This is a genomic window from Lentzea sp. DG1S-22 (genome assembly GCF_036321065.1).
Classification (GTDB): Bacteria; Actinomycetota; Actinomycetes; order Mycobacteriales; family Pseudonocardiaceae; genus Lentzea; species Lentzea jiangxiensis.
Genome location: NZ_CP143276.1, coordinates 8,304,571 through 8,361,148 on the forward strand (window position 1 = coordinate 8,304,571; position 56,578 = coordinate 8,361,148).

At 70.8% G+C, this 56,578-nt stretch carries 55 protein-coding genes and 1 pseudogene (2 of these 56 running past the window's edge); 32 read left to right on the forward strand and 24 right to left on the reverse strand.

The annotated features are described in order from the left end of the window. Nucleotides 1–589, forward strand: partial view of a response regulator transcription factor gene (locus V1227_RS39620; RefSeq protein ID WP_329790192.1) — the 3' portion only. It extends 38 nt beyond the left edge of the window; only the last 589 of its 627 coding nucleotides appear in the window; the start codon falls outside the window, past its left edge; it ends in the stop codon at nt 587–589. Between the two features lie 153 nt (nt 590–742). Here the strand turns inward: V1227_RS39620 and V1227_RS39625 are convergent, their stop codons facing one another. The 9 genes from V1227_RS39625 to uraH form a co-directional block, all read right to left on the reverse strand. Continuing rightward, on the reverse strand, nt 743–1,072 hold the full coding sequence (locus tag V1227_RS39625) for an allophanate hydrolase-related protein (RefSeq protein WP_442916569.1): 330 nt from the start codon (nt 1,070–1,072) through the stop codon (nt 743–745). Further along, on the reverse strand, nt 957–2,039 hold the full coding sequence (locus V1227_RS39630) for an XdhC family protein (RefSeq protein ID WP_442916424.1): 1,083 nt from the start codon (nt 2,037–2,039) through the stop codon (nt 957–959). The genes V1227_RS39625 and V1227_RS39630 overlap by 116 nt, the downstream gene beginning before the upstream one ends. 55 nt (nt 2,040–2,094) lie before the next feature. Further along, nucleotides 2,095–3,501 carry an NCS2 family permease gene (locus tag V1227_RS39635; RefSeq protein WP_329790194.1) on the reverse strand — a complete coding sequence of 469 codons (1,407 nt, stop codon included), beginning with the start codon at nt 3,499–3,501 and terminating at the stop codon, nt 2,095–2,097. A 93-nt stretch (nt 3,502–3,594) separates the two neighbouring features. Further along, nucleotides 3,595–4,056 carry a nucleoside deaminase gene (locus V1227_RS39640; protein ID WP_329790195.1) on the reverse strand — a complete coding sequence of 154 codons (462 nt, stop codon included), beginning with the start codon at nt 4,054–4,056 and terminating at the stop codon, nt 3,595–3,597. A gap of 20 nt (nt 4,057–4,076) precedes the next feature. Continuing rightward, complete coding sequence (locus V1227_RS39645; RefSeq protein WP_329790196.1) at nt 4,077–6,263, reverse strand: molybdopterin cofactor-binding domain-containing protein; 2,187 nt, start codon at nt 6,261–6,263, stop codon at nt 4,077–4,079. Beyond that, on the reverse strand, nt 6,260–7,612 hold the full coding sequence (locus V1227_RS39650) for an 8-oxoguanine deaminase (RefSeq protein ID WP_329790197.1): 1,353 nt from the start codon (nt 7,610–7,612) through the stop codon (nt 6,260–6,262). Before V1227_RS39650 ends, V1227_RS39645 begins: the two co-directional genes overlap by 4 nt. Then, on the reverse strand, nt 7,609–8,070 hold the full coding sequence (locus tag V1227_RS39655; RefSeq protein ID WP_236217277.1) for a (2Fe-2S)-binding protein: 462 nt from the start codon (nt 8,068–8,070) through the stop codon (nt 7,609–7,611). The genes V1227_RS39650 and V1227_RS39655 overlap by 4 nt, the downstream gene beginning before the upstream one ends. Continuing rightward, nucleotides 8,061–8,921: an FAD binding domain-containing protein gene (locus V1227_RS39660; protein WP_329790198.1), complete on the reverse strand. Its 861-nt coding sequence runs from the start codon at nt 8,919–8,921 to the stop codon at nt 8,061–8,063. Before V1227_RS39660 ends, V1227_RS39655 begins: the two co-directional genes overlap by 10 nt. Nucleotides 8,922–8,923: 2 nt before the next feature. Beyond that, nucleotides 8,924–9,226 carry a hydroxyisourate hydrolase gene (gene uraH, locus V1227_RS39665; RefSeq protein ID WP_329790199.1) on the reverse strand — a complete coding sequence of 101 codons (303 nt, stop codon included), beginning with the start codon at nt 9,224–9,226 and terminating at the stop codon, nt 8,924–8,926. Nucleotides 9,227–9,366: 140 nt separating this feature from the next. Here uraH and V1227_RS39670 point away from each other — a divergent pair, with 140 nt between their 5' ends. From V1227_RS39670 to V1227_RS39720, 11 genes are all read left to right on the forward strand, one after another. After that, entirely contained in the window at nt 9,367–10,806 is a 1,440-nt protein-coding gene (locus V1227_RS39670; RefSeq protein WP_329790200.1) for a PucR family transcriptional regulator, read from the forward strand. Nucleotides 10,807–10,816: 10 nt separating this feature from the next. Beyond that, complete coding sequence (locus tag V1227_RS39675) at nt 10,817–11,116, forward strand: hypothetical protein (RefSeq protein ID WP_329790201.1); 300 nt, start codon at nt 10,817–10,819, stop codon at nt 11,114–11,116. Between the two features lie 66 nt (nt 11,117–11,182). Further along, nucleotides 11,183–11,506 carry a hypothetical protein gene (locus V1227_RS39680; RefSeq protein ID WP_236217268.1) on the forward strand — a complete coding sequence of 108 codons (324 nt, stop codon included), beginning with the start codon at nt 11,183–11,185 and terminating at the stop codon, nt 11,504–11,506. Nucleotides 11,507–11,555: 49 nt separating this feature from the next. Beyond that, complete coding sequence (locus tag V1227_RS39685) at nt 11,556–12,290, forward strand: hypothetical protein (RefSeq protein WP_329790202.1); 735 nt, start codon at nt 11,556–11,558, stop codon at nt 12,288–12,290. Between the two features lie 122 nt (nt 12,291–12,412). Beyond that, nucleotides 12,413–13,252, forward strand: a complete 840-nt coding sequence (locus tag V1227_RS39690) for a helix-turn-helix domain-containing protein (protein ID WP_329790203.1) — start codon at nt 12,413–12,415, stop codon at nt 13,250–13,252. A gap of 25 nt (nt 13,253–13,277) precedes the next feature. Beyond that, nucleotides 13,278–14,081, forward strand: coding sequence for an NYN domain-containing protein (locus tag V1227_RS39695; RefSeq protein WP_329790204.1), 804 nt, complete (start codon nt 13,278–13,280; stop codon nt 14,079–14,081). Between the two features lie 100 nt (nt 14,082–14,181). After that, the gene (locus tag V1227_RS39700) at nt 14,182–15,096 is read left to right on the forward strand and encodes a superoxide dismutase (RefSeq protein WP_329790205.1); all 915 of its coding nucleotides are present in this window, start codon (nt 14,182–14,184) and stop codon (nt 15,094–15,096) included. Nucleotides 15,097–15,333: 237 nt separating this feature from the next. After that, nucleotides 15,334–17,682 (forward strand): sensor histidine kinase, encoded by a 2,349-nt coding sequence (locus tag V1227_RS39705; RefSeq protein ID WP_329790206.1) that lies wholly within the window; start codon nt 15,334–15,336, stop codon nt 17,680–17,682. Further along, nucleotides 17,679–18,113, forward strand: coding sequence for a roadblock/LC7 domain-containing protein (locus tag V1227_RS39710; protein WP_329790207.1), 435 nt, complete (start codon nt 17,679–17,681; stop codon nt 18,111–18,113). The genes V1227_RS39705 and V1227_RS39710 overlap by 4 nt, the downstream gene beginning before the upstream one ends. Continuing rightward, complete coding sequence (locus V1227_RS39715; RefSeq protein WP_236217256.1) at nt 18,113–18,478, forward strand: DUF742 domain-containing protein; 366 nt, start codon at nt 18,113–18,115, stop codon at nt 18,476–18,478. Before V1227_RS39710 ends, V1227_RS39715 begins: the two co-directional genes overlap by 1 nt. Next, complete coding sequence (locus V1227_RS39720) at nt 18,459–19,034, forward strand: GTP-binding protein (RefSeq protein WP_329790208.1); 576 nt, start codon at nt 18,459–18,461, stop codon at nt 19,032–19,034. Before V1227_RS39715 ends, V1227_RS39720 begins: the two co-directional genes overlap by 20 nt. Nucleotides 19,035–19,092: 58 nt before the next feature. Here the strand turns inward: V1227_RS39720 and V1227_RS39725 are convergent, their stop codons facing one another. The 4 genes from V1227_RS39725 to eat form a co-directional block, all read right to left on the reverse strand. Next, nucleotides 19,093–19,956, reverse strand: coding sequence for a 3-hydroxybutyryl-CoA dehydrogenase (locus V1227_RS39725; protein WP_329790209.1), 864 nt, complete (start codon nt 19,954–19,956; stop codon nt 19,093–19,095). Continuing rightward, nucleotides 19,953–20,843 carry an NAD-dependent epimerase/dehydratase family protein gene (locus V1227_RS39730; protein WP_329790210.1) on the reverse strand — a complete coding sequence of 297 codons (891 nt, stop codon included), beginning with the start codon at nt 20,841–20,843 and terminating at the stop codon, nt 19,953–19,955. Before V1227_RS39730 ends, V1227_RS39725 begins: the two co-directional genes overlap by 4 nt. Before the next feature lie 13 nt (nt 20,844–20,856). Further along, nucleotides 20,857–21,636 carry an IniB N-terminal domain-containing protein gene (locus tag V1227_RS39735; protein ID WP_329790211.1) on the reverse strand — a complete coding sequence of 260 codons (780 nt, stop codon included), beginning with the start codon at nt 21,634–21,636 and terminating at the stop codon, nt 20,857–20,859. Between the two features lie 204 nt (nt 21,637–21,840). Then, entirely contained in the window at nt 21,841–23,265 is a 1,425-nt protein-coding gene (gene eat / locus V1227_RS39740) for an ethanolamine permease (RefSeq protein ID WP_329790212.1), read from the reverse strand. Between the two features lie 111 nt (nt 23,266–23,376). Here eat and V1227_RS39745 point away from each other — a divergent pair, with 111 nt between their 5' ends. From V1227_RS39745 to V1227_RS39770, 6 genes are all read left to right on the forward strand, one after another. Then, complete coding sequence (locus V1227_RS39745) at nt 23,377–24,717, forward strand: glutamine synthetase family protein (RefSeq protein WP_329790213.1); 1,341 nt, start codon at nt 23,377–23,379, stop codon at nt 24,715–24,717. After that, nucleotides 24,704–25,396, forward strand: coding sequence for a gamma-glutamyl-gamma-aminobutyrate hydrolase family protein (locus tag V1227_RS39750; RefSeq protein WP_329790214.1), 693 nt, complete (start codon nt 24,704–24,706; stop codon nt 25,394–25,396). The genes V1227_RS39745 and V1227_RS39750 overlap by 14 nt, the downstream gene beginning before the upstream one ends. After that, complete coding sequence (locus V1227_RS39755) at nt 25,393–26,745, forward strand: aldehyde dehydrogenase family protein (RefSeq protein ID WP_329790215.1); 1,353 nt, start codon at nt 25,393–25,395, stop codon at nt 26,743–26,745. The genes V1227_RS39750 and V1227_RS39755 overlap by 4 nt, the downstream gene beginning before the upstream one ends. Nucleotides 26,746–26,771: 26 nt before the next feature. Further along, on the forward strand, nt 26,772–27,539 hold the full coding sequence (locus tag V1227_RS39760) for a 3-oxoacyl-ACP reductase (protein ID WP_329790216.1): 768 nt from the start codon (nt 26,772–26,774) through the stop codon (nt 27,537–27,539). A gap of 2 nt (nt 27,540–27,541) precedes the next feature. Continuing rightward, nucleotides 27,542–28,240 (forward strand): FadR/GntR family transcriptional regulator, encoded by a 699-nt coding sequence (locus V1227_RS39765; protein WP_329790217.1) that lies wholly within the window; start codon nt 27,542–27,544, stop codon nt 28,238–28,240. Nucleotides 28,241–28,426: 186 nt separating this feature from the next. Then, on the forward strand, nt 28,427–30,070 hold the full coding sequence (locus V1227_RS39770; protein WP_329790218.1) for an AMP-binding protein: 1,644 nt from the start codon (nt 28,427–28,429) through the stop codon (nt 30,068–30,070). Nucleotides 30,071–30,150: 80 nt separating this feature from the next. Here V1227_RS39770 and V1227_RS39775 read toward each other — a convergent pair whose 3' ends face one another. Further along, nucleotides 30,151–30,597 (reverse strand): hypothetical protein, encoded by a 447-nt coding sequence (locus V1227_RS39775; RefSeq protein WP_329790219.1) that lies wholly within the window; start codon nt 30,595–30,597, stop codon nt 30,151–30,153. Then, entirely contained in the window at nt 30,594–30,908 is a 315-nt protein-coding gene (locus V1227_RS39780) for a hypothetical protein (protein WP_329790220.1), read from the reverse strand. Before V1227_RS39780 ends, V1227_RS39775 begins: the two co-directional genes overlap by 4 nt. A gap of 138 nt (nt 30,909–31,046) precedes the next feature. Here V1227_RS39780 and V1227_RS39785 point away from each other — a divergent pair, with 138 nt between their 5' ends. The 9 genes from V1227_RS39785 to V1227_RS39825 all read left to right on the forward strand — a co-directional run bounded on the left by V1227_RS39785 (nt 31,047) and on the right by V1227_RS39825 (nt 39,790). Then, nucleotides 31,047–31,538: a GNAT family N-acetyltransferase gene (locus V1227_RS39785; RefSeq protein WP_236222439.1), complete on the forward strand. Its 492-nt coding sequence runs from the start codon at nt 31,047–31,049 to the stop codon at nt 31,536–31,538. Between the two features lie 33 nt (nt 31,539–31,571). Further along, nucleotides 31,572–33,620 carry a threonine--tRNA ligase gene (gene thrS / locus V1227_RS39790; RefSeq protein ID WP_329790221.1) on the forward strand — a complete coding sequence of 683 codons (2,049 nt, stop codon included), beginning with the start codon at nt 31,572–31,574 and terminating at the stop codon, nt 33,618–33,620. Continuing rightward, the gene (locus tag V1227_RS39795; protein ID WP_329790222.1) at nt 33,617–34,165 is read left to right on the forward strand and encodes an HIT family protein; all 549 of its coding nucleotides are present in this window, start codon (nt 33,617–33,619) and stop codon (nt 34,163–34,165) included. The genes thrS and V1227_RS39795 overlap by 4 nt, the downstream gene beginning before the upstream one ends. 56 nt (nt 34,166–34,221) lie before the next feature. Continuing rightward, nucleotides 34,222–34,401, forward strand: a complete 180-nt coding sequence (locus tag V1227_RS39800) for a hypothetical protein (protein ID WP_236222443.1) — start codon at nt 34,222–34,224, stop codon at nt 34,399–34,401. Between the two features lie 308 nt (nt 34,402–34,709). Next, nucleotides 34,710–35,549 (forward strand): helix-turn-helix domain-containing protein, encoded by an 840-nt coding sequence (locus V1227_RS39805; RefSeq protein WP_329790223.1) that lies wholly within the window; start codon nt 34,710–34,712, stop codon nt 35,547–35,549. 701 nt (nt 35,550–36,250) lie between these two features. Then, the gene (gene pgsA, locus V1227_RS39810; RefSeq protein WP_329790224.1) at nt 36,251–36,853 is read left to right on the forward strand and encodes a phosphatidylinositol phosphate synthase; all 603 of its coding nucleotides are present in this window, start codon (nt 36,251–36,253) and stop codon (nt 36,851–36,853) included. After that, nucleotides 36,850–37,752: a phosphatidylinositol mannoside acyltransferase gene (locus V1227_RS39815; protein ID WP_329790225.1), complete on the forward strand. Its 903-nt coding sequence runs from the start codon at nt 36,850–36,852 to the stop codon at nt 37,750–37,752. The genes pgsA and V1227_RS39815 overlap by 4 nt, the downstream gene beginning before the upstream one ends. Next, entirely contained in the window at nt 37,749–38,861 is a 1,113-nt protein-coding gene (locus tag V1227_RS39820) for a glycosyltransferase family 4 protein (protein ID WP_329790226.1), read from the forward strand. Before V1227_RS39815 ends, V1227_RS39820 begins: the two co-directional genes overlap by 4 nt. Next, on the forward strand, nt 38,858–39,790 hold the full coding sequence (locus V1227_RS39825) for an NUDIX hydrolase (RefSeq protein ID WP_329790227.1): 933 nt from the start codon (nt 38,858–38,860) through the stop codon (nt 39,788–39,790). Before V1227_RS39820 ends, V1227_RS39825 begins: the two co-directional genes overlap by 4 nt. An 83-nt stretch (nt 39,791–39,873) precedes the next feature. Here the strand turns inward: V1227_RS39825 and V1227_RS39830 are convergent. From V1227_RS39830 to V1227_RS39850, 5 genes and pseudogenes are all read right to left on the reverse strand, one after another. Further along, a pseudogene (locus tag V1227_RS39830) lies at nt 39,874–41,826 on the reverse strand (tetratricopeptide repeat protein); the annotation flags it as partial. A gap of 16 nt (nt 41,827–41,842) precedes the next feature. Then, entirely contained in the window at nt 41,843–42,835 is a 993-nt protein-coding gene (locus V1227_RS39835; RefSeq protein WP_329790228.1) for a TIGR03842 family LLM class F420-dependent oxidoreductase, read from the reverse strand. 16 nt (nt 42,836–42,851) lie between these two features. Beyond that, a complete protein-coding gene (gene hydA, locus V1227_RS39840) occupies nt 42,852–44,237 on the reverse strand; it encodes a dihydropyrimidinase (protein WP_329790229.1) in 1,386 nt (461 codons plus the stop codon). After that, nucleotides 44,234–45,076: a nitrilase-related carbon-nitrogen hydrolase gene (locus V1227_RS39845; RefSeq protein WP_236219030.1), complete on the reverse strand. Its 843-nt coding sequence runs from the start codon at nt 45,074–45,076 to the stop codon at nt 44,234–44,236. The genes hydA and V1227_RS39845 overlap by 4 nt, the downstream gene beginning before the upstream one ends. Continuing rightward, complete coding sequence (locus tag V1227_RS39850) at nt 45,073–46,581, reverse strand: NCS1 family nucleobase:cation symporter-1 (RefSeq protein ID WP_329790230.1); 1,509 nt, start codon at nt 46,579–46,581, stop codon at nt 45,073–45,075. The genes V1227_RS39845 and V1227_RS39850 overlap by 4 nt, the downstream gene beginning before the upstream one ends. A gap of 314 nt (nt 46,582–46,895) precedes the next feature. Here V1227_RS39850 and V1227_RS39855 point away from each other — a divergent pair, with 314 nt between their 5' ends. Then, nucleotides 46,896–47,132, forward strand: coding sequence for a hypothetical protein (locus V1227_RS39855; protein ID WP_329790231.1), 237 nt, complete (start codon nt 46,896–46,898; stop codon nt 47,130–47,132). A 174-nt stretch (nt 47,133–47,306) separates the two neighbouring features. Here V1227_RS39855 and V1227_RS39860 read toward each other — a convergent pair whose 3' ends face one another. Both V1227_RS39860 and V1227_RS39865 read right to left on the reverse strand, forming a co-directional pair. Continuing rightward, entirely contained in the window at nt 47,307–47,813 is a 507-nt protein-coding gene (locus V1227_RS39860) for a hypothetical protein (RefSeq protein WP_329790232.1), read from the reverse strand. A gap of 36 nt (nt 47,814–47,849) precedes the next feature. After that, nucleotides 47,850–48,473: a class I SAM-dependent methyltransferase gene (locus tag V1227_RS39865; protein ID WP_329790233.1), complete on the reverse strand. Its 624-nt coding sequence runs from the start codon at nt 48,471–48,473 to the stop codon at nt 47,850–47,852. Between the two features lie 525 nt (nt 48,474–48,998). Here V1227_RS39865 and V1227_RS39870 point away from each other — a divergent pair. Continuing rightward, a complete protein-coding gene (locus V1227_RS39870; protein WP_329790234.1) occupies nt 48,999–49,445 on the forward strand; it encodes a hypothetical protein in 447 nt (148 codons plus the stop codon). A 31-nt stretch (nt 49,446–49,476) separates the two neighbouring features. On the opposite strand, the gene V1227_RS39875 is transcribed toward V1227_RS39870, so the two are convergent. Continuing rightward, nucleotides 49,477–51,069, reverse strand: a complete 1,593-nt coding sequence (locus V1227_RS39875) for a PucR family transcriptional regulator (RefSeq protein ID WP_236219042.1) — start codon at nt 51,067–51,069, stop codon at nt 49,477–49,479. A gap of 107 nt (nt 51,070–51,176) precedes the next feature. Here V1227_RS39875 and V1227_RS39880 point away from each other — a divergent pair, with 107 nt between their 5' ends. Genes V1227_RS39880 through V1227_RS39890 form a run of 3 tightly spaced genes read left to right on the forward strand, consistent with a single transcriptional unit; the run spans nt 51,177 to nt 54,586 of the window. Beyond that, entirely contained in the window at nt 51,177–52,460 is a 1,284-nt protein-coding gene (locus tag V1227_RS39880) for an aspartate aminotransferase family protein (RefSeq protein WP_236219044.1), read from the forward strand. After that, nucleotides 52,457–53,938, forward strand: coding sequence for a CoA-acylating methylmalonate-semialdehyde dehydrogenase (locus V1227_RS39885; RefSeq protein WP_329790235.1), 1,482 nt, complete (start codon nt 52,457–52,459; stop codon nt 53,936–53,938). Before V1227_RS39880 ends, V1227_RS39885 begins: the two co-directional genes overlap by 4 nt. Before the next feature lie 9 nt (nt 53,939–53,947). After that, nucleotides 53,948–54,586, forward strand: coding sequence for a class I SAM-dependent methyltransferase (locus V1227_RS39890; RefSeq protein ID WP_329790236.1), 639 nt, complete (start codon nt 53,948–53,950; stop codon nt 54,584–54,586). Here V1227_RS39890 and V1227_RS39895 read toward each other — a convergent pair. Next, nucleotides 54,541–56,578, reverse strand: the 3' portion of a protein-coding gene (locus V1227_RS39895; RefSeq protein ID WP_329790237.1) for an elongation factor G-like protein EF-G2. 20 nt of this gene lie beyond the right edge of the window; only the last 2,038 of its 2,058 coding nucleotides appear in the window; its start codon lies off the right edge, out of view; the stop codon is at nt 54,541–54,543. The genes V1227_RS39890 and V1227_RS39895 overlap by 46 nt on opposite strands.

Below are 56,578 nucleotides of genomic sequence, written 5' to 3' on the forward strand. Positions count from 1 at the left end.
CAGGGACGGTCTGCGCGGCATGCTCTCGTCGGGCGACTTCGAGGTGGTGGGCGAGGCGGCCTCGGGGGACGAGGCGGTCGCCGTCGTCACGGCCGTGTCGCCGGACGTGGTGCTCATGGACCTGCGCATGCCGGGCTCGGACGGCGTGTCGGCGATCGAACGGCTGCGCGGCCACCCGTGCCGCGTCCTGGTGCTCACCACCTACGACACGGACCGCGACGTGCTGCCGGCCATCAAGGCGGGCGCCACCGGTTACCTGTTGAAGGACACGCCTCGCGATGAGCTGCAGCGCGCGATCCGTGCGGCGCACTCGGGCGAGGCCGTGCTGTCGCCCGCGGTGGCCACGAGGCTGCTGGGGCAGGTGCGGGAGCCCGCGCTGGAGCCGTTGTCGGCGCGCGAGCTCGACGTGCTCGCACTGGTGGCGAAGGGGACCACGAACCGGGCGGTGGCGGCGGCGCTGTTCATCAGCGAGGCGACGGTGAAGACGCACCTGCTGCACGTCTACGCGAAGCTGGGCGTCTCGGACCGGGCGGCGGCCGTCGCGGTGGCGTACGAGCGCGGGCTGCTCAAGGTGGGGCGGGAGAGCTGAGGGCGCCGGAGAGGCGGCCGGCCCGCACGGGTGCCGGCCTGCGCGTCGTCTGCTGCGCGGGGCTGAGGGACCCCCGCGGCGGGACCACTTCGGGTGGTCCCGCCGCTGCGGCAACTCCCCCTTGCCGGTGGCACCCCCCCGATGCCACTTCCCTCACCCCTCGTGATGTAGGAACGCGCGCCAGTCCCCGAGATACGAGATGTCCCGGATGTCACCCGATCGGAGCAACGGTTCGACCACCGCGTCGCGCAGCACGGTGGCCAGGGCGGCGCTGCCGTCCTCCAGTTCGATGACGCCGATCTCCAGTTCGGCGGGCTCGGCGGGGACGAGGTGGTCGCGCAGGACCTTCAGCGGCAGGTCGTAGAGCTCACCCACCACCGAGGCCGAGCCCGACTCGTGCATCGCGGGGAACTGGTCCCGCACCGAGAAGTACCGGTACTTCGGCGCACTGCGCGCCCGGCACACCATCGGAGTGCCCTGCAGCTGCGGGTGCAGCGGTCCGCCCCTCATGCCGCCGCCGTTGAGGAAGATCAGTGCCATGGCTCTCCAGGGTCCGGTGGATGGGGGAGGACAGGTCCGACAGCGGCAGGCCCGTACCGCCGTGCCGCAGGGCCACCAGCTCGGCGGCGATGGAGACGGCGGTCTCGGCCGGGCTGCGGCCGCCGAGGTCGAGGCCGATGGGCGAACGGAGCCGGGCCAGTGCGGCCTCGGGAACGCCTTCGGCACGCAGGTGGGCCAGGCGCTCGGCGTGCGTGCGGCGGGAACCCAGCGCGCCCACGAACGCCAGCGGGCGGGACAGGGCCTCCACGAGCACCGGGACGTCGAACTTCGGGTCGTGGGTCAGCACGACGACGGCGGTGGAGGCGTCGGTGTGGGTGGCGGCGAGGTAGCGGTGCGGCCAGTCGACGACGACCGAGTGCGCCGCGGGGAAGCGTTCGGGCGTCGCGAAAACGGGGCGCGCGTCGCACACCGTCACGTGGTAGCCGAGGAAACGGCCCACTTCGGCGACGGCGGCGGCGTGGTCGATGGCGCCGAACACCAGCAGGCGCGGAGGCGGTGTCCACGACTCGGTGAACACCCGGCCCTCCGCCTCGAAGCGGACCGAGACCGGGTGCCCGGCGACGGAGGCCTCGAGAGCCGCGCGCAACGACGGCGTGTCGCGCTGCACCAGCACGTCCAGCGACCCGCCGCAGGTCAGGCCGACGGCGAACGCGGTGTCGTCGGAGTAGCCGAACGTCGCCAGAACGGGCTCGGACGTCGACAGCACCTGGCACGCGAGGTCGTACACCTCGGCCTCCACGCACCCGCCGGACACGCTGCCGGCCACCTGGCCCGACGGGCCCACGGCCATCGCGGCGCCGACCGGCCGGGGCGCGCTGCCGCGCACAGCCACCACCGAGGCGACCGCGAACCGGTCCCACGACAGCAAAGTCGAAGCGAGGTCACGCATCGAGCCCTCCTCGGAACGGGGGCCCGGCCGGGTGGCCGCCGGCCGGGCCACGCGGTCACCTGCCGCTGATCAGGTCCACGCCGAAGTACACGGCGAACATCAGCGCGAGGCCGGTCATCAGCCAGCCGGGCCAGCGGCCCTTGCAGACGCGCAGCACGACGTAGGACACGAGGCCCGCGCCGATGCCGTTGGTGATGGAGTAGGTGAACGGGATGATGGCGATGGTCAGGAAGACGGGGATCGTGTAGTCCGTTTCCTGCCAAGGGATCCGGCGGATCTGGGTCATCATCAGGCCGCCGATCACCACCAGCGCCGGAGCCGCGGCCTGGGCGGGCACGACCGTCGCGAGTGGTGTGAAGAGCAGCGCCACCAGGAACAGCCCGCCGGTCACCACCGAGGCCAGGCCGGTCCGGGCGCCTTCGCCGACGCCCGCGGCCGACTCCAGGAACACGGTGTTCGGGGCGGACCCCGTGACGCCGCCGGCGATCGCGCCGGCGCCGTCGACCACGAGGATCCGGCCCATGCCCTCGACCTTGCCGTCCCTGGTCAGGCCCGCCTCGTCGGACACCGACGTGATCGTGCCCATGGCGTCGAAGAACCCGGACAGCACCAGCGTGAACAGGAAGACCGTCGCCGCGACCACGCCCGCCGACACGAAGCCGCCGAACAGGTCCACGCGCCCGAGGAGACCGAAGTCCGGTGAGCTGACGACCGAAGACGGCAGGGTCGGCGTCACGAGGCCCCAGCCGGAGACGTCGAACACCGCGTTCACGACGACCGCGACGGCCGTGGCCCCGACGATGCTGATCAGCACGGCACCCGGCACCCCGCGCGCCATCAGGACGATCATCAGCAGCAGGCCGAGGCAGAAGATCGCGATCGGCCAGCCGCTCAGGTGGCCGTCCACGCCCATCCGCACCGGCACCGCCGACCCGGCGGCGTCCGGCGTGCGCGTCACGAAACCGGCGGAGACCAGGCCCACCAGCGCGATGTAGAGCCCGATGCCGACGGTGATCGCGATCTTCAACGGCTCCGGGATCGCGGTGATGATCCGCTCGCGGACCCCGGAAGCGGCCATGACCACGATGCAGACGCCTTCCAGCACCACCAGCCCGAAGGCCTGCGCCCACGTCATGGCCGGCGCCATCTGGAACGCCACCACGCCGTTGACGCCGAGGCCCGCCGCCATCGCGAGCGGCGCGTTGCCGACCAGTCCCATGAGGACGGTCATGACGCCCGCGGCCAGCGCGGTCGCCGTGGTGATCTCGGCGGTGGTGAGCTCGGCGCCGGTGATGTCGGCGGACGCGCCGAGGATCAGCGGGTTCAGCAGCACGATGTACGACATCGCGACGAACGTCGTGATGCCACCGCGGACCTCACGGCCCAGGGAGCTGCCACGTTCGGTGATGCGGAAGAAGTGGTCGAGGACCGACGCCGGTTGTCGGCTCCGCAACTGTGTCATGGAGGACGGCCTTTCCCATGCCGGTGGGCGCGTTCCAACGCCGGAACGCGTTGGTGCGATGCAGCTCCGGTCAGCCAGTCGGGCTTGTGGCCTCTAGTAGTCGATACGGTTCGCGAGGGACGTCCACGCGGTGAACGGGGTGTTGTCCTCGCCGGTGGAGATCCGGTGCACGGGCAGGTCCCACTCGTCGCGGGGCCTGCTGAACAGCTCGTAGAACTCCCGGTCGTCGAAACCGGCCGCCGCCGCGTCGTGGCGGTCGGCGGCGTACACGACCTCGTCCACGCGCGCCCACAGCGCGGCGGACAGGCACAGGGGGCACGGCTCGCACGAGGAGATCAGCGTGCAGCCGGCCAGCTTGAAGTCGCCGAGCGCCCGGCAGGCGGCGCGGATCGCGACCACCTCGGCGTGCGCGGTGGGGTCGAGCGTCGGCGTCACCTGGTTCACACCGGTGGCGATCACCTCGCCGTCCCGGACGATCATCGCGCCGAACGGGCCGCCCCCGGAGGCCACGTTGCGGGTGGCCAGGTCGATGGTGGCGAGCAGATGTGCGTTCACAGCAGGGAGCTCCAGGAGGATCAGGTACCGGTGAGGTGTTCCGGGCGGACCGGGACGCGGGTGAGCGCCAGGCCGGTCGCCGCGCGGATCGCCGCCACGATCGCCGGGGTCGACGAGATGGTGGGTGGTTCGCCGACGCCGCGGATGCCGTACGGGGCGTGGGGGTCGGCGAGCTCGAGCACGTCGATGCTCATCGGCGGCATGTCGAGCACGGTCGGGATGAGGTAGTCGGTGAACGACGGGTTGCGCACCTTGCCGCCGGAGGTCTGGATCTCCTCCATCACCGCGAGGCCGAGGCCCTGGGCGGAGCCGCCCTGGATCTGGCCCACCACGGCCTGCGGGTTCAGCGCCTTGCCCACGTCCTGCGCGCAGTCCAGCGCCACGACGCGCACCAGGCCGAGGTCGACGTCCACGTCGACGACCGCGCGGTGGGCCGCGAAGCCGTACTGGACGTGCGCGTTGCCCTGCCCCGTCTCGGGGTCGATGGCCTCGGTCGCGCGGTGGCGCCACTCGGTGGTCTCGTCGATCACCTCGTCGCCGATGTCGGTGCGGCCGTCCAGGCGTGCCTTGACCAGCGCGCACGCGGCCTTCACCGCGCCACCGGTCACGTACGTCTGGCGCGAGGCCGAGGTCGAACCGCCGTTGCCGATCGTCGTGTCCATCGGCAGGACGGTGACGCGCTCGATGCCGAGCTCGGTCCGCACGATCTGCTGCATGATCGTCACCAGGCCCTGGCCGACCTCGCACGCGGCGGTGTGCACCGCGGCGGCCAGCTCGCCGTTGACCATCGAGACGCGCACCCGAGCGGTCGAGTAGTCGTCGTAGCCCTCGGAGAAGCAGATGTTCTTGATGCCGACCGCGTACCCGACACCGCGGACGACGCCCTCGCCGTGCGTCGTGTTCGAGACGCCACCGGGCAGCTCGCGGATGTCGGTCGAGGTGCCGGCGGGCAACGGCTTGTCCTGCACCAGCTTCAGCAGCTGCGCGACGGGCGCGGCCGAGTCGACCACCTGCCCGGTCGGCATCGTGGAGCCCTCGGTCATGGCGTTGCGGATCCGCACGTCGACGGGGGACATGCCCAGCGCCTCCGCCAGCTTGTCCATCTGGGACTCGTAGGCGAAACCCGCCTGCACAGCGCCGAATCCGCGCATCGCGCCGCACGGCGGGTTGTTCGTGTAGACGCCGTACGCGTCGACCGTGACGTTGTCGACCTCGTACGGACCGACACCCAGCGTCGCCGCGTTGGCCACGACAGCGGGAGTCGAAGAGGCGTAAGCGCCGCCGTCGAGGTACATCTTCGCCCGGACGTAGACGAGCTTGCCGCTGCGGTCGGCGCCGTGCTCGTAGTAGAGCACCGCCGGGTGCCGGTGCACGTGGCCGTAGAACGACTCCTCGCGGTTGTAGACCATCTTCACCGGCTTGCCGGTGTGCAGGGCCAGCAGGCACGCGTGCACCTGCATCGACAGGTCCTCGCGACCGCCGAACGCGCCGCCGACACCGGACAGCGTCAGCCGCACCCGCTCCTGCGGCAACCCCAGCGCCGCCGCGATCTGGTCGCGGTCGACGTGCAGCCACTGCGTCGCGATGTAGAGGTCCACCGAGCCGTCGGTCGCGGGCACCGCGAGCCCGGACTCCGGCCCGAGGAACGCCTGGTCCTGCATGCCGACCTCGTAGCGCCCGCTCACGACGACCTCGGCCGTGACGTCCTGCGAGCCCCGCCGGATCGGCACGTGCCGCACGAGGTTGCCGCCGGGGTGCAACGGCGTGTCGTCCACGGCCGTCTCCATGTCCACCACGGGTTCCAGCACGTCGTACGTCACGACGATCTTCTTCATCGCCCGCAGCGCGGTCTCGGGGTGGTCGGCGCCGACCAGCGCGACCGGTTCGCCCTGGTAGCGCACGACGTCCACGGCCAGCACCGGCTGGTCCTTGTGCTCCAGGCCGTACAGGTTGCGGCCGGGCACGTCCGAGTGCGTCAGCACCGCGTGCACACCCGGCACCTTCAACGCCTCGGTGATGTCCACCGACGTGATGCGGGCGTACGGGTGCGGCGAGCGCAGGGTCGCGCCCCAGATCATGTCCTCGTGCCACAGGTCGGAGGCGTAGGCGAACTCTCCGCGCACCTTCAGGTTGCCGTCCGGGCGCTGTGGTGACGTCCCGATGCCGCCCGAGACAGCGGACGTGAGCTCGGTGGGGGTGAGGGTCATCGCACAGCCTCCTGGAGCTTGGCACTGGCGGCGGAGAGGTCGCGCGCCAGCTCGTCGGTCGAGGCCGTCAGCAGGACTCCGTCCCGCACCACGACCTCACCGCCCACGACCAGCAGTTTCAGCGGCGGGGGAGTGCCGAGGACGAGTGCCGCCACCGGGTCCGCGATGCCCGCGTGGTCCAGGCCCGACAGGTCCCACACGGCGAGGTCCGCGACCTTGCCCGGCTCGATCGAGCCCAGCGAGTCCGCGCGGCCCAGCACCCGCGCGCCGCCCATCGTCCCCATCCACAACGCCTCGCGGGCGTTCATCGCGGCCGGTCCGCCGCGCTGACGTGCCTGGTGGAGCGCCGATCGCAGCTCGACGACCAGCCCGCCGTCCTCGTTGGACGCGGCGCCGTCGACACCGAGGCCGACCGGTGCGCCGGCGTCCAGCAGGTCGCGGACCGGCGCGATCCCGGTGCCCAGCCGTCCGTTGGACGTCGGGCAGTGCGCCGACCCGGTCGACGTGGCCCCGAGCCGCTTCACCGCGTCGGAGTTCAGGTGCACGGTGTGCGCGAGCCACACGTCCGGGCCCAGCCAGCCCAGTTGCTCGGCGTACTCGGTCGGCGTGCAGCCGTTCTCGGCCAGGCACTGCTCTTCCTCGTCCTTCGTCTCGGCGAGGTGCGTGTGCAGGCGGACGCCGTGCCGCCGCGCGAGAGAGGCCGCACCGGTCATCAGCTCCTTCGACACCGAGAACGGCGAACAGGGGCCGACGGCGACGCGGACCAGGGCGTCGTCCGCGGTCGAGTGGTGGTCGCCGATGGCCCGCTCGGTCGCGATCAGCGCGGCCTCGGTCTCCTCCACGAGGTTGTCCGGCGGCAGCCCGCCCTGGGACCGGCCGCGGTCCATCGACCCGCGGACCGCCTCCAGCCGGATCCCGATCCGCCGCCCCGCCGACACGAGCGCGTCGAACACGTCACCGCCGCCGGAGGGGAAGACGTAGTGGTGGTCGGCGGCGAGCGTGCAGCCCGTCAACGCCAGCTTGGCCAGGCCCGCGGACGCCGCCGCGTGCGTCACGGTGTCGTCGAGCCCGCGCCACACCGGGTAGAGGGTGGTCAGCCACTCGAACAGCGTGGCGTCGGTCGCGAGCCCGCGCGTCGCCCACTGGTAGAGGTGGTGGTGGGTGTTGATCAGGCCCGGGGTGACGAGGCACGACGACGCGTCGACGTACGTGTGCGCCTCGGAGGGCCGTGGGGCGGGACCAGAAGCGACGGAGGAGATCCGCCCGTTCTCGACCACCACGTGCCCGGACGCGTGCTCGGTCCCAGCCTCGTCCACAGTGGACACCGCACAGCGGTCGAGGACGATCATCGGCGCGACGCCGCCAGTCGCACGGCGTCCAGGATCTTCTCGTACCCGGTGCAGCGGCACAGGTTCCCGGCGAGCGCCTCGCGGATCTCCGGGTCGGACGGGTTCGGCACGCGGTCGAGCAGGTCGTGCGCCTGGACGACGAGACCGGGCGTGCAGAAGCCGCACTGCACCGCGCCCGCCTCGACGAACGCCTCCTGCACGGGGTCGAGCCGGTCGCCCTCGGCGAGCCCCTCGACCGTGCGCACCTCGCGGTCCTGCGCCTGCCCGGCCGCGACCAGGCACGCGCACACCGGCACGTTGTCGAGGTAGACCGTGCACGAACCGCACTCGCCCTGCTCGCAGGCGTTCTTCGACCCCGGCAGCCCGAGCCGTTCGCGCAGCACGAACAGCAGCGACTCGCCCTCCCACACGTCGTCGGCCTGGCGTTGCTCGCCGTTGACCGTCACGTTCACGCGCATGCCCGCTCCCCGTCGAGAAGTTCCTGCCAGGCCCAGCCCAGCGTCCTGCGTGCCATCACTGCCAAGGCGTGCTTGCGGTACGCCGCCGAGCCGCGCACGTCGTCGATCGGCGACGCGGCCCGCGAGACCAGTTCCCCGAACTCGCGCTTCACCGAGTCCAGCAACGGCTTCGGGTCGCGGAAGTCCAGCGCCGACGCCAGGAACTGCTCCGCCTCCGGCGCCCGCCGCGGCGTCGGCGCGGCCGACCCGACCGCCGCGCCGACGCGGTTCTCCCGCGGGAACAGCGAGATCGCGAACGAGCACACCGCGATCACCATGGCGTTGCGCGTGCCGACCTTCGAGAACTGCTGCGGCCCCTCGGCAGGCGTGAGGTGCACCGCCACGATCAGTTCGTCCTGCTCCAGGGCGTTGCGCTTCACGCCCAGGTAGAACTCGGCGGCCGGGATCATCCGCGTGCCGCGCACGGAGGCCACCTCGATGACCGCGTCCGACGCCAGCAGCACCGGGTGCGTGTCCCCGGCGGGGGAGGCGGCACCCAGGTTGCCGCCGACCGTGCCGCGGTTGCGGATCTGCGGCGACCCGACCGTGCGCGAGGCCATCGCGAGGCCGGGCAGCTGCGCGCCGAGCTCGTCGATGATGCGCACGTACGGCACGCCGGCACCGATCCGCAGCCCGTCGGACCACCGCCGCAGCTCGGGGACGCGGGTCAGGTCGAGCAGCGCGGCGGGCCTGCGGTGGTCGAAGTTCAGCTCCACCATCACGTCGGTGCCGCCGGCGATCGGCACGGCGTCCGGCCGCGAGGCCTTGAGCTCCAACGCCTCCGCGAGCGTCTCCGGTCGAAGGAAGTCCATCGTCAGCTACCTCGGTAGGTGGAGTAGGCGAACGGCGACAGCAGCAGCGGCACGTGGTAGTGCTGCGCGGGGTCGGAGTAGTCGAAGGTGAGCACGACCTCGGGGAAGAACGGCGCGGCCCGCGCGGTGTCGAACACCAGCCGGTAGACCCCGGCCTCCAGACCCTCACCCCATCCGGTGATCCGTCCGTCGGCGTCCGTCTCGGCGCTCGCCACCTCTGTCCCGTCGCGGCGCTGCAGCGACACGGCGATGCCCGTGAACGGCTTGCCGCGCGCCGCGTCCAGCACGTGCGTGGAGATCGTCACTCGCCCTCCCCTCCGGTTGTGAGCCAGTACACAGAGGCACGGCTGCCTTCCTCTACGGCAGAAGTACATGAATCGCCGGGCTCCTGCACAACGAGGATTTGTGCTTTCCTACAAACACGAATGGACGAAAGTGACCTGTCATGCTGTTGCTGCGGACGTTGCTGGGGATGCCGGAACTGCGCCTGAGCCTGCACACCGGTGAGGACCAGCTCGACCGCACGGTCACCCGCGTGTACGGAACGGAGCTGCCCGACCCCAGCCGGTACCTGTCCGGCGGGGAGCTCGTGCTCTCCGGCCTGCTCTGGCACCACGGCCCGCAGGACTCCGAGACGTTCGTCCGCTCGCTCGCCTCCGCGCGCGTCGCGGGCCTCGCCGCGTCCGAGACCGAGAACCGCGCGCTGCCGTCCGACCTGGTCGAAGCCTGCCTGCGCCACCACGTGCCGTTGCTCGAAGTGCCCGTCGACCTCTCGTTCGCGACCATCACCGAACGCGTCTCGATGGAGCTGGCCGGCCTCTCACGGCACCGCCGCCTGCTGAACGTCGTCGCCGAGGGCTCCGGCCTGTCCGCGCTGCTGCTGGCGGGCGGCCACGAGCTGAACGCGCCCTGCTGGGTGCTCTCCACCGCCGGCCGGGTCGTCGCGGGCGGCGCGCTGCCGGACCGCCTGACGCTCGTGAAGGAGTTCCTCCAGGCCGACCGGCTGCCGAAGACGGTCAGGGGCATGACCCTCGTGCCCGTCTCCGAACGCGGCGGCACCCGCCTCACCAGCTGGATCCTCGTCGTCGGCGGCCCGGTGCAGCAGGAGGCCGCCGCCGAGCTCGCGTCGCTGGTCGGCCTGGAACGCCTGCGCCAGGCCCAGGGCCGCCAGATCGAGAACCGCACCGCCGCCCCCTTGGTCTCCGCCGTCCTGAGCGGCTCGGCCGACCTCGAGTCCCGCCTCGCCGCCGCCGGCCTGGAACGAGCCCGCCTGCGCGTCATCAGCGCCGTGACGTCCGACCAGCGCACGGACCTCGCCGCAGCGGTGCTGGAGGAGACGCTGCCCCGGGCGCTGGTGACCCCCGTCGGCGACACCGTCTACGCCGTGGCGAAAGCCGGCGACTCACAACCCGACGACGTCCGCGAGGCGATGCGCGTGATGGAACCGGGCCTCGGCTCGTCCCGCGTGCTCGTCGGCATCAGCTCGCCGGTCGAGTGGCGCGGCCTGCGGGGAGCCGCGGAAGAGGCCGCGCACGCACGCCGCCTGGGCGAACGACGCGGCGGCCGCACGTGCGTGGTGGCGGGCGAGGAGATCGCACTGCACCAACTGCTGCTCGCGGGCGTGCCGGAGGAGCTGCGCACCTCGTTGCGCCGCCGCCTCCTCGGACCGGTCCTCGACTACGACGCCGAACACGGCTCGGACCTCGTCGGCACGCTGAAGGTGTTCCTCGACTGCTCCGGCTCGTGGACCGCGGCCGCCGCCCGGTTGCACGTCCACGTCAACACGCTGCGGTACCGGGTCGGCCGGGTCGAGGGACTGCTGGGCGTCGACCTCGCGGAGTTCGAGGCGCGCGTGGACCTCTTCCTGGCGTTGCAGGCGGGGTAGCTTGGGATGCGTGCCCTTCGGTTTCGTGAAGGCGCTCCTCCGGCCTTCCGCCCCGGTGTCCGACCATCGGCCGATAGAACGAATCGCGGCCGACCTCCGTCGTGTGCGCCGGGCACGGGCCTGCTTCGGGCCCGGCGTGTCGGCAGCCAAGAAGATCGGTGCTCGTCAGGCCTATGACGCGTTGCTCGTGCAGGCCTGCTCGGCGTTGGAGGTGGAGCACCGGCTGGACGCCCTGGCGGAGGGAGTGGACCGCGAGGTCGAGCGGTTCAGGGTCGAGGAACGACTGAGGAGCCTCGGGTTGTCACTCTGATGGCTGATACCGGTCGAGCCTTCAGGCTGATGCCGGAGGACCCCCGCGCTTCCTACCGTTCCCGCCATGAAGACCGCCGCTTTACTCGTGGGCCTGCTGCTGGCCGGAGCGACCGGCTGCGCGGCAGCGCCCAGCATCCGCGTGGTGGTCGAGGGGACCGGCACGACCGACCAGCTCACCTACACGTTCCCCGGCGAGGAGGAACGCACCCTGCGCAACCCCGACATGCCGTTCGAGCGCATCGGCAAGCGCAAGGGGCGGGTCGCCATCCGGCTGGAGGGCGTGCACGGCGAGCTCACGTGCAAGATCATCGTCAACGGGCGGCAGGTGCGGTCCTCGACGTCGAGCACGGGGGCCGCGCTCACGTGCGATCACTCTATGGCCGTCTGATGCAAGACGCGGAAAGACCGTAGCTTCAACGTGTCGGGGAGGTGCGGGTATGGGTGACGTGCTGGCCGGGGCCGCCACGGGGGTCATCAGGGGCAGGAACGACGTACCGCCGAGGTTCCGGCCTCCCGCGCCGCCGCGGCACTTCGTCGGCAGGGACGCCGAGCTGGACGCGATCCGGTCCGGGGTGACGCTGCTGCACGGCGCGGGCGGGGCGGGGAAGACCGCGCTGGCGCTGAAGTGGTTGTGGGAGCGGGGATCCGGTGATCAGCTGCACGTCGACCTCGGCGCGCACGACCTCGGGCGGGTGCTGAGGGCGTTCGGGCTCGGCGCCGATCCCGGCGAGGAGCAGGCGGTGTTCCGCGGGCTCGTCACGCGCCGGCAGTTCACCCTGTTGCTGGACAACGCGGACTCGGCCGAGCAGGTGACGCCGCTGCTGCCGGCGTCCGGCACGGTGCTCGTGACGAGCCGGTCGGAACTGGACCTGCCGCGGGCGCACGCCGTCGAGGTCGGGCCGCTCACCGACGACGGACGGCTCGGGCGGCTGCTCGACCTGTCCTATGTGGAGCTTCCAGAGCGGCAGGCGCGGCTCTACCGGTTGTGCGCGTGGGAGGCGGACGCGTTCGGCGTGCCGGTGGCGGCGGCGATCGCGGGGGAGTCCGAGTGCGACGTCGAGGACGCGCTGGACGACCTGGTGGAGAAGTCGTTGCTGACCGAGGTCGGCGATGACGCGTTCCGGTTCCACGACCTCGTGCGTGCTCATGCGCGCGCAAAGCGCTATCAATAGTAAAAAGCGCTCTCGGTCGTTTAACGCAAGGCTCTCCGTTGAACGGAGATCGTTGCTATTTAAGGGTTGTCCACACCGACCCGTCCCTTTCGGGAATCCGAATTGGTCATATCCTTCGCGTCATGCCGAAGGATTTCCGGGCCACGACGCTCGAACGCGCCATCGGGCGGCAGCTGGCCGGGTGGCGCGGTGAGCGCGAGCTGAGCCTCACCGAGGCCGGTCAGCGCGTGGGTTTCAGCAGCGCCAAGCTGTCCATGATGGAGAACGCCGTGCAGCCGTCGGCGCCCGTGGACGTCATGGCGCTCGGTTACGTCTACAAGGTGCCCACCGCGGAATGGCAAGCTGTGGTGTTGCGGGCTCAGTACGCGGAACGAGTTCGCTCGCGCGTTTCGGGTGCGGTGCAGTTCGACGCGGCCGCGGACTTCGCCGATCTCGTGTTCGAGGCGACGGTGCTGCGCGCGTTCACGACGGATCTCGTTCCGCCGGTCTTCCAGCTCCCCGGTTACACCGATGCCGTTCTGCGCGAGGACGAGCCCGTGCGCGCCGCGCGGGTGGCGGCGGTGCGCGAGGCGTGGGCCGGCCGCCTCGGCGACAGGGACCCGCTGTCGGTGGAGGTGGTGTTCCCGGAGGCCGTGCTGCGGCAGGTCGTCGGCGGGCCGCGGGTGATGAAGGCGCAGCTGCTGCACCTCATGGAGGTGAGCGAGCAGCCCGGGGTGAGCGTGCAGGTGGTGCCGCGCGGCGCCGGGGCCTACCCGGCGATGGGATCGCCGTTCACGCTGCTCGGTTTCCCGCACCGGCAGCACGACGACGTGGCGTACCTGGAGACGTTCCTCAAGGGCGAGTACGTCGAGGAGCCGGGGCTGACCGAGCAGTGCGCGCGGCGGTTCGCGCGGCTGCGGCAGGTCGCGGCGGGGACCGGGGAGTCGCTGGAGCTGATCGCCGAGGCGGCGGCCGAGCTGTGAGCCCGCCGGAGCGGGGCGTGCGACGATGGCGCCGACCGGGTGGACGGACGACGGAGGTGTGCAGGTCGTGGTCGGCGAGAACACAGCCAGGCTCGCGGTGCTGATCGACGCGGACAACGCGCGGCCCTCGATCACCGAAGACCTGCTCGCCGAGGTCGCCAAGTACGGCACCGCGCACGTGAAGCGGGCCTACGGCGACTGGACCGGCACGAACCTCAAGGGCTGGAAGGAGCACCTGCTCGCGCAGTCGATCCAGCCCGTCCAGCAGTTCGCGTACACGACCGGCAAGAACGCCACGGACGCGGCGATGGTCATCGACGCGATGGACCTGCTGTACTCGGAGCGCTTCGACGGGTTCTGCATCGTGTCGAGCGACAGCGACTTCACCCGGCTCGCCGCGCGGCTGCGCGAGTCCGGTCTCACCGTCTACGGGTTCGGCGAGCGCAAGACGCCCCAGCCGTTCGTGGCGGCCTGCGACAAGTTCGTCTACATCGAGAACCTGACCAGCGCGACGACGCCCGAGGAGGTAGCGCCCAAGCAGAAGACCGCGACGGTGGCCGCGCAGCTCAAGGCCAACAGCGCGCTCGTGAACCAGCTGCGCAACGCGGTCGAGGCCGCCTCGGACGACGACGGCTGGGCGGCGCTGGGATCGGTGGGCAACATCATCACCAAGCAGCGTCCGGATTTCGACTCCCGCACCTACGGCTACACCAAGCTCAGCGACCTGATCACCGCGACGACGCTGTTCGAGCTGGAGCGCCGCAGCCCGGGGGAAGGCAAGTCGGCGATCATCTACACCCGCGACAAGCGGCGGCGTCCCGTCGGCTGAGAGCGCTGAGCTGCGGAGATGTCGGATTGCTGAGGAAACTCCGGTTCTGCCGTCAGGCTGGAGAAGGATCGGGGGCACCCCAATCCGACAAGGAGGCGGCATGTACCGCAGATTCGGTGTCCTGCTCGCGGCGGTCCTGGGCGTCACGCTCGGCGTCGCGGCGCCGGCCACCGCGGACGGTTCCGGGCACTCCCGTCCCGGGAGCTTCCCCACCGAGTTCTCGCTGCCCGACGGGTGGCAACCGGAAGGCATCGCGATCAGCGGCACCACGGCCTACTTCGGGTCGCGGGCCGACGGGTCGATCTACGCGGCGGACCTGCGCACGGGCCGGGGGAAGGTGCTCGCGAAGGGGCCCGGCACCCCCTCGCTCGGCCTGAAGGTCGACTCGCGCAAGCGGCTCTGGGTCGCCGGTGGCGTCGGCGGCGACGCACGGGTCTACGACGCGCGAAGTGGTGCTTTGCTGGCGAAGTTCCAGTTCGCGACCGCGGACACGTTCGTCAACGACGTCGTGCTGACCGAGAAGTCGGCGTGGTTCACCGACTCGCGCAAGGCGCTGCTCTACGAGGTGCCGCTGAGCCTCGAGCCGCACCGCACGCTCGCCCTGACCGGCGACCTCGTCATCACGCCCGGCGCGACGAACCTCAACGGCATCGTCACCGGACTCGACGGCGGGCTGATCGTCGTGCAGAGCAACACCGGAAAGCTGTTCGGGGTCGATCCCCGGAGCGGGAAAACGGCCGAGATCAATTTGAACGGTCAAACACTCACCAATGGTGACGGGCTGTTGCGCGAGGGGCGGCAGTTGTACGTGGTGCAAAACAGGCTGAACAAAGTCGCGCGTTACACGTTGAGCCGTGATGGAGCGACGCTCGCCGCGGAACGCACGGATGCCCGTTTCGACGTTCCCACGACGGTCGCCGCGTTCGGCAAGCGCCTCTACCTGCCGAATGCCCGCTTCACGACTCCCCCGACGCCCGAGACGACCTACAACGTCGTCGCGGTCGAGCGTCCTTAGCGACGGGGGAGCGGAACGGGCGGCGGAACTAGCCCGTACGGGGGTTCTTGCCTTGTGAGAACCCCCGTGCCGGGTGTTGCTTCACTCACTCGACTGGGTAGCCTGCCAACCGCATACCGCGTGTGATCGCTGTCAACGAGTAACGATGATCACTCGCCGTAACTTGAATGCAGCCGAAGGAGTTACTCAGGTAACCCGCAGCGCTAGCCGTGGGACACAGGAGACCGTGAGAGCGCTGTGAACGAGAAGAGCGGTTACACACCGACCAACTACCGGACCATTCGGTCGCGGCTGGCCGGTGTCGTGGTCGTTCCGAGCGTGGTGCTCCTCGTCATGTGGGCCGTTTTCTCCTCTTACACCCTTTTCGACGGTTTCTACGTGCGTTCCGTCGCGGCCGGGGTGAAGGGCGCGGCGATCCCGTCCGTCGAGGCGTTCGCCGGGCTGCAGGAGGAACGCGGGCTGAGCCTCGAACTGCTCAGCGGTGCCGAGGGCGCCGGCGAGCTGGAGAGCCAGCACGGCCGGACCGACGAGGCCGTGCGGAAGATGAGGGACGCGTTCGCGGACCTCGCGGACGACGCACCCCAGGACATCGCCGGCCGGATCTCCGCGCTCGACTCCGCGCTGGACGAGCTGCCGCAGCAGCGTTCGCGCGTCGAGGCGCGGACGGCGAGCCCGCAGGCGGTCTACGACTACTACAACGGCCTGCTCGACTCGGGCATCGCCCTGCTGGCGCGGCAGGCGCGGCTCGTGCCGGACGCGGAGGCGGGCCAGGCGAACGTCCAGGCCGTCACGATCTTCCAGGCCGCGGACTGGCTGTCGCGGGGCACCACGATCGGGTCGCGCGGGCTGCTCAACGGCACGTTCGCCCCGGCAGAGCGCGTCGAGTTCTCCCGGCTCGTCGGCGCCTACCACTCGAGCCTCGACTCCACGATCCCGTTCGCGCTGGAGCAGGCGAGGGGTCAGTACGACGCGCTGCGCGGCAGCACCGAGTACCGGACGCTGCTCGACCTCGAGGGCCGGATCATCAACGGCGACCGGTCGGTGACCGACCGGCAGTGGCGCTCGGCGGCCGGTCCCGTGCACGACAACCTCGTCGGGCTCGCCGTCCGGCAGGCGCGTGACGCGGCCGACCTCGGTCTCGACAAGGCCGACAGCCGGGTGGCCGCGGTGCTGATCGGCAGCCTGATCGCGTTGCTCGCGGTCGTGGTCGGCATCGTGCTGGCGCTGCGCATCTCGAACCGGCTCGTGTCGAGGGCGCTGATCACGCGGCTCACGTCGTTGCGCGAGGACACCCTGCGGCTGGCCCAGGAACGGCTGCCGCACATCGTGGCGCGGCTGCGCGGCGGCGAGCAGGTGGACGTCCACCGCGACATGCCGCCGCTGGACTACGGCAACGACGAGATCGGCCAGGTCGCCGACGCGTTCAACACCGCCCAGTACACGGCCGTCGCGGCGGCGGTGAAGGAGACGCAGGCCCGCGAGGGCGTCAACCGGGTCTTCCTCGACATCGCGCACCGCAACCAGGGGCTCGTGCACCGCCAGCTCAAGATCCTCGACAAGCTGGAGCGCGAGGAGGAGCACCCCGAGCAGCTCGACTCGCTCTTCCAGCTCGACCACCTGGCGACCCGCGCGCGCCGCAACGCCGAGAACCTGATCATCCTCGCGGGGGAGCAGCCGGGCAGGCAGTGGCGCAAGCCGGTGCGCCTGAGCGACGTCATCCGGTCCGCGGTCGCCGAGACCGAGCAGTACGTCCGCGTCCGGGTCAACCCGGTGCCCGACCGCGCGCTCGTGGGCGTCGCCGTCGCCGACACCATCCACCTGCTGGCGGAGCTCGTCGACAACGCGACGGCGTTCTCGTCGCCGCGGTCGGAGGTGGTCATCCACTCCAACGCGGCGCCGCACGGGATCGTGATCGAGATCGAGGACCACGGCCTCGGCCTCACGCAGGAGGAACGCCTGCAGGCCAACGCGAAGCTCTCCAACCCGCCGGACTTCGAGACGATGGCCTTCCGCGGCGAGTCCCGGCTGGGGCTCTTCGTCGTCGCCCGGCTCGCGGCGCGGCGGGGCATCAAGGTCGAGCTGCGCGACTCGCCCTATGGTGGCACCGTTGCGTTGTGCGTCCTGCCGCCGAACATCGTCGCCCCGCACGACACCGCGGGCGACATCACCGAGACCACGCAGATGCCGCCGGTGCGGTCGGTGCACGACCGGCACCCCGGCCACGCCGAGGAGCACCCGAGCTTCCCGATCACGGTCACGCCCGAGGGGCTCGAGGCCCTGCACGCGGGGCTGAACGCCTTGGCGCCCGCCGGCGTTCCCGGGACAGGTGCACCGGCGGACGAACCACCCCCAGCGGCACCTCCTCTCACGGGAGACGGGAAGGCACCCCTTCCCCGCAGGAAGAAGCGGCAGAACCTCGCGCCGCAGCTCGTGCACCCGTCTGAGGAACCGCCGCCCCACGCCGAGCCGGTGACCGGCGAAAGGTCGGCCGAGCGAACCCGTGACGGGCTCGCCGCGTTCCAGCGCGGCACCCGTGACGCGAGGCTGACCGATGACTGGAGATCAGAAGGAGCCCCCTCGTCATGAAGGACAACCCCAGCCAGCACGGCGAACTGAACTGGTTGCTGGAGGACCTGATCCAGCGCGTGGTCGGCGCCCGCCACGCGGTCGTGCTGTCGGCGGACGGACTCCTGCTCGGCCGCTCGGCCGGGCTGTCCCGCGACGACTCGGAGCACCTGTCCGCGATGGCGTCGGCGTTCCAGTCGCTCGCCCGCGGCACCGGCCGCCACTTCGGCGGCGGTGCGGTGCGCCAGACCATCGTCGAGATGGAGCACGCCTACCTGTTCGTGACCGCTGCCGGGCACGGCGCCTGCCTGGCCGTCCTGGGCGAGGAGGACGCCGACATGGGCATGATCGCGTACGAGATGAACATGCTGGTCAAGCGCGTGGGAACGTACCTGTCGTCGGCACCGCGCGCGGAGACCGCCACCGTCCCCTCGGCGCGTGAGTCGCGCTGATGAGCGCACGGGACGACTGGTGGTACGACGAGGCCGCGGGGCCGCTGGTGCGGCCCTACGCGATGGTGCGCGGCCGCACCCGGCCGAACGCGCCCGACCTGCACCTCGTGACGCAGGTCCGGGCCGCCGCGTTTGCGTCCGACCAGACGTCGCTGACGGTCGAACATCGCGAGATCATGGCCCTGTGCGCACGCCCGCTCTCGGTCGCCGAGGTCGCCGCCTACCTCGACGTCCCGCTCGTCGTCGTGAAGGTCCTGCTGTCGGACCTCATCGAGCGGGGTGACGTGCTCGTGCAGACCTCTTCCCCCACGATCCCGGACAGGGATCTCCTGCAGGCCGTACTGGATGGTGTTCGTGGCATCTGAGCTGACCGTGCCGACCGCGGTCAAGATCGTCATCGCGGGCGGGTTCGGCACCGGCAAGACCACGATGGTCGCGTCGGTGTCCGAGATCCCGCCGCTCCGGACAGAAGAGCTGCTCACCGAGGCCGGCGTGCACGTCGACGACCTCGCGGGCGTGGAGGGCAAGGACACCACCACCGTCGCCTTGGACTTCGGCCGCATCACCATCAACACCAAGGTGGTGCTGTACCTCTTCGGCACGCCGGGCCAGAACCGGTTCTGGTTCATGTGGGACGAGCTGGCGACCGGGGCGATCGGCGCCGTCGTCCTCGTCGACACGCGGCGGCTCGACTCGTCGTTCCCGTCGATCGACTTCTTCGAGCACCGCGGCATCCCGTTCATCGTGGCCGTGAACTGCTTCGACGGGTCGCAGAACTACACGGTGGACGAGGTGCGGCACGCGCTCGACCTGGACGAGGCGATCCCGGTGGTGCTGTGCGACGCGCGGAACCGGGAGTCGTCGAAGGCGGTGCTGGTCGGGCTGATCCAGCACTCGATGAACCGGCTGGCGGCTGTGTAGCGGCCGGTGACGTGGTGGAAGCAGAAGGCCCGCTCCTCGGAGCGGGCCTTCGCCGCGATCACTTCGCGTAGTTGTGGAAACCGCGGCCCGACTTCTTGCCCAGCAGGCCCGCGTCCACCATGCGCAGCAGCAGCGGCGGCGGCGAGTACAGCGGCTCCTTGAACTCCTCGTACATCGACTCGGCGATGGCCTTCGTGGTGTCGAGGCCGATCAGGTCGGTGAGGCGCAGCGGGCCCATCGGGTGGGCGCAGCCGAGCACCATGCCGTTGTCGATGTCGTCGGCCGAGGCGAAGCCGGACTCCAGCATGCGGATCGACGAGAGCAGGTAGGGGATCAGCAGCGCGTTGACCACGAAACCGGCGCGGTCCTGCGAGCGGATGACCTCCTTGTGCAGGGTCTCGCGCACGAACGCCTCGGCGCGGTCCTGCGTGGCGGCGCCGGTCAGCAGCGACGGCACGATCTCGACCAGCTTCAGGACGGGCACCGGGTTGAAGAAGTGCACGCCGATGACCTGCTCGGGCCGGTTCGTGGCCATGCCGAGCTTCATGATCGGGATGGACGACGTGTTCGACGCGAAGATGGCGTCCTCGTCGGTCACGACCTTGTCGAGCGCGGTGAAGACCTCGGTCTTGACCTGCTCGTTCTCGGCGACGGCCTCGACCACGAACTGGCGGTCGGCGAAGTCGCCGATGTCGGTCGTGAAGCGGATGCGGCCGAGCGCGGCGTCGCGGTCCGCTTCGCTCAGCTTGCCCGACTTGACGCCCCTGGCCAGCGAGGTGGCGATCCGCCCCTGCGCCGCCTCGGCCGCGCCCGCGTTGACCTCGACGACGATGACGTCGAGGCCGGCACGGGCGCTCACCTCGGCGATTCCGGAGCCCATGAGGCCGGAACCGACGATTCCCACACGTTGAATGTCACTCACAACGCCCGATCCTGCCACGACCTGCTCGAAACGAGGTCGCGGAGAGCCTCCTGGACGGTGTGGGCGTAGTCGCCCACCGGCACGTAGCCGAGTGCGCGCGCCGTCGAGGTGTCGAGGACGAAGCCTCGCCGCCACGGGTGGCGACCCGCCTGGTCGTGTTCCAGCAGGATCTCGCGCCACTCGTGCCGCAGCGAGCGGGCGATGATCCGCGAGATCTCCAGGCCCTTCGGGGCGTCCGGGTCTGCGGCGTTCAGCACGCGCGCGCCGGGGTTCTCCGCGACCGTCTCGATCAACGCGGCCAGGTTCGCGGTGGAGGTCGGGTGGTCCACGCCCTCGCCGCGTGACGCGAGCACGACCACCTTGTGCCCGGCCAGGACCCGTTCGACGAAGTACTGCTCCAGCGGGCGCTTGTTGCCGGGACCGTGCACTTTGGACGCTCGCAGCACGGTGACGGGCAGGCCGCTGTCGAGCAAGGTCCGCTCCGCCGCGACCTTGTTCGGCCCGTAGCCCTCGCGCGTGAACGGATCCGAGACGGCGGGCGCGAGCGTCGGCTGGTCCTCGGACACGGGGCCGTCGAAGCGGGGAGGTTCGTCGGAGTTGGCGTGCCGCCCCAGGGAGTCCACGTACACGGCCTTGGTGGAGATCATCACGACCGAACGGGCCCTGCGTGCCAACGGCACCAGCGTTCGCGCGTCCCGAGCCGAGTAGCAGAGGCAGTCGACCAGCAGGTCGGCGCCGTCGCCCATCGCGGCCGCCAACGCCCCGGGATCGCCGCGGTCCACCTCGCGGCCGGGAGCGTCGACGGTCCAGCCCGCCTGCCGCAGACGCCGGGCGGCGGCACGGCCGATGAGGCCCGTGCCGCCGAGGATCAACGCTCGTCTGCCCACGCGGGACATCAGATCAGAGGCCGAGGCCTTCGGTCAGGCCACCGACGCCGTCGAGCAGGTCGAGGTCGGCGACGTCGCCGCCGAGCACGGTGCCGACGGTGCCGTCGACGACGCCGTGGACGGTGTCGTGCACGCCGCTGACCGGCGCGACGTCCGGGACGACCTCGTGGACCACGTCGGTGACGGTCGTGACGTCGGTGGTGACGGCGCCGAGCACGCCGGGCACGCCGTCGACGGAGACGACGCCGGTCACGCCGGTGACGGTGCCGAGGACGCCGTCGACGTCCGCCACCCCGGTCACCGTGCCGAGGACGTCGCCGGTGCCGGCGAGGTCCGTGACACCGGACAGGTCGGTGACGGCGCCGAGGTCGGTGACACCGCCCAGACCGGAGAGGTCGCCGACGCCCGTCACGCCGTCGAGGGTCTTCGACACGTCGCAGTGGCCGGACAGGTCGCCGGCCAGGCCGCTGGCGGCGCCGACGTTCGCGAGGCCCGTGAGGGCGCTGTAGGACGCGAGGCCGTCGACGTCGGCGAACGAGGCGGCGTCGAGCACCAGCGGGAGGATCTCCTGGACGTCACCGGGGGTGATGTCGCTCAGGCCGCAGGAGCTGAGGACGCCCTCGGGGTCGAGGTCGAACGCCGACAGGGCCGCCGGGTCGTTCAGGAGGTTCAGGGCGAACTCCTGCAGCGTGGCCGGCTGGGCCTCCTGCGGCACGGCCGCCGGGGTGGCCGGGGCGGTCGCCTCGGGGGCGGCGGGCTGAACGGGCTGCTGCGGGGTGGCCTGCTGCATCATGGAAGTAGGGCTCCTACGGCGGGTCGGGGGATGTCGCCGGGAACCGTAGTGAGATCGACATCCCCTGGGCATCGGGTGTGAGCCCTAGATCTCGGGTGGGCAGGCTCCCTAGGGGCCGGCGGTCACCTGTTAGGGGATGCCGCGGACGCCGGGCGGCGGCACGGCCGATGAGGCCCGTGCCGCCGAGAACCAGCGCTCGCCTGCTCAGTCGAGCTCGGCCTCCGCCCTGGCGATCGCCGCGAACTCCTCCTCCGGAGCGTTCGCGACCAGGTGGTGCCGGCTGTAGAACCAGTAGTAGGCAACGGCGATCACGACGATGCCCGCCGTCACGGCAGCAGCGACCTCGTCGACGAAGAACGTGGCGATGACAGCGGCAACGGCGAGAACCAGCGCCACGCCCGTGGTCACCACACCACCGGGAGTCCGGTACGGACGCGGCAGGTCCGGTGCCGTCTTCCGCAGAACGATGTGCGACACCATCATCAGCACGTACGACAGAGCCGCGCCGAACACCGCGATGTTGATGAGCCGCGCGCCGCCCGTCACCGGGTCGGCCGTCTTCATGATCGTCGCCAGCACGAACCCGATGGTGCCGGGCACGATCAACGCCAGGTACGGCGTCTTGCGCTTGCCCGTCTTCGACAGCCACCGCGGCAGGTATCCCGCGCGCGACAACGCGAAGAGCTGGCGCGAGTAGGCGTAGATGATCGAGAAGAACGACGCGACCAGGCCCGCCAGGCCGACGTAGTTCACCAGCTGCGCCAGGAAGTTGTCGCCGCCGTAGGCCGCGCGGACCGCCTCGGGCAACGGGTTGCCGGACGCCTCCAGCGCCTTGGCGCCCGCGCCGCCCGGTGCCACCAGCAGGATCGCGGCGGCGAACACCAGCAGCACCACCATCGCGCCGATGATGCCGCGGGGCATGTCGCGCTTGGGGTCCCGGGCTTCCTCGGCGGCCAGCGGAACGCCCTCCACCGCGAGGAAGAACCAGATCGCGAACACGATCGCGCCCCACGCGCCCGTCACACCCATCGGCAGGAACGAGCCGTCGCCGATGTCGAAGAGCTTGGAGGCGTCGAACTTCGGGATCATGCCCGCCACGAACGCCACCAGGGCCACGACGGCGACGCCGGTGATCACGAACATCACCCGCAACGCCTCGCCCACGCCGTACAGGTGGATGCCGACGAAGATGATGTAGCAGGCGAGGTACACCGGCCACGTGGCGTCCAGCAGGCCGAGTGCTTTGACGTAGTCGCCGATGAAGACCGAGATCGCCGCGGGAGCGATGGCGTACTCGATCAGGATGGCGATGCCTGTCGCGTACCCGCCCAACGGGCCGAGTGCGCGCCTCGCGAAGCCGTAGCCGGCGCCTGCCACGGGCAGTGCGGAGGCCAGTTCGGCGAGACCGAACACCATGCACGTGTACATCGTCGCCATCAGGACCGTGGCGACCAGCAACCCGCCCCACCCGCCCTGGGCGAGACCGAAGTTCCACCCGGCGAAGTCGCCGGAGATCACGTACGAGACACCCAGCCCGGCCAGCAGGACCCACCCCGCCGCGCCACGTTTGAGCTGCCGGTGCTCCAAGTAGTCGCTGCTCACGTTCTCGTACTCGACGTGCTTGGCCATATGGACTCCTAACAGTCCTTTGAGCAGTGGTTGAGGGTGGCGCTCGTCACCCGGCGGTGTCAAGATGATGCCGTCAATGGCCCGTAGACATACCTTTGGAGGAAAGCGGAGATGCTGACCGTCGAGGAGTTGCGCGAGGCCGTGGACACCGGTGAGATCGACACCGTCCTCGTCGCGATCGTGGACATGCAGGGGCGCTTGCAGGGCAAGCGGTGTGCCGCCCGGTACTTCCTCGACGAGGTCCTCGGCCACTCCGCCGAGGGCTGCAACTACCTGCTCGCCGTCGACGTCGAGATGAACCCCGTCAGCGGCTTCGGGATGTCGAGCTGGGAGAGCGGGTACGGCGACTTCGTGATGAAGCCGGACGTGGAGACGCTGCGCAGGGTGCCGTGGCAGGAGGGCACCGCGCTCGTCATGTGCGACGTCGTCTGGGAGAACGGCGACCCCGTCGTCGCGTCACCGAGGCAGGTCCTGCGCAAGCAGCTCGACCGCCTCGCGGAGCTGGGCCTCGACGCGTACGTCGGCACCGAGCTCGAGTTCGTCGTCTTCGACGACACCTACGAGCAGGCCTGGAACTCCGGCTACCGCAACCTCACGCCGTCCAACCAGTACAACGTCGACTACTCGTTGCTCGGCACCGCGCGCGTCGAGCCGTTGCTGCGGGCCATCCGCAACGGCATGACGGGCGCGGGCATGGTCGTCGAGTCGGCCAAGGGGGAGTGCAACCCCGGCCAGCACGAGATCGCCTTCCGCTACACAACGGCGCTGCGCACGTGCGACCAGCACGCCATCTACAAGAACGGCTCCAAGGAGATCGCCGCGCAGCAGGGGAAGTCGCTCACGTTCATGGCGAAGTACAACGAACGCGAGGGCAACTCCTGCCACATCCACCTGAGCCTGCGCTCGAAGGACGGCGAGCCGGTCTTCGCCGAGGGCCGCGGCATGTCCCCGCTGATGGAGCACTTCCTCGCCGGGCAGCTCGCCGGGTTGCGGGAGCTCACGTACTTCCTCGCGCCGAACATCAACTCCTACAAGCGCTTCGTGCGGGGCTCGTTCGCGCCGACCGCGGTGGCGTGGGGCCGGGACAACCGCACGTGCGCGCTGCGCGTCGTCGGCCACGGCCAGTCGCTGCGGTTCGAGAACCGGGTGCCCGGAGGGGACGTCAACCCGTACCTCGCGGTGGCGGCGCTGATCGCGGCCGGCCTGCACGGCGTCGAGCAGGAGCTGGAGTTGGAGGACGAGTTCGTCGGCAACGCCTACGCGTCCGACCGGCCCACGGTGCCGACCACGCTGAAGGAGGCCGCCGGTCTGCTGGCCTCCAGCACGATCGCGCGCGACGCGTTCGGGCAGGACGTCGTCGACCACTACCTGAACGCGGCGAAGGTCGAGCTCGACGCGTTCGAGGCCGCGGTCACGGACTGGGAGAAGGTGCGCTGTTTTGAGCGCCTCTAAGCCCCTCGTCGGCATCAGCACCTACCTGGAGCGCACGCGCTTCGGGCACTGGGACGTGGAGGCAGCGGTGCTCCACCGCGGCTACCTCGACTGCGTGGTCCAGGCCGGCGGCAACCCGGTCATGCTGCCGCCGGTGGGCGCGTGGAACGCCGAGACCATCGCGTTCCTCGACGGCCTGGTGATCGCGGGCGGTGCCGACATCGACCCCGCCGCCTACGGCGCGGAGCCCGACGAGCGGACCGGCACGCCGAACCCCGCCCGCGACGAGGCCGAGTTCGCCCTGGTCGAGGGAGCGCTGAAGCTCGACCTGCCGCTGCTCGGCGTGTGCCGGGGCATGCAGGTGCTCAACGTGGCACTCGGCGGCACGCTGCACCAGCACGTCGAGGGCCACAACCCGGCGCCCGCGGTCTTCGAGCACACCGAGATCGAGATCGCCGAAGGCACCGCGCTGCACGGGATCCTCGGCGGCCGGACGACCGTCCAGTGCCACCACCACCAGTCGCTCGACCGCGTCGCGGCTGGTCTCAGGGTCACGGCGCAGGCGCCCGACGGCACGGTCGAGGCCGTGGAGCTGGAGGGCGCGCGGTTCGTCGTCGGCGTGCAGTCGCACCCGGAGCAGGACATCGAAGACCTGAGGCTGTTCGCGGCCCTCGTGGATGTTGCAAGGAGAAAAGCGTGACCTTCGACGTCATCAACCCGGCCACGGAGGAGGTCGTGCGGTCCGTCCCGCACACCTCGCTCGAAGAGACGGACGCGGCGATCGCCCGCGCGCAGAAGGCGTTCGAGAGCTGGCGGACCGTCGCGCCCGGCGACCGCGCCCGGCTGCTGCGCAGGTTCGCGGAGGTCGTCGACGCGCACACCGAGGAGCTGGCGCGGCTGGAGGTCGAGAACTCCGGGCACACCATCGGCAACGCGCGCTGGGAGGCGGGCAACGTCCGCGACGTGCTGCAGTACTACTCGGCGGCGCCGGAACGCCTGTTCGGCAAGCAGATCCCCGTCGCGGGCGGCCTCGACGTCACGTTCCACGAACCGCTCGGCGTCGTCGGCGTGATCGTGCCGTGGAACTTCCCGATGCCCATCGCGGGCTGGGGGTTCGCGCCCGCGCTGGCCGCGGGCAACACCGTCGTGCTCAAGCCCGCCGAGGTCACCCCGCTCACCGCCGTCCGGCTCGGCGAGCTCGCGCTGGAGGCTGGCATCCCCGAGGGCGTGTTCCAGGTGCTGCCCGGCAAGGGCGGCGTCGTCGGCAACCGGTTCGTCACGCACCCGTTGGTGCGCAAGGTGGTCTTCACCGGCTCCACCGAGGTCGGCAAGCAGGTCATGGCGGGCTGCGCGGACCGGGTGAAGCGGGTGACGCTGGAGCTGGGCGGCAAGTCGGCCAACATCGTCTTCGCGGACTCGGACCTGGAGAAGGCGGCGGCCACCGCGCCGTACGGGGTGTTCGACAACGCGGGGCAGGACTGCTGCGCCCGGTCGCGGATCCTCGTGCAGGCGAGCGCCTACGACCGGTTCATGGAACTGCTGGAGCCCGCCGTCAAGGGCGTCGAGGTCGGCGAACCGGGCGACGAGGCGACCGAGATGGGGCCGCTCATCACCGCGGCGCACCTCGGCAAGGTGGCGTCTTACGTCCCAGACGACACCCACGTCGCGTTCCGCGGCACGGCTCCGGACGGGCCGGGCTTCTGGTTCCCGCCGACCGTCCTGACGCCGCCGGCCGACCACGTGACCGTCCACGAGGAGATCTTCGGCCCGGTCGTCGTCGTGCTGCCCTTCGAGGACGAGGCCGACGCCGTCAGGATCGCGAACGACTCCGAGTACGGGCTGTCCGGGTCCATCTGGACGAACGACGTCGGCCGGGCGATCCGGGTGTCCCGCGCCGTCGAGGCCGGCAACCTGTCGGTCAACTCCCACTCGTCGGTCCGCTACTGGACGCCGTTCGGCGGCGTGAAGCAGTCCGGTCTCGGCCGCGAGCTCGGCCCGGACGCGCTCGACGCCTTCACCGAAGTCAAGAACGTCTTCATCGCAACCTGATCCCGCGCAACCCGAGGAGAACAGAAATGGTGCAGCGACTCGAGGGCCGCGTGGCCGTCGTGACGGGCGGCGGCAGCGGCATCGGACTCGCGACCGCGCGCAGGTTCGCGAGCGAGGGCGCGAAGGTCGTCGTCGCCGACCTCGACCCGGCGACGGGCAAGGCCGCGGCGGACGAGGTGGGCGGGCTGTTCGTCCAGGTCGACGTGACCGACGAGGAGCAGGTGAAAGCGCTCTTCCAGACCACTGTGGACACGTGCGGCAAGCTGGACATCGCCTTCAACAACGCCGGTATCTCGCCGCCCGACGACGATTCGATCCTCACGACGGGCATCGAGGCGTGGGACCGCGTGCAGAAGGTGAACCTCACGTCGGTCTACCTGTGCTGCAAGTACGCCATTCCGCACATGCAGGCCGGCGGCAAGGGCTCGATCATCAACACGGCGTCGTTCGTGGCGACGATGGGCGCGGCGACGTCCCAGATCTCCTACACGGCGTCCAAGGGCGGCGTCCTCGCGATGTCGCGCGAGCTCGGCGTGCAGTTCGCCCGCGAGGGCATCCGCGTCAACGCCCTGTCTCCCGGGCCGGTCAACACCCCGCTGCTGCGGGAGCTGTTCGCCAAGGACCCGGAGCGGGCCGCGCGGCGCCTCGTCCACGTGCCCCTCGGCCGGTTCGCCGAACCCGAGGAGATCGCCGCGGCCGTCGCGTTCCTGGCTTCCGACGACTCGTCTTTCATCACCGCGTCGAACTTCCTCGTGGACGGCGGCATCGCCGGCGCGTACGTGACACCGCTCTAGAGATGGTGGAGCACGCGCAGGAGGCGTTGTTCCGCCCGGTGCGGGCGGGCAACGCCTTCGAGGAGACCGTCGAACGGCTCATGCAGTCCATCCGGCTCGGCGTCGTCGCGCCGGGGGAGCGGCTGCCGTCCGAACGGGAGCTCGCCACCCGGCTCGGCGTGAGCCGGGTGACCGTGCGCGAGGCGATCAGGTCGTTGCAGGAGAACGACTACGTCGAGTCCCGGCGCGGCCGGTACGGCGGCACGTTCGTCAACGAGGTCATCCCGAAGCCCGCTCCCGGCAAGGAGTTCGGCGACCTGCACGACGTGCTGACGCTGCGCGGGGTGCTGGAGACCGGTGCCGCGGAGGCGGCGGCGGGCCGGTCGCTCGGTCCGGCCGAACGGCGCGGGCTGCGCGCCCGCCTGGAGGAGGCCTCCACCTCGTCGCTCGCCGAGTACCGCCGCAAGGACTCGCGGCTGCACCTCGCGATCGCCGAGGCCACCGGCTCCGCGTCGCTCACGGCCGCCGTCGCCGAGTCCCGGATGCGCACCAACGAGCTGCTCGACCACATCCCGCTGCTCGAACCGAACCTCGCGCACTCCAACGCCCAGCACGAGCGCATCATCACCTCCATTTTGGACGGAGACCCCGCGACGGCCCGCCAGGCGATGGCCGAGCACCTGGACGGAACGGCGTCGCTGCTGCGCGGCTTCCTCGTCTGACGGAGCAGACGGCAGGTTTCGAAACGGGCGGGAATGGTCACGGTTCGGATCCGGGCGGCCTGAAAACGTTTACACCCCAGGATGTCGTGTTGTCATGCACATTCCGCAGGGAACAACCCTTGGCGAGAGCCTTGCGGGCAGTTACCGTCCGAACACCTCGGGGACTTGCAGCGCGAGGAGCTGTTGATGCCAGGGTTGCGCAAGGTGTTCCGCGACGCCATGGGCCGGGTGCACTCGCTGCGCGTCTTGTCCGCCGCCGGCATGGTGAGCATCACGAACGTCAAGATGTCCATGCAGGCGCTGCGGGAGGTCAAGGTCTGGGGGCCGAACGTCACGGCGCTGCGCCGGTCCGTCCGGCTGAACCCGGACGGCGTCGCGGTCGTCGACGAGCGCGGCTCCGTCACCTACCGCCAGCTGGACAGGCGGTCCGACGCGATCGCGCAGGGCCTGCGCGCGCTGGGCGTGCAGCACACCCACATCGTCGCGCTCATGTGCCGCAACCACCGCGGCATGGTCGAGTCGCTGCTGGCGTGCGCGAAGCTCGGCGTCCGCGTCCTGCTGGTGAACACGGGCTTCGGCGCCCCGGTCGTCCTCGACCTCCTGCAGCGTGAACGGGCGTCACTCGTCATCCACGACGAGGAGTTCACGCCGCTGTTCCACCAGCTGCCGCCGTCGATCCCGCGCTGGCTCTCCTGGTCGCGCGACGGCCTGGACCGCCGCACGCCCACGCTGGACCAGCTGGTGGCCAAGGCGCCGCGGGGCGAGCTGGAACCACCGCGCGAGCCCGGCGTCGTCATCCAGCTGACGTCCGGCACGACCGGCGTTCCCAAGGGCACGGCCCGCGAGATCAAGTCGGTGCTGACCGCGTCGGACTTCCTCGACCGCATCCCGATGCGCTCGGGCGAGTCGACGTTCATCGCCGCCCCGATCTTCCACTCGGTCGGCTACTCGCACCTCACGCTCGCGATGTCGCTGGGCTCGCGCGCGGTGCTGCACCGCCGCTTCGACCCGCGCAAGACGCTGTGGTCCGTGCAGGGCCAGCGCTGCACGACGCTCGTGCTGGTGCCGACGATGCTGCAGCGGATCATGGAGCTCGACCGCCACGTGCTCGACTCGTTCGACCTGTCCCACCTCAAGGTCGTTTTCTCCTCGGGCGCGCCGATCTCACCGGAGCTCGTGCAGCGCACCCAGGCCGTCCTCGGCCCGGTGCTCTACAACCTCTACGGCTCAACGGAAGTCGCCGTCGCCACCATCGCCACACCGGAGGACCTGGCCGCCGCGCCGTCGAGCGTCGGCCTGCCCCCGCACAACTGCGTCGTGCGCCTCTACGACCAGGACGGCAACCGCATCACGCGCTCGTTCGTGACGGGCCGGATCTACGTGCGCGGCTCGCTGACCGTCGACCTCTACACCGACGGCACGCAGAAGGACTCCATCGACGGCCTGGTCGCGACCGGCGACCTCGGCCACTTCGACCCCAGCGGCCGGCTGTACTTCGACGGCCGCGAGGACGACATGATCGTCTCCGGTGGCGAGAACGTGTACCCGGTCGAGGTCGAGAACCTGCTGATGACGCACTACCGGGTGCGCGACGCGGCGGTGCTCGGCGTGCCGGATCCCGAGTACGGGCAGCGGTTGCGCGCCTTCGTCGTACCGGTGGCGGGCACGCGGATCGACGTGCGGGAGCTGCGCGAGTTCGTGCGGACGCGCCTCGCGCGGCACAAGGTGCCGCGCGAGGTCGTGGTCGTGCCGAAGCTGCCGCGCAACGCGACCGGCAAGGTGGTGCGGCGGCAGCTGCTGGCGATCCGGCTGGGACCGCAGGCCCGCTGAGGGCGTTCCCGGTTCCGGGGAGCGCGCGGCCCACGTCGTCGGGGACTCGGGCAGGACGTGAGCCGCGCGCTCGGTCGGTGTCACCGCTCGAAGCGGTCTCCGCGCTCGCCGAACGGTCCGCGCTGCTCGAAGCGGTCACCCCGGTCGGGTTCGCGGTCGCCGCGTTCGTGGACGCGCGCGTGGCCGGGCCCGCCGCGGTGGTCGGACCGGTCAGCGGCGACCGCTCCCACGATGCCGCCGCCGAGGACGAGCCCCAGCAGGCCCGCGGCGACCACCTGGGTGGCGCGGTGGCCCGCGAGACGCCTCACCCGGCCAGGGCGTGCCGGTACCGCAACCGAAGGGGTCGCTGCCGCAGGCGGCGGAGGTTCCGCCGCCGGCTGGTCCGGGGCGGGCTGCTGACCGGCCGCCGCGTCGGCCGGCAGCGGGGTGGTGGCCTGGTCCGGTGCGGGCCGGGCGGCCCGCGGGTCGTTCTGCGCCCGGTCCTGCGACGGCTCCCGCGGTGGAGGCGTCTGTCCCTGCTCGCTCATGTCCTCAACGATGCGCCGCTCTGCTGAGGCGGGGCTGACAGCCACCTGTTCGTTTCCTGAAGGACCTCGGGCTCCCGCGCGGAGTTCAGCACCGGGCGGGAGGCGGCGAAGACGTGGCGCTGGTCGGCGAAGGTGGCGCCGAACAGCTCGGGGTCGAGGACGCCGGACCACACGAAGTGCAGCGTCGTGCGGGTGCCGTTGCGGGCGTCGCGCCGCGCGTAGTGGTCGCGCAGGTCGGCGTAGAGCAGGCGCAGCTCGTCCCGGTTGGACTCGGTGAGGCGGACCGGGCATTCGACGACCAGGTCGGACATGTCGGTGCTCCATTCGGCGGGCCGGGGACCACAGGGTGCTCGCCGCGAGCGCGTGAACGCATCCGGAAAACCACTCAGAAGGGCTGCGTAGGTATCTCGGGGCGGAAACGGGTTGCGCGCACCCGCTTCAATCGGAGGATGGAACTCGTACCGCTCCGCAAGGAGTTCGCACAGGCGATGGCCGAACCGCGGCCGAACGACGCCGAGGTGAACCGGCTCACGGGTACGCACGCGACGTTCACGCTCGCGGATTACGAGGCCTACGTCGAACGGACCCTGAACGACCCCAACCGCTACACGCGCGCGATAACGGAGGACGGGAAGTTCCTGGGCGAGGTCGTTCTCACCATCAATCCGCACAACCGCTCGGCGGGACTGCGGATCGCGATGTGGGACGGTTTCGGCAAGGGGTTCGGAACCGCCGCGATCCGGCACGTCCTCGACCACGCGTTCGGCGAACTGGACCTCCATCGTGTGGACTTGGAGGTGTACGAGTTCAACGAACGGGCGATCCACGTCTACTCCAAGCTCGGCTTCCGCGAGGAGGGCAGGCTGAGGGACGCCCTGCTGTGGGACGGCGTCTTCCACGACGCGATCGTCATGTCCATCTTGAGCACCGATAACATCTGATCCGCAATCACCTTCTTCGAACTAGGAGTCACCGTGTCCGAGTCGCGCCCAGCAGTCGCCCAGAACCCGCCGCGCGTGGTGGTTCCGGCTGGGACGACGGCGGGCACGGCCGTGCGCGAGGCCGGTCTGCCGGGCAAGGGCGCCGACGCGATCGTCGTCGTGCGCGACGCCGAGGGCCACCTGCGCGACCTGTCGTGGACCCCGCGGGTCGACGTCGAGGTCGAGGCCGTCGCCGCGGACACCGAGGACGGTCGCAGCGTGATCCGCCACTCCGCCGCCCACGTGCTGGCGCAGGCGGTGCAGCAGCAGTTCCCCGAGGCCAAGCTCGGCATCGGCCCGCCCGTGAAGGACGGCTTCTACTACGACTTCCAGGTCGAGAAGCCCTTCACGCCCGAGGACCTGCAGGCGCTGGAGAAGCGCATGAAGCAGATCATCAAGTCCTCGCAGCGGTTCTCCCGCCGCGTCGTCGAGTCGGTCGACGCCGCGAAGACCGAGCTGGCGTCCGAGCCGTTCAAGCTCGAGCTCGTCGACATCAAGAGCGACGTCGACACGAGCGAGGTCATGGAGGTCGGCGGCGGCGAGCTGACGATCTACGACAACCTCGACCCGCGCTCCGGTGAACAGGTGTGGGGCGACCTGTGCCGTGGCCCGCACGTGCCGACCACCAAGCACATCCCGGCGTTCAAGCTGACCCGCGTGGCGGCGGCGTACTGGCGCGGCAACGAGAACAACCCGCAGCTGCAGCGCATCTACGGCACCGCGTGGGAGTCCGCCGAGGCGCAGGACGCGTACCTGGAGCGCCTGGCCGAGGCCGAGCGCCGCGACCACCGCAAGCTGGGCGTCGAGCTCGACCTGTTCTCGTTCCCGGACGAGATCGGCTCCGGCCTCGCGGTGTTCCACCCCAAGGGCGGCATCATCCGCAAGGCGATGGAGGACTACTCCCGCCAGCGCCACACCGAGGCGGGCTACGAGTTCGTCTACTCGCCGCACATCACCAAGGGCAAGCTGTTCGAGGTCTCCGGTCACCTGGACTGGTACAAGGACGGCATGTACCCGGCGATGCACCTCGACGCCGAGGTCGACCCCGACGGCACGGTCCGCAAGCCGGGCCAGGACTACTACCTCAAGCCGATGAACTGCCCGTTCCACGACCTGATCTTCAAGTCGCGCGGCCGTTCTTACCGCGAGCTGCCGCTGCGCATGTTCGAGTTCGGCTCGGTCTACCGCTACGAGAAGTCGGGCGTGGTGCACGGCCTGACCCGCGTGCGCGGCATGACGCAGGACGACGCGCACATCTTCTGCACCCGCGACCAGATCCGCGACGAGCTGAAGTCGCTGCTCAACTTCGTGCTCGACCTGCTGCGCGACTACGGCCTCGACGACTTCTACCTGGAGCTCTCCACCAAGAACCCGCAGAAGTTCGTCGGCCCGGACGACGTGTGGGAGGAGGCGACCGCGACCCTCGCCTCCGTGGCCGAGGAGTCCGGCCTGGAACTCGTGCCCGACCCCGGTGGCGCCGCGTTCTACGGCCCGAAGATCTCCGTGCAGGCGCGCGACGCGCTCGGCCGCACCTGGCAGATGTCGACGATCCAGCTCGACTTCATGCTGCCGGAGAAGTTCGAACTGGAGTACACCGGCCCGGACGGCTCCCGCCAGCGCCCGGTCATGATCCACCGCGCGCTGTTCGGTTCCGTCGAGCGCTTCTTCGGCGTGCTGACCGAGCACTACGCGGGCGCGTTCCCGGCGTGGCTCGCGCCGGTGCAGGTCATGGGCATCCCGGTCACCTCGGAGAACGCCGACCACCTGTTCGCGGTGCGCGAGACGCTGAAGAAGGCCGGCATCCGGGTCGAGGTCGACGCCTCGGACGACCGCATGCAGAAGAAGATCCGCAACCACACCATGCAGAAGGTGCCGTTCATGCTCCTGGCCGGTGCCAAGGACGTGGAGGCGAACGCGGTGTCGTTCCGGTTCCGCGACGGCACGCAGATCAACGGCGTGCCGGTGGAGAAGGCCGTCGAGCAGATCGTCGACTGGGTCGGGCGCCGGGAGAACGCCTCGCCCACGGCGGAACTGCTCTCGTGACGCCTGAGTTCTCCGAGCAGGCCGGTGTCGGGGTCCCGGACGCGTTGCAGCGCCTGTGGACCCCGCACCGCCTGTCGTACGTGCAGGGGGCGGGCAAGGCCGAGGGCGACGAGCCCGCCGGCTGCCCGTTCTGCCGCGTGGTGGAGCTGTCCGACGCCGACGGCCTGATCGTCGCGCGCGGGTCCGAGGTCTTCGCGCTGCTGAACCTGTACCCGTACAACCCGGGCCACCTGATGGTCCTGCCGTACCGGCACGTGGCGGACTACACCGAGCTCTCCGCCGGGGAGACCGCGGAGCTCGCCGCGTTCACGCAGAAGGCGATGCGGGTCGTGCGGCACGTGGCGGCGCCGCACGGGTTCAACATCGGCATGAACCAGGGCGTCGTCGCGGGCGCCGGCATCGCCGCCCATCTACACCAGCACCTGGTGCCGCGGTGGGGCGGCGACGCGAACTTCATGCCGGTCATCGGGCACACCAAGGTGCTCCCGCAGCTGCTGGGGGAGACCCGGCAGCTGCTGGCGGACGGCTGGAAGGCGATCGACTGATCGTTTCGCGGTGACTATCTGTTGACTTTCGATAGATGGCGCGCGATAGTCGATCCATGCTTCGCTTGCTGCTGCCTCTCGTGGCCTGCCTCCTCGTCGCCGCGCTCGGCGTCGCCGCCCTGCTGTACGCGCAGCACGACGACGCCCCCGGCCTCGGCCTCATCGCATTCGTGCTGATCTTCGGCGCCATCGGCTTCGCCGTGCGCTCCGTTTTGCGAGCGCGGAAGTCCGTTTGACGCACCTCGTCGGCTAAACAGAGCGTTTAGTCCGTCGAAGTGTGATTGACGGCGGTACTAATTCTTGGACAAAAGAGTGACAAAAACCACTCATGTTGTCCTGACTGGACAATCGGCGCTGTTTCGTCTCCGGGTGGAATGGCTTTCGATTACATCTTTCGGGTGCATTTCCGCGGTCGATCGAGACGTGAAGCCAGCACAAAGCGATTCCAGGTAGGTGAGATCACCCACCTGGAGGTGTCAACTGCGAACCAAGTCCCCGCCTATGGCCGATCGTCTCACCGTGTGCGAATGGTTACGGTGCGAACATGACCGCACCTGAGCGTTCGCGATTAGCGAGAGAACGGCTTTCGCGTGAACTACGCCGGTTGCGCACCGAGGCGAAGATGACCGGCACGGCCACCGCCCGTGCCACCGGGATGAGCCAGTCCAAGCTGTCGAAGATCGAGAACGGCATGCTGCTCCCGTCCGTCACGGACGTGGAGCGTCTCGTGGCGGAACTGGCCGCCGCGAGAGAGACGCGCATCGAACTGGTCGAACTCGCCAGGTCGCTGCACGCCGAGGCGGAAACCCGTCGTGTCGTGCTGCACCGAGGAGCGCACCGCCACCAGCAAACGATCAGCCGCGTGGAGGCCCGCGCCGCGACATCGAGGTTCTTCCAGGTCAACCTGGTCCCCTCGCTGCTGCAGTCCGAGGCCTACCTGCGCATCGTGCTGGGGACGATGCCGCATTCGGAGCAGGAGGCCGCGGTGGCCGCCCTGCGCACCCGCCGTTCCCGAATGGACGACCTGGCGAAGCAGTTCGTGTTCGTGCTCTCCGAAGCAGCCCTGCGCTGGCGGATGGGCACCCCCGAACAAATGGCCGAACAGGTGGAACACCTGGCCGCCATGCAACGCCGCCCGAACGTCCGCCTCGGCGTCGTCCCGTGGTCGGCCGACGCGAACGTGGTGGCCCTGCACGGTTTCCACATCTACGACGAGCGCGTGGTGACGGTCAGCGTGCTCACCGGCAACGCCACGATCACCGATCCGCTGGACGTGCGGGAGTACCTCGCGCTGTTCGGGCGGCTGGAGAGGCTGGCGGTGCGGGGGGAGGAGTTGCAGGGGTTGTTGAAGCGCATCGCCGAGGATCATCGGCGGCTCCTGTAGCCCTGGGCCGGGGGCGTTGGTTCGGGCGGCCCTGGAGGGAGTTCGGGGAGGCGCCGGCTCGGGCGGTTTGGACGTCGGGTTCGGGAGGCGCCGGCTCGCGTGGCCCTGGGTGTCGCGTGTGGGGGCGCTGGCTCGCGTGGCTCCGGGCTTCGCGTTCGGGGTCGGCGCCGGTCCGGCAGAGGGGTCGGTCCGGCAGAGGGGTCGGGGCTGCGCCAGGTTCGCGTCGTTGGCGCGACCTGTTGTGGGCTCGGGCGGGCTGATCGTGGCGCTGCGGCTGGTGCGGTGCTGACTGGTTCGCCTCCCTGCTGTCCCGGGGTCTTGGCCGGGCTGTCAGCGTGCCGCTTGTCGGAATGTCAACATTCCGACAAGCGCCGGTTGTAGGAATGTTGACATTCCGACAAGTGGAGTGGTGGGCGCTGCGAACAGGTCGTGCTGCGCGTCCCGCCGCTGCTCGCCGCAGCCGCCGCCCGCGGCCGGCCGCTTGCCGGGCGTCGCCTGTGACCACCGCGAGCTACCGCCGAGCGTCACCGCGCATCCAGGTTCGCCACAGTCGCCGCCTGCCGCCGCCACCTCGGTCCGTCACCTCGGTCCGCCACCTCGGTCCGCCACCGCAGCCCCGACCTCCCCGCGCCCCGGCCCCCCGCGCCCCGCCTCACCCGCGAGCCGCGCGTTTCACCAGTCCAGCTAGGCTGCGACCTGCCATGCTGAACATCTTCGCTCGCGCGTCCGTCTCGCGCGTCACCGATCCGATCGGGGCGTGGTTGCTGGCGCGTGGCCTCACGCCCAACGCCGTCACCGTGTTCGGCACGGTCGGTGCCGTCGCCAGCGCTCTGTGGTTCATCCCCCGCGGGCAGTTGTTCGTCGGCTGCGCGCTCGTGGCGTTCTTCGTGCTGCTCGACCTGATCGACGGGGCCATGGCTCGCGCGCAGGGGCCGACGCGGTTCGGGGCGGTGCTCGACGCCACCTGTGACCGCATCGCGGACGGGGCGTTGTTCGCGGCGCTCACCTGGTACGCGTTCGACACCGGCAACCGGTGGACGGCGGCGGCCGGGTTCATCTGCCTGGTGGCGTCGCAGGTGATCTCGTACGTGAAGGCGCGTGCCGACGCGAACGGGCTGTCCGCCGACGGTGGGCTCGCCGAGCGGGCCGAGCGGTCCATCGTCGCGCTCGTCGGGGCCGGGGTGCAGGGGCTGGGTGTGCCGTACCTGCTGGACGTCTCGTTGTGGTTGCTGGCGGCGATGACCGTGGTGACGGTGTTGCAGCGGATCTTCGCCGTGGCGAAGTCGGCGCGGGAGGCCGCGTGAACCTCGCGACGCTCGGGTACAGCGCCGGGTGGCGGCTGATCCGCCTGTTGCCGGAGGCGTGGGCTCGCGGGTTGTTCCGGGCCGGTGCCGACTACGCGGTGAAGCGTGGTGGCACGAGCATCGACCAGTTGCGCGCGAACCTGCGGCGGGTCGTGCCGCAGGCGGGGGACGAGGAGCTCGACGAGCTGGTGCGCGACTCGGTGCGGTCGTACGCGCGGTACTGGTGCGAGGCGTTCCGGTTGCCGTCGATGGACCTGAAGGCCGCGTACGAGAAGTGCGACTCGCAGGTGTCCGGCGTGGAGAACCTCGACGCGGCGCTCGCGGCGGGCACCGGTGCCGTGGCCGCTCTGCCGCACAGCGGCAACTGGGACATGGCCGGGGTGTGGCTGGTCGGCCACTCCGGCACGTTCACGACGGTGGCCGAGCGGTTGAAGCCCGAGTCGCTGTACCGCAAGTTCGTGGAGTTCCGCGAGACCCTCGGCTTCGAGGTGCTGCCGCTGCACGGCGGCGACCGTCCACCCGCGACGGTGCTGGCCGAGCGGTTGCGGGACAACAGGGTCGTGTGCCTGCTCAGCGACAGGGACCTGACGTCGTCCGGGGTGCCCGTGACGTTCTTCGGCGAGCAGACGCTCATGCCCGCGGGGCCGGCGCACCTCGCTGCGACGACGGGGGCGGCGCTGCTGCCGGTCGGGTGCTGGTTCACCGAGGACGGCTGGCACTTCCGCATCCACCCGCCGATCAAGGTCAGCAACGTCCAGACGGCCACGCAGGCGGTCGCGGACGTGTTCGCGGCCGACATCGCCGCGCACCCCGCAGACTGGCACATGCTGCAGAAGCTGTGGCTCGCCGACCTGCCGGAGAGCCGCCGTGCCGCGCTGGCCAGGAGGCTCGCCCGGTGAAGGTCGGGATCGTCTGCCCGTACTCCCTCGACGTGCCCGGGGGAGTGCAGGCGCACGTCGTCGACCTCGCGCGCGCCCTCATCGGCCTCGGGCACACCGTCGACGTCCTCGCGCCCGCCGACGACGACCAGCAGCTGCCGGACTTCGTCACGTCCGCGGGCCGCGCGGTCGGCATCCCGTACAACGGGTCCGTGGCGCGGCTGAGCTTCGGCCCCGTCTCGTACGCGCGGGTGCGGCGCTGGATCGACGAGCACCAGTTCGACGTCCTGCACCTGCACGAACCGACGGCGCCGTCGCTGTCGTTCCTGGCGCTGGTGGTCGCGGACGGCCCGATCGTCGCCACCTTCCACACCTCGACGCCGCGCTCGAAGATGCTATCGGCGTTCCAGGGAGTGCTGCAGCCGTTCCTCGAGAAGGTCACGGCCCGCATCGCGGTGTCCGCGCTGGCCCGGCGGGTCCAGGTCGAGCACCTCGGCGGCGACGCGGTGGAGATCCCGAACGGCGTCGACGTCGACTTCTTCGCCTCGGCGTCCACTTTGGACGGCTACCCGCGCCCCGGCGGCACGATCGGCTTCGTCGGCCGCTACGACGAGCCGCGCAAGGGCATGCCGATCCTGTGGGAGGCGTTCGGCCTGATCGCCGACGAGTTCCCGGACCTGCGGCTGCTCGTCGTGGGCCGCGGCGAGTCCTCGTTCGACGGGCCGCACGCCGACCGGGTCGACCTGCTCGGCCAGGTGAGCGACGAGGACAAGGCGCGGATGCTGCGCAGCGTCGACGTCTACGTCGCCCCGAACACCGGCGGCGAGTCCTTCGGGATCATCCTCACCGAGGCGATGTCCGCCGGCACGGCGGTCGTGGCGAGCGACATCGACGCGTTCCGCCGCGTGCTGGACGACGGCAAGGCGGGCGCGCTGTTCCCGGTCGGCGACGCGGCCGCGCTGGCGGACGCGTTGCGCTCGGTGCTGCGCGACTCGGCGTTGCGCGCCGAGTACGTCGACCTCGGATCGCAACGGGTGCAGGCCTTCGACTGGTCCGTGGTCGCGAGCCAGGTGCTGCGCGTCTACGAGACCGCCATCGCCGCCGACCCGCGCCGGGTGAGCGAGGCATGACCGCCTTCCTGGTCGTCGTCGCGGTCACGCTCCTCCTGGCCGCCTGGGTCCTCGGCATCGCGAACCGCCTCGACCGCCTGCACGTCCGCACCGACGCGGCCTGGGCGGCCCTCGACGCGGCACTGGCCCGCCGCGCGGTCGTCGTCCGCGCCCTGCTCGACCCCGCGCTGGCCGCTGCCGCCTCGAAGGCCGAGTCCGCCTCCCGCGCCGATCGCGAGCTCGCCGAGAACGAGCTCTCCGGCCTGCTCGCCGCCCTGGACCGCTCGTCCCTGGCCCCGGCGGCGGCCTTCGAGCTCGCCGACGCCGAGGAACGCGTCGTGCTCGCGCGCAGGGTCCACAACGACGCCGTGCGCGACACGCTCCTGCAGCGCCGCCGCAGGGTCGTCCGCTGGCTCCGCCTCTCCGGCACCGCGCCGCAGCCGTCGTACTTCGAGATCGCGGAGCCCACCGCCCCGTCCGACGCGGTGATGCTCAAGCCCCGCCCGTCCGCGCGCGTCGTGCTGACCGACGCGGAAGGCCGCGTGCTGCTGTTCCAGGGCTTCGACCCCGCACGGCCGCAGGAGCTGTTCTGGTTCACCGTCGGCGGCGGTGTGGAGGACGGCGAGGAGCTGCGCGACGCGGCCGTCCGCGAGACGTTCGAGGAGACCGGAGTGAAGCTCGCGCCGGAGCAGCTGGTCGGCCCGGTCTGGCGTCGCCGCACGGTGTTCAGCTTCGACGCCGAGGAGTGGTTCTTCTACGCGTCCGTCGACGGGGTCGAGGTCGACACGTCGGGTTTCGACGACGTCGAGGAGACCACGATCTCCACGTTCCGCTGGTGGAGCGCGGAAGAGCTCGAAGCCACCGAGGACACCGTGTACCCGGTCCAGCTGGCCGAGCTGATGGGGTCGCTGCGCTCGGAGTGGGACGGCGAGACCCGCTCAGTCCGCTGAGAGTCCCAGAACCCCGCGGCCTCGCGGGACTTCTCGGCCAGGTACAGGAACGATGCGCGGGTGGACGCGACCTCGGGGTGCGCCGGGCCGAGCACCCGGATCCGGTCCTCGAGCAGCTTCCTCGCCTCGGCCGCCGCCTCGGCCACCTGCCCCGCTTCGTACAGCCAGTGCGAGAGGCCGGTCCGGCTCATCCAGGTCTGCGCGTGGTCGGGGCCGAGGACGCGGCTCCGGTCGGCCAGCACCAGCCGGGTCTCCGCCGCCGCCGAAGCCGGGTCGCCCGCCTTGCCGATCATGTCGGCGATGTTCTGGCGGGTGATCATCGTCTGGACGTTGTCGTGGCCGAGCAGGTCGACCCGGTCCGCGAGGAGCCGTCGCGCTTCGGCGAGCGCGCCCGCGACATCGCCGGCCTGGGCGCGCCAGAACGCGATGTTGTGCCTGGTGGTCAACGTTTCGTCGTGGTCGCGACCGAGGACGCGGAGCTGGTCGGTGAGCAGCCGGCCCAGGTCGGCGGCGGCACGGGCCGGATCACCGGCCACGCCGTGGCTGCACGCGATGCCCCGCCTGAGGAGCAGCGTCTGGACGTCGTCGGGGCCGACGGCCTCCAGCAGTTCGGGCAGCAGCCGGCGGTAGGCGGTGATCGCCCCGGCCGGGTCGGTCGTCTCGCTCCCGAAGTGGATCAGCAGGCGGCGGATCGCCAGGACGTCGCGGTGGCGCGGGCTCAGGTGTTCGACGGCGGTCGGCAGGAGGCCTTCCAGCGATTCCACGGCCTCCGCGAGCAGACCGACGTCGACCAGGCTTTCCAGCCGGCGGAACAGCACCGGGGGACAGGCGCCGTCCCACAGGGCCTCGCCACCGGACGCGAGGAGGGCTTCCGCGTTGGCGCGCAGGGTTTGCCCCTGCTCGGTGCCGCGCTCGGTCCTCGGCCACGCCTGAGCCAGCCCGTCGGCCGCGACGCGCACGACGGCGCCCAGGTCGGCCGCGTCCCTGGTGGCGCGCTGCACCAGCGCGTGCACCCGCACCGATCCGGCCCCGGCGTCGAAGGTGACCAGGCTGAGCCGGTGCAGGCAGCTCAGCCCGTCCCGCGCGTCGGAGGAGTCCACGCCGAGGAACCCCAGCACCGCCGGTGAGGTGAACACCTCCAGCGGGATCCCGTTGGCGTCCAGCACACTCGCGATGGCGAGCAGCGGACGTGCCACGCCCTGCGGTCGCAGCGAGTCGGCTCGTTCCACGGACAGCGACCAGGTCGCCGCGACCGTCGCCCGGTGCTCGTCGGGCAGGTCGTCCGGTGCCACGGCGGCAAGGCGCCGCTCCGCCAGACGAGTCCGGTACTGCGCGCACGAGAGCTGCCGGTCGAGGACGTACGCGGCCGCCTGGGCCAGTGCCAGCGGCAGGTGCCCGAGGTCCTCGGCCAGCTCGGCGGCCCCGTCGGCGCCACCGGCCGCGGAAGTCAGGTACGCCACCGATTCCCGGGCGCTGAACACGTCCACGTCGACGACCTGCCGGTCCCCGCGCAGCGACGCGTCCCGCCGCCTCGTCGTCACGACGACGCGCCCCGACGCCGGTGGCCACAGGCCGTGCAGGTCCGCGGGCGCCTGCACGTCGTCGAGCACGACCAGCCAGGGTTCCGGGGTCTCGGCGAGCCACTCCAGGAACGTCCGCGCGCTCCCGGCCCGCCCGGTGATCTTCGCGGCCGCGTCGGCGTAGCTGGAGACGATCGCGTCGCGGGAAGCCGCGGTGACCCACACCAGCACCCGGACCTCGCCCGCGTGCCACAGCCGTTCGGCGTGGTCGGCGGCGAGCTGGGTCTTGCCGACGCCGCCCATCCCCGTCAGGACGGCGCGGTCCGGGACGTCCACACCGCGGTGCTGGAACGACCCGGCGCGCTGCGGCACCAGGCCCACCCGCAACGGCAGCGCAGCCGGCCGGGAGGCACCGCCGACGTGCACGTCACCGTGGACGACGCCGAACTGGTTGACCTGCCCGGACGTGCCCTCCGCGTTGTTGGACACGTCCGGTAACGGCAGATCGTCAGACATGCACGACAGTATGGACCTAAACGGCGTGGATGATCGCCGATCCGTAGGCGTCGCGCGTTTTGTCCTTCTCGTCGTGCATCAGGTACAGCGCGAAGTTGTCCACGCCGATCTCCTTCAGCTCCTGCAACCGCTCGACGTGCGCCGACTCCGGTCCCACGAGGCAGAAGCGGTCCACGATCGCGTCCGGCACGAAGTCGGTGGACCGGTTGCCCGCCTTGCCGTGGTGGGAGTAGTCGTAGCCCTCGCGGTCCTTGATGTAGTCGGTCAGGGCCTTGGGCACCACGCCCGAGTCGCCGTAGCGGGCGACGAGGTCCGCGACGTGGTTGCCGACCATGCCGCCGAACCACCGCAGCTGGTCGCGCTGGTGCGGGAGGTCCGTGCCGACGTAGGCGGGCGCCGCCACGCACATCGTGATCGCCGACGGGTCCCGCCCGGCGGCCCGTGCGGCCTCCCGGACGGAACCGATCGTCCACCGGGCGATGTCCGGGTCGGCGGTCTGCAGGATGAAGCCGTCGGCCTGCTCGCCGACCATCTTCAGCGCCTTGGGACCGTACGCGGCCATCCACATCTCGAGCTTCCCGTCGCGCACCCACGGGATCCGCACCGCGGTGCCGTGGTGCTCGACCTCGCGACCCTCGGCGAGCTCCTTGATCACGCGCATCGCGTCGCCCAGCGTCGCCAGGGAGGCGGGCTTCTGGCCGATCACGCGGCGGGCCGAGTCGCCCCGGCCGATGCCGCAGACCGTGCGGTTGCCGAACATGTCGTTCAGCGTCGCGAACAACGACGCCGTCACCGACCAGTCGCGGGTGGACGGGTTGGTGACCATCGGGCCGATGACGATGTCCTTGGTGGCGCCGAGCACCTGCGAGTAGATGACGAACGGCTCCTGCCACAGCACGCAGGAGTCGAACGTCCAGCCGTAGCGGAAGCCGCAGTCCTCGGCCGCGCGGAGGCCCTCCACGACGTCCCGCGCCGGCGGGTCGGTCTGCAGCACGATGCCGAAGTCCACGGCGGTTCCGCCTTTCTCACACGAGGTACTGGTTGAGGTCGCGGGACACGAACCGGCCGTGGCCCGTCGAACCGCGGTAGGCGCCGTCGGCGATCACCTTGCGGCCGCGCGAGAACACGGTGTCGACCTTGCCGGTGACCTCGAAGCCCTCGTAGGCCGAGTAGTCCACGGCCATGTGGTGGGTCTCGGCGGAGATCGTCTGCGTGGCCGCCGGGTCGTAGACCACGACGTCGGCGTCGGCGCCCGGTGCGATCACGCCCTTGCGCGGGTACATGCCGAACATCCGCGCGGGCGTGGTCGACACGATCTCGACCCAGCGTTCGCGGGTGATCTCGCCCTTGACGACGCCCTGGTGCAGCAGGTCGACGCGGTGCTCGACGCCGGGCATGCCGTTGGGGATCTTGGAGAAGTCGCCGAGTCCCAGCTGCTTCTGGTCCTTGAAGCAGAACGGGCAGTGGTCGGTGCTCACGACGGACAGGTCGTTGGTGCGCAGCCCGCGCCACAGCGACGACTGGTGCTCCTTGGGGCGCAACGGGGGCGACGCCACGTACTTGGCGCCCTCGAAGCCCGGCTTGGCCAGGTCCTCCAGCGACAGGTACAGGTACTGCGGGCACGTCTCGGCGAACACGTTCTGGCCCGTGTCCCGCGCGGCCGTGACGGCGTCGAGCGCCTGTGCCGCCGACAGGTGCACGATGTAGAGCGGGGAACCGGTCACCTTCGCGAGCTGGATCGCCCGCGAGGTGGCCTCGCCCTCGAGCTCCGGCGGCCGGGTCAGCCCGTGCTGCACCGGGTCGCCCAGGCCGTTCGCGAGCGCCTGCGCGACGAGCTGGTCGATCGCGATGCCGTTCTCCGCGTGCATCATGATCGTGGCGCCCGTCTCGCGCGCCTTCTGCATGGCGCGCAGGATCTCGCCGTCGGTGGCGTAGAAGACGCCGGGGTAGGCCATGAACATCTTGAAGCTGTTCACGCCCGCCGCGATGCACGACTCCATCTCCTTGAGCGACTCGTCGGTCACGTCGGAGATGATCATGTGGAAGCCGTAGTCGACCGCGCAGTTGCCGTCGGCCTTGGCGTGCCACCTGTCCAGGGTGGACAGCAGGCTGCTGCCCTTGGGCTGCACGGCGAAGTCGACGATCGTGGTGGTGCCGCCCCACGCCGCCGCCGTCGTGCCCGTCTCGAAGGTGTCCGCGGACTGGGTGCCGCCGAACGGCATCTCCATGTGGGTGTGGGCGTCGATGCCACCGGGAATGACGTACTTCCCCGCGGCGTCGAGCACCTCGTCGGCCTGGACGGCGAAGCCGGGCGTCACGAGCGCCGCGATGTGCTCGCCGTCGATGAGGACGTCGGCGGCGTGCGAGCCCGTCGCGTTGATCACCAGGCCGTTCTTGACGAGTGTGCTCACGGCGTCACCAGGCCCTCGTAGGTGTCGGGGCGGCGGTCGCGGTAGAACGCCCACGTGTCGCGGACCTCGGTCAGCAGGTCGAGGTCCAGGTCGCGCACCACGAGCTCTTCCTCGGTGTCGGACGCCGCTTCGCCCACGAGCTGGCCGCGTGGCGACACGAAGTACGTCTGGCCGTAGAACTCGTTGTCCCCCAACGGTTCCACGCCCACCCGGTTGATCGCGCCGACGAAGTACTCGTTCGCCACGGCCGCGGCGGGCTGCTCCAGCCTCCACAGGTACTCCGACAGCGACCGGGACGTCGCCGACGGGTTGAACACGACCTTCGCGCCCGCGAGGCCCAGCGCCCGCCAGCCCTCGGGGAAGTGGCGCTCGTAGCAGATGTAGACGCCGATGCGGCCGACCGCGGTGTCGAACACCGGGTACCCGAGGTTGCCGGGCTTGAAGTAGAACTTCTCCCAGAACCCCTTCACCTGGGGGATGTGGTTCTTGCGGTACTTGCCGAGGTACGTGCCGTCGGCGTCGATCACGGCCGCGGTGTTGTAGTAGACGCCCGGCTGCTCCACCTCGTACATCGGCACGATCAGCACGATGTTGTTCTGCGCGGCGACCTCCTTCATCAGCTCCGTGGTGGGGCCGTCGGGGATCGACTCGGTGTAGGAGTAGAAGTCCGCGTCCTGCACCTGGCAGAAGTAGGGGCCGTAGAAGAGCTCCTGGAGGCACAGCACCTGCGCGCCCTGGGACGCGGCGTTGCGGATGTGCTCGACCGCGTTCGCGATCATCGACTCCTTGTCGCCCGTCCACTTCTGCTGGACGAGCGCCGCCCGGATGATGTTGCTCATCTGGTCGTCTCCTTTGCCGTGTTGTCCTTCAGGGCCAGGAACACCAGGAAGCCGGCCGCGAAGCCGACCACCCAGTTGTAGTCGTAGAGCGGCTTGAGGAACGGGATCAGGCCGCCCTCCGGGAACGGACCGCCGTGGGCGCCGCCGACCGCGAGCACGGAGCCCACGAGGGTCGCCACGACGGCACGCCAGTTCCAGCCGCCGTTGAACCAGTACGCGCCCCGCCCGTCCAGGTAGAGGTCGGTGAGGTGCAGCTCGGTCTTCTTGATCACCCAGTACCCGGCGACGAAGACGCCGGCCACGCTCGCGAGGAGCCCGCCGTAGAACCCGAGCCACGCGAAGATGTAGATGCCGGGGTCGGAGATCAGCCGCCACGGCTGGATCACGATGCCGATGACGCCGGTGATCAGGCCGCCGACGGCGAACGTGATGCGGCGCGGGAAGGCGTTGGAGAAGTCGTAGGACGGGCTCACGACGTTCGCCGCGAGGTTCGCCGAGATCGTGGCCAGCACCAGCGACACCAGCGCGACCAGCACCAGGGCGGTGCTGTCGAAGCGGGACGCGAGGTCCGCCGGGTCCCAGATCGCCTCGCCGTACAACGCCTGCGCGCCGGACGTCGTGAGGATCGCGACGATGGCGATGAACGACATGGTCGTCGGCAGGCCGAGGATCTGACCGGTGACCTGCTTGCGCTGGCTGCCACCGAACCGGGTGAAGTCCGGCATGTTCAGGCTGAGCGTCGACCAGAACGCGATCATGCCCATCAGCGCGGGGAAGAAGACCTTCCAGAAGTCGGGGCCCCAGCCGAGCTTGCTGCCGGTCTGCAGGATCGGCCCGAAGCCGCCCGCCTTCACCAGCACGTAGCCGAGCAGGATCAGGAACCCGACGCTGACGAGCGGCGCCGTCCAGTTCTCGAACCGCCGGATCGCCTCCATGCCGCGCCAGATGACGAGCATCTGCACGACCCAGAAACCGAAGAAGCACAACCACAACGTCCACGGCTGCCCGGCGACGACCGACGCGTTCGCCCAGCTCTCGCCGGCCAGCCGCCCGATGATGACGTGCAGCGCCTTGCCGCCGACCCACGTCTGGATGCCGAACCAGGCGCAGGCGATGAAGGCCCTGAGGAGCGCGACGAGGTTCGCGCCGCGGATGCCGTAGAACGCGCGGGCGAACACGGGGAACGGGATGCCGTACTTCGTGCCGGCGTGGCTGTTGAGCAGCATGGGGACCAGCACGATCAGGTTGCCCAGGGTGATCGTGAGGAACGCCTGCACCCAGTCCATGCCGATCGCGATCAGGCTCGCCGCGAGCGTGTAGCTGGGGATGTTGTGCGCCATGCCCATCCACAGCGCGAAGAAGTTGTAGGTCGTCCACGTCCGCTGCCGCACGGGAACGGGGGCGAGTTCGGGGTTGAAGAACCTGCTGTCCCTGATGGGACCCACGTCGCTCAGTTCGACGCGGCCGTCAGGTGTGACCTGGGGCGGTGAGGACTTGACTGCCATCGTTCAACCCCCTGTTACGCTGCTGAAACAATGCCAACCCGGTCTGATTCCACCCCGGAATCCTGGGTCCGCCGCCGCAGGTGTGGCAGTGTCAGAGTGTCCACGCTTGTCATGATCGGCGCACATTGTGTTCCCCTGCCGGGCATGGTGCTTCCCCGGCGTGCTCTGCTGCTCGGCGGCGCGGGCCTGGTCGCGGCGGGTGCGACGAGCGCCGTCCTGAGCCCGCGCGGCCGCCGCCTGCCCGGCTGGACCGGGCCCGGCGGCGTGGTGCCCTCCGCCGAACCTGTACCCGTTCAGCCGATGCCGTGGGGCGCGTGGATGGGTCGTCCGGTCCGGTGGTGCTCGTGCTGCACGGCCGTGGCGGCAGCGTCGCGTGGTGGGAGGCGCTCGGGCTGCCGCGGTTCCTCGACGGGTGCGGGTTCCGGTGCGCCGTGGTCGACGGCGGCGAGGAGTACTGGGTCTCGCGGACGCCGCCCGTGCCGTTCGAGGCCGCGCTGGACGTGTCGATGGGTGGTTCGGCGTGCTGGACCTCGCGTCCCGGCAGCCGCTGAAGGCCGTGGCGGCGATCAGCCCGGCGTTGTTCCCGGTCTGGGAGGACGCCTCGCGCATCAACGGGTTCGCCTCCCGTGAGGTGTGGGAGGCACACGAACCGTTGCGTCGCACGGACCGGATCACGTCACCGGTAGGCGTGTGGTGCGGCTGGAGGATCCTTTCTCCGATCCGGCTCAGGAGTTCGCAGCGACTTTGAGCCGCACCACGGCCGTGCCCGCCTTCCGGTCGTGCCACGTCCGCGTCCCGCGCAGGTCCAGCGCCTCCACGGCGGACAGCACGAGCAACGCGAATCCTCCGACCAGCAGCAACGACGCGACCCAGCCGGTCGGCCCCACGGTGACGTGCTCGCCGATGACGACCCACGGCTGTTGCAAGCCGAGGCCCGCCATCAGCGCCGGCTCCCGCCAGCCCAGACCGACCAGCACGAGCACCGCGCCCACACCCGGCAGAGCGGTGGTGACGAGCGTGCGGGTCAGCGCCCGCCGCAGGCTCAGGCCGGACGCGGAACCCACGACCCGCAACCCCGTCAGCGCCTTGCCGAAGGTGTTCAGGCGGAGCAGCAGGGCGTCGTAGACCACCGCGCAAGCCACCACCAGCACGGGCTCGTGGACCAACGGCCACGCCACGACCAGCACCAGGAGCCAGTCGAGCAGACGGGCGATCAGCCGACGAACGAGCATGATTCACGCTAAGCGGCGGAAGTCCCCCATAAATTGTCAGTTCATGGCCACTTGCCGAACGAACTCGGCCATCCACCGGCCGTTGTCCCTGACGACCGACCGCTCGGTGAGCCCGTCCGCCGCGAAGGCCCCGACCTCGGCCCGCGTGAGCGGCCACGGCGGCCCGTCCGGCTCGGGCCCCTCGTCCCGCGCCACGGCCAGCACCAGCAACGTCCCGCCGGTCAGGCCCGCGACCCTCCCGGCGGCCTCGGCGTGCAGCGCCGGTGGCAGCGCCTGCACGGTCATGTTCTCCACGACCAGGTCGAACGCGCGGTGCCACTCGGCGGGCGGGTTCAGCAGGTCCGCCACCACGTAGGACACCGAGGACCCCGGGTGGCGCGCCCGGACGGCGGCGATGCCGGTGGGGGAGACGTCGAAGGCGGTCACGTCGAACCCGCGCGAGGCCAGGAACTCGGAGTCGCGGCCGAAACCGCAGCCCACGACCAGCGCGCTCCTGCCAGTGCCGTCGAGGCCGTTCGCCCACTCGACGAGGTGCGCCTGAGGGTGGGGGACGTCCCACGGGACGGAGGCGGTGCCGGCGCCGGCGGCCGCGTAGAGGTCTTCGAACCAGCCGGTCGGGTTGGCCGCCTGGAGGCGGCGGGCGTCGTCTTCTGCGGACATGAGGCCACTTCTACCGGGTTCGCCGCCGCCCCGTGATCAACCGGCGCAGTGCGCCGTGCGGACCAGGGAGCCGAACGAGAACAGTTGCACGCAAGTGCGCGGGTCACGCGGTGCAACGTGAACACCTCTGCGCTTCCAAAGTGGACAGGAGGAACCCGGTGCGCCCGCGGCGGTCAGTCCGAACGGGACGGTGCCGGTCGGACCTCCTCCAGGGACAGCCCGACCCGGCGCACCGATCTCACCTGATAGGGACGGCGTACGCCGTCCGGTGTGTACCGACGGTGACCGAAGGCCGTGCGTTCGGACGTGACGACAAGACATTTTCGTTGTGGTGGTGGAACGTGCGGATGGGCGGTCCACTCACTTTCGGCAGGTCAACGATGCTCCACCAGGTCACACGACGACCGCGGGAACTCCGGTGGCCCGCGGTTCAAGCCCTGAACACCCGATCGAGCGGGTTAATCCGCGAACTGAACGCGCCGATGTAATCGAAGATCGGTCCCCAAAACCAGATTGAGGAAAACTGTGTCTCGTTCCGGACTGTTCCGTGCCGCCGCTCTGCTCGCCGCCAGCGCCGCCCCGCTCCTCGCGGGTTCGGCCAGCGCCGCCGAAGCCCCGCAGCTGGGGACCGGCCTTCCCGAGGTGGGCGCGGACAAGCTGATCACCGACGCCACGCGGCACGCGACCCCGCTCCAGTCGGGTGCCGCCGTCCAGCTGCCGCGCGTGGGCCTGCCCGTCGCGGGCGACCTGCCGGCTCTCCCCGGCCTTCCGGCCGCGGCGCAGGAGCGGTCCGTCGGCTACCCGATCGCGGCCCAGATCGGCGAGATCGCCGGCCTGCCCGACCCGGGCGACCTGCCGGGCACCGCGAGCGTCGGCAACCTGCCGTCGCCGTCGCTGTCCGCGCTGCCGGTCAACGGCGCCGTGCCGAACCCGACCGTTCTCTCGGGCATGCTCCCGACCATCAACGGCTGAGTTCGCACGTCGAAAATGGGCCCGTGCGCGCTCACGGGCCCATTTCGTGCACCAGCAGCGCGACGTACAGCGACAGCACGGACTCCGGGTCCTCCAGCGAGACGCCGAGGACCTGTTCGATCCGCCCGAGCTGCTGGTAGTAGGCGGTGCGCGAGAGGTGGGCCGCCGCGGCGGCCGCCGACTTGTTGCCGCCGTTCTCGCACAGGCACCGCAGCAGTTCCACGAGCCGTGAGCCCTGCGCCGTGTCGCGCGCCAGCAACGGACCGAGCTCGCGGTCCGCGAAGGCCCGCACGCGTTCGTCGTCGCGCAGCAGGTGCAGCAGGCCGCGCAGCCGCACGTCGTCGAGCCGGTGGTAGAGCTGCGATCCCGGCGCCCGCAACGCCGCTCCGGCCACGTGGGCGGCCTCGCCGAGCGACCGGCGCACGTCCGCGGTCGACGTGACGGTCGTGCCGACGGCGATCACGACCTCCGAAGCCGCCGTGCGGTGGATCTCGCGCGCGACCTTGCGCAGAACCCCCTCCACGCCCACGGTCGACGGCACCGACAGCAGTGCGCGCACCGACGTGTCATCCACGACGCCGACGAGCGCCGCCACCGTCACGCGCCGCCCGGCCAGCGCGGTCGCCTCGGCGAGATCGCGCAGGACCTCCTGTGTGGCAAGCGTTTGCCCCTGCAGCACCGAGACCGGCCGCACCGCCACGCCGATCAGCTGCCGCCGTTCCAGCGGGACGCCCAGCGCCGCCGCCCGCGCGCCCAGGTCCGGCGACTGCGGCGACTGGCCGAGCAGCTGGGCCAGCAGCGTCCGGTGCGTCTGCCGCTCCAGCGACTCGCGGTCCCGCGCCACGAGCCGGTGCACGGCCAGCGCGGACGCGGCGCGTTCGGCGACGACCACGTGCCGGTGCGGGGGCGGCTCCGGCGACACCACCACGAGCCGGCCCCAGTCGGCTCCGCGCGCCCCGACGATCGTGATCAGCCAGCCGGACGCGGTGTCGTAGGCGGTCCGTTCGGACACCGTGACGGCTCGCGAGCGCGCGGCCCAGTCGTCGAGCAGCAGGACGGGGTCGTGCCCGGCGGCGTCGTAGGCGAGCACGTCGTGCCCGAGCGTCTCCAGCACGACCGGCAGCCCGGACGTGCGAGCGACCTCGCGCAGCACCTCGGAGGGTTCCGCGCCGGCGACCGTCAGCGCCGTGAACGTCTCGTGCACCTGTTCCGCGGCCCGCAGCTCGGCGAGCTGGGCGTCCACGATCAACGCCACCACCGCCTCGGTCACGGCCACGTACTTGGTCTCCTCCGACAGCGTGAGCAGCGGCAACCCGTGGTGCTCCGCGGCGGTCACGAGCGCGGCCGGCACGTCGTCGCGCCACCGCCTGCCCAGCTCGACCACGAGCCCGGCGCACCCGACGGCGGCCAGTTCCTCGACGTAGCGGGCGAGACCGGACTCGGGCAGCATCACGCCGGTCGTGAGCACGAGCTCACCGCCGCGCAGCAGGGGCGCGATGTCCGCGATCTCCGCCACGTGCACCCAGCGGACCCGGCGGCCGAGCCCGGCCGACCCCGCGACCAGACGGGGCCTTCCCTGCCGGATCACCGGCAGGGCGACGACTTCGGCGACCGTCGGGTACATGGACACAACGTAATGCCAACCAGCCGATCCGGGTACAGGTTGTGCATGGCGGCGAACCCGGCGCGCCAGCAGACTCCGAGGTCAGGAGTAGACCCCTGGAGGACGTGATGGCCCACAAGGAGCTGCTGGCACGACACCGCGCGGTGATGCCGGAGTGGCTGGCCCTCTACTACGACGAGCCCATCGAGATCGCGAGCGCCCGCGGGCGCCGTGTGACCGACCGCGAGGGCACGACCTACCTCGACTTCTTCGCGGGCATCCTGACCAACGCCATCGGCTACGACGTCGCGGAGATCAGCGACGCGATCCGCTCGCAGCTCGACACGGGCGTGCTGCACAGCTCCACGCTGTACCTGATCCGCTCCCAGGTCGAGCTGGCCGAGAAGATCGCGGAGCTCTCCGGCATCCCGGACGCCAAGGTGTTCTTCACCAACTCCGGCACCGAGGCCAACGAGACCGCGCTCATGCTCGCCACCCAGGCCCGCCGCAGCGAGCAGGTCCTGGCGCTGCGCAACAGCTACCACGGCCGTGCGTTCGCCACGGTCGCCATCACGGGCAACCGGGGCTGGTCCGCGTCCGCGCTGTCGCCGATCAAGGTCAGCTGGGTGCACGGCGGCTACCGCTACCGCTCGCCGTTCAGGTCGCTGTGCGACGCCGACTACGTCAAGGCCTGCGTCGACGACCTGCGCGAGGTCATCGAGACCACGACCTCCGGCGACGTCGCCTGCATGATCGCCGAGCCGATCCAGGGCGTCGGCGGCTTCACGTCCCCGCCCGACGGCCTGTTCCGCGCGTTCAAGGACGTGCTCGACGAGTACGGCATCCTCTTCGTCTCCGACGAGGTGCAGACCGGCTGGGGCCGCACCGGCGAGCACTTCTGGGGCATCCAGGCGCACGACGTGGTGCCGGACGCGATGACGTTCGCCAAGGGCCTCGGCAACGGGCTCGCGATCGGCGGCGTCGTCGCCCGCGGCGACCTGATGGACTCCATCACCGCCAACTCGATCTCCACCTTCGGCGGCAACCCGATCTCCACGGCAGGCGCACTCGCCACCGTGGACTACCTGCTCGAGCACGACCTGCAGGCCAACGCCGCCAAGCTCGGCTCGCGCCTGATCAGCGGCCTGCGCTCGCTCGCCGACAAGCACCCGGTGATCGGCGACGTGCGCGGCAAGGGCCTGATGGTCGGCGTCGAGTTCGTCGGCCCGGAGGGCGAACCGAACGCCGCCGCGGCCGCCACCGTGCTCAGCGAGGCGAAGGCGCTCGGCCTCCTCGTCGGCAAGGGCGGCCTCTACGGCAACGTGATCCGGCTGGCCCCGCCGATGACCCTGACCGAGGACGAGCTCGAAGAGGCCCTGGCGATCCTGGCGCAGGCGGTGGAGCGCGCATGATCAGGCACTGGATCGGCGGCAAGCCGTGGGACGGCACCCCCGAGCGGCAGGGCGACGTCTACGACCCGACGTCCGGCGAGGTCGCCTCGCAGGTGGCCTTCGCCTCCGTGTCCGAAGTGGACGCCGCGGTGGCCGCGGCCGCGGAAGCGTTTGCGTCCTGGCGCACCGCGTCCCTGGCGCAGCGCTCGACCGTCATGTTCAAGTTCCGCCAGCTCCTCGACGACCGCAAGGGCGAGCTGGCCGAGATCGTCTCGGCCGAGCACGGCAAGGTCGTGTCCGACGCGGCGGGCGAGGTCCAGCGCGCACTCGAGTCCGTCGAGTACGCGTGCGGCATCCCGCAGCTGCTCAAGGGCGGCTTCTCCGAGAACGCGTCGACCCGCGTCGACGTCTACTCGATCCAGCAGCCCGTCGGGGTCGTCGGAGTGATCTCGCCGTTCAACTTCCCGGCGATGGTGCCGCTGTGGTTCGTGCCCACCGCAATCGCTTGCGGCAACACGGTGGTGCTGAAACCGTCCGAAAAGGACCCGTCGGCGGCCTGCTTCATCGCCGAGCTGTTCGCCGAGGCCGGGCTGCCCGACGGCGTGCTCAACGTCGTGCACGGCGACAAGGTGGCGGTGGACCGGCTGCTGGAACACCCCGAGGTGAAGGCGATCTCGTTCGTCGGCTCCACCCCGATCGCCCGGTACGTCTACGAGACCGGCACCGCGCACGGCAAGCGGGTGCAGGCGCTCGGCGGCGCCAAGAACCACATGGTCGTCCTGCCCGACGCCGACCTCGACCTGGCCGCGGACGCCGCGGTGTCCGCCGGCTTCGGCTCGGCGGGCGAGCGCTGCATGGCGATCTCGGTCGTCGTGGCCGTCGGCGAGATCGGCGACGCGCTGGTCGACCGCATCAGGTCGCGGATCGCCGGCGTGAAGGTCGGCTCCGGCTCGGCGTGCGAGATGGGACCGCTGGTCACCGGCGCCCACCGCCACAAGGTGACGTCCTACCTGGACGCCGGCGTCGCCGAGGGCGCCGTCCTCGCCGTCGACGGCCGCGACCACCCGATCGACGGCGACGCGGGCGGCTTCTGGCTCGGCCCGACCCTCTTCGACCACGTCGGCACCGACATGACGATCTACACCGACGAGATCTTCGGACCGGTGCTGTCGGTCGTCCGCCGGGACACCTACGAAGAGGCCGTCGAGCTGGTGAACGCGAACCGGTACGGCAACGGCACCGCGATCTTCACCAACGACGGCGGCGCGGCCCGCCGGTTCCAGAACGAGGTCGAGGTGGGCATGGTCGGCGTGAACGTGCCGATCCCCGTGCCCGTCGCCTACTACTCGTTCGGCGGCTGGAAGGAATCGCTTTTCGGCGACTCACACGCGTACGGGCCGCACGGCGTGCACTTCTTCACGCGCTCCAAAGTGGTCACGTCGCGGTGGCTCGATCCTTCGCACGGCGGCGTGAACCTGGGGTTCCCGCAGAACACCTAGAGTGGACCGGTGAGCACTCGCCGCTCGTACGACCGCGTGGCCGCGCGCTACGCGTCCGAGCTGAGCGGCGAGCTCGCCGGCAAACCGCTGGACCGCGCGCTGCTCGACGTGGTGGCGGAGTTGGCGGGCGGTCTGGTGCTCGACGTCGGCTGCGGGCCCGGGCACGTCACCGCCTACCTGGCCGATCGGGTGCCTGTGGTCGGCGTCGACCTGTCACCGGAGATGTGCGCGCACGCCGCCGTTCCTGCCTGTGCCGGTGACATGACCGCGCTGCCCGTGCGGTCGCAGTCGGTATCCGCGCTCGTCTGCCTGTACGCGGTCATCCACCTCGATGCCGCTGCACGTGCCGCGGCTTACGCGGAGTTCGCGCGGGTGTTGAAGCCTGGCGGGCAGGCGTTGGTGGCGTTCCACGTGCGGGACGCGGAGACCGCGGCGGGCCAGGCGCGGACGCTGACCGAGTGGTGGGGTGACGAGGTCGACCTGACGTTCCGGTTCCTGGACCCGGACGGGGAGGTGCGGGCGTTGGCGGAGGCGGGTCTCGTGGTGACGGCCCGCCTCGACCGCGCGCCGGACTCGCGGGTGGAGCACGCGAGCGAGCGGTGCTACCTGCTGGCGCGTGCCGCCAGCGACTCCGGCACCGGGTCGTAACGCGAGAACCGGCGCGTGAAGGTCCCGGTCCCCGAAGTCAGCGACCGCAGCTCGATCGCGTACCGCAGCAGCTCCGAAGAAGGCACCTCGGCGCGGATCACCGTCCGCCCGCCCTCGCCGGCCTCGGTCCCGAGCACCCGCCCGCGCCGCCCGGACAGGTCCCCGAGCACGGTGCCCAGGTGCTCGTCGGGCAACCGGATCGCGACCTCGTCCACGGGCTCCAGCAACTGGGTCCGCCCGGCCGCGGCCGCCTCCTTCAACGCCAGCGCCCCCGCGGTCTGGAAGGCGGCGTCGGACGAGTCGACGGAGTGCGCCTTGCCGTCGACGAGCGTCACGCGGACGTCGACCACGGGGGTGCCGTCGTGGAGGCCCCGCTCCAGCTGGGCGCGGACGCCCTTCTCGACGGACGGGATGAACTGGTTCGGCACCGAGCCGCCGACGATCTTGTCGACGAACTCGAAGCCGGAGCCCCGGGGGAGTGGTTCGACGACGATGTCGCAGACGGCGTACTGGCCGTGGCCGCCGGACTGCTTCACGTGGCGGCCGTGGCCCTTGGCGGAGTCCGCGAAGGTCTCGCGGAACGGGACGCGGACCGGTTCGGTGTCGATCTCGGCTCCGCCGGCGCGCAGGCGGGCCAGGACGACGTCGGCGTGGGCCTCGCCCATGCACCACAGGACCATCTGGTGCGTTTCGGCGTTGCGGTCCAGGCGCAGGGTGGGGTCGCTCGCGACCAGGCGGTTGAGGTTGCGGGCCAGGTTGTCCTCGTCGCTGCGGGTGCGCGGGACGACGGCGATGGGCAGCAACGGTTCCGGCATGTCCCACGGCGCCATGAGCAGCGGCTGCTCGGGGGCGGAGACGGTGTCGCCGGTTTCGGCGGTGGTCAGCTTCGTCAGCGCGCACAGGTCACCGGCGACGCAGTACGGGACCTCTCGCAAAGTGGAGCCCAACGGCGAGTAGATGTGGGCCACGCGTTCGTCGGCGTCGTGGTCCTCGTGGCCGCGGTCGGCCATGCCGTGCCCGGAGACGTGCACGGGGCGTTCGGGACGCAGGGTGCCCGAGAAGACGCGGACCAGCGACACGCGGCCGACGTAGGAGTCCACTGCGGTGCGGACCACCTCGGCGACGAGCGGCCCGTCCGGGTCCGGGGCCATGCGGGGTTGGGGGATGCCGTCGACTGACGTCACGGACGGAAGCTCGTGCTCCAGCGGTGAGGGGAACGCGCGCGCGATGCCGTCCAACAATTCGGTGAGACCCATGCCGGTTGCGGCGCACACGGGCATCACGGGGTGGAACGAGCCTCGTGCGACGGCGGTTTCCAGGTCGGCGATCAGCGTGTCCTGGTCGATGTCCTCGCCCGCGAGGTAGCGGTCCATGAGGGTCTCGTCCTCGCTCTCGGCGATGATGCCCTCGATCAACGCCGCGCGTTCGTCCGGGTGGTTCTCGCCGGAGGTCAGCAGGCCGACGAGCGAGTCGCCCTCCTGCACGTAGAGCGGCACGACGCCGGCGCCGAACGCGGCCTGGCACTCGATCACCGCGTTGGCGAAGTTCGCACGGTGGTGGTCCGTGCGCGTGATGACGACGGCGCGAGGCATGCCCACGAGAGAGCACTCCTCCCACAACGCGATGGTGGCCGCGTCGACGCCCTCGAAGGCGTTCACAACAAAAAGGGCCGCGTCCGCGGCCCGCAGTCCTGCCCTGAGCTCACCCACGAAGTCGACGTAGCCGGGGGTGTCGATCAGGTTGATCTTGACGTCCCCGTGCTGGACGGGGGCGACGGCGAGGCCTACCGACCGTTGTTGTCGCACGGCCGCCGGGTCGTGGTCGCAGACGGTGGTGCCCTCGGTGACCGATCCCGCGCGGGTCAGCACGCCGGTGGTGGCGAGCAGGGCCTCGGTGAGCGTCGTCTTGCCCGCGCCTGACGGTCCCACGAGCACGACGTTGCGGACCTTGGCCGGGTCGTCCACAGCGACCGCGCCTGCCGATGAGCCGTTG

Bases quoted from the DNA above. Each gene is read 5' to 3' on its own strand.
- V1227_RS39630 (WP_442916424.1), bottom strand. From the start codon at position 2,039: ATGCGTGACCTCGCTTCGACTTTGCTGTCGTGGGACCGGTTCGCGGTC.
- V1227_RS39635 (WP_329790194.1), bottom strand. From the start codon at position 3,501: ATGACACAGTTGCGGAGCCGACAACCGGCGTCGGTCCTCGACCACTTC.
- V1227_RS39645 (WP_329790196.1), bottom strand. From the start codon at position 6,263: ATGACCCTCACCCCCACCGAGCTCACGTCCGCTGTCTCGGGCGGCATC.
- V1227_RS39650 (WP_329790197.1), bottom strand. From the start codon at position 7,612: ATGATCGTCCTCGACCGCTGTGCGGTGTCCACTGTGGACGAGGCTGGG.
- V1227_RS39655 (WP_236217277.1), bottom strand. From the start codon at position 8,070: ATGCGCGTGAACGTGACGGTCAACGGCGAGCAACGCCAGGCCGACGAC.
- V1227_RS39660 (WP_329790198.1), bottom strand. From the start codon at position 8,921: ATGGACTTCCTTCGACCGGAGACGCTCGCGGAGGCGTTGGAGCTCAAG.
- V1227_RS39670 (WP_329790200.1), top strand. From the start codon at position 9,367: ATGCTGTTGCTGCGGACGTTGCTGGGGATGCCGGAACTGCGCCTGAGC.
- V1227_RS39680 (WP_236217268.1), top strand. From the start codon at position 11,183: ATGAAGACCGCCGCTTTACTCGTGGGCCTGCTGCTGGCCGGAGCGACC.
- V1227_RS39685 (WP_329790202.1), top strand. From the start codon at position 11,556: ATGGGTGACGTGCTGGCCGGGGCCGCCACGGGGGTCATCAGGGGCAGG.
- V1227_RS39690 (WP_329790203.1), top strand. From the start codon at position 12,413: ATGCCGAAGGATTTCCGGGCCACGACGCTCGAACGCGCCATCGGGCGG.
- V1227_RS39695 (WP_329790204.1), top strand. From the start codon at position 13,278: ATGGCGCCGACCGGGTGGACGGACGACGGAGGTGTGCAGGTCGTGGTC.
- V1227_RS39700 (WP_329790205.1), top strand. From the start codon at position 14,182: ATGTACCGCAGATTCGGTGTCCTGCTCGCGGCGGTCCTGGGCGTCACG.
- V1227_RS39710 (WP_329790207.1), top strand. From the start codon at position 17,679: ATGAAGGACAACCCCAGCCAGCACGGCGAACTGAACTGGTTGCTGGAG.
- V1227_RS39715 (WP_236217256.1), top strand. From the start codon at position 18,113: ATGAGCGCACGGGACGACTGGTGGTACGACGAGGCCGCGGGGCCGCTG.
- V1227_RS39720 (WP_329790208.1), top strand. From the start codon at position 18,459: ATGGTGTTCGTGGCATCTGAGCTGACCGTGCCGACCGCGGTCAAGATC.
- V1227_RS39735 (WP_329790211.1), bottom strand. From the start codon at position 21,636: ATGATGCAGCAGGCCACCCCGCAGCAGCCCGTTCAGCCCGCCGCCCCC.
- eat (WP_329790212.1), bottom strand. From the start codon at position 23,265: ATGGCCAAGCACGTCGAGTACGAGAACGTGAGCAGCGACTACTTGGAG.
- V1227_RS39745 (WP_329790213.1), top strand. From the start codon at position 23,377: ATGCTGACCGTCGAGGAGTTGCGCGAGGCCGTGGACACCGGTGAGATC.
- V1227_RS39760 (WP_329790216.1), top strand. From the start codon at position 26,772: ATGGTGCAGCGACTCGAGGGCCGCGTGGCCGTCGTGACGGGCGGCGGC.
- V1227_RS39765 (WP_329790217.1), top strand. From the start codon at position 27,542: ATGGTGGAGCACGCGCAGGAGGCGTTGTTCCGCCCGGTGCGGGCGGGC.
- V1227_RS39770 (WP_329790218.1), top strand. From the start codon at position 28,427: ATGCCAGGGTTGCGCAAGGTGTTCCGCGACGCCATGGGCCGGGTGCAC.
- V1227_RS39775 (WP_329790219.1), bottom strand. From the start codon at position 30,597: ATGAGCGAGCAGGGACAGACGCCTCCACCGCGGGAGCCGTCGCAGGAC.
- V1227_RS39780 (WP_329790220.1), bottom strand. From the start codon at position 30,908: ATGTCCGACCTGGTCGTCGAATGCCCGGTCCGCCTCACCGAGTCCAAC.
- V1227_RS39785 (WP_236222439.1), top strand. From the start codon at position 31,047: ATGGAACTCGTACCGCTCCGCAAGGAGTTCGCACAGGCGATGGCCGAA.
- V1227_RS39800 (WP_236222443.1), top strand. From the start codon at position 34,222: ATGCTTCGCTTGCTGCTGCCTCTCGTGGCCTGCCTCCTCGTCGCCGCG.
- V1227_RS39805 (WP_329790223.1), top strand. From the start codon at position 34,710: ATGACCGCACCTGAGCGTTCGCGATTAGCGAGAGAACGGCTTTCGCGT.
- pgsA (WP_329790224.1), top strand. From the start codon at position 36,251: ATGCTGAACATCTTCGCTCGCGCGTCCGTCTCGCGCGTCACCGATCCG.
- V1227_RS39825 (WP_329790227.1), top strand. From the start codon at position 38,858: ATGACCGCCTTCCTGGTCGTCGTCGCGGTCACGCTCCTCCTGGCCGCC.
- V1227_RS39845 (WP_236219030.1), bottom strand. From the start codon at position 45,076: ATGAGCAACATCATCCGGGCGGCGCTCGTCCAGCAGAAGTGGACGGGC.
- V1227_RS39850 (WP_329790230.1), bottom strand. From the start codon at position 46,581: ATGGCAGTCAAGTCCTCACCGCCCCAGGTCACACCTGACGGCCGCGTC.
- V1227_RS39860 (WP_329790232.1), bottom strand. From the start codon at position 47,813: ATGCTCGTTCGTCGGCTGATCGCCCGTCTGCTCGACTGGCTCCTGGTG.
- V1227_RS39865 (WP_329790233.1), bottom strand. From the start codon at position 48,473: ATGTCCGCAGAAGACGACGCCCGCCGCCTCCAGGCGGCCAACCCGACC.
- V1227_RS39875 (WP_236219042.1), bottom strand. From the start codon at position 51,069: ATGTACCCGACGGTCGCCGAAGTCGTCGCCCTGCCGGTGATCCGGCAG.
- V1227_RS39880 (WP_236219044.1), top strand. From the start codon at position 51,177: ATGGCCCACAAGGAGCTGCTGGCACGACACCGCGCGGTGATGCCGGAG.
- V1227_RS39885 (WP_329790235.1), top strand. From the start codon at position 52,457: ATGATCAGGCACTGGATCGGCGGCAAGCCGTGGGACGGCACCCCCGAG.